Consider the following 57,671-nt stretch of genomic DNA (forward strand, 5'->3'; position numbering starts at 1 on the left):
TGCTGAGATTTTTATCTTTTTACTTATTTTCATAATCTTCCTCCGTAAACAAGATTTTGTTAGCAAGAGTATACTCTTATATAATTAAATGTTCAATAGCTCTTTTTTTATCTTGACCATAAGTTAAAATTATGTAATATTACATCAAGGAGGCTGATATGAGCTGTTCACTTATTAATGAAGATTTTGATTTATTAAAAGCTGCAAAGAATCCGGGCTGAGGTGCAAAGCTGAGTGCGGGTGCACTCGATAAACTTTTAAAAAATTTTTCCGTAAGGAATGACGATAATTTACTCGTAGGTTTTAATACTTCAGATGATGCTGCCGTCTATAAGATAAACGATGAAACGGCTCTTATATCTACTATAGATTTTTTTCCGCCGGTTTCAGGCGATCCCTACATATTTGGGCAAGTTGCCGCCGCAAATTCTTTAAGCGATATTTATGCGATGGGCGGGGAGCCTAAGCTCGCCCTAAATCTTTTTTGTATCACCAAAGATATGCCTGAAGATATGATAAAAGAAATTTTACGCGGCGGTTTCGATAAGGTTTATGAGGCCGGTGCCATTGTCTGCGGAGGACATACCATTTATGATGACTCGCCCAAGTACGGCTTGGCTGTAAACGGCTTTGTTCATCCTAAAAAGATTTTAGAAAATTCGACAGCAAAGGAAGGCGATGTTTTAATTTTGACTAAGCCTATCGGTACGGGTATTTTACTTACGGCTTCAAAGGCCGATATGTCGCCGCCGGAAGAACTTGACCGCTGTTATAAGATTATGGCTTTTTTAAATGCGAAGGCACGCAACATCATGGTAAAATACAGGATAAACGCCTGTACCGACATTACCGGTTTCGGTCTTCTCGGTCATCTTTATGAGATGGGGAAGGGAAGCGGCATGAGTATTGAAGTCGATTATAAATCCGTTCCTATTTATAAATCCGTAATTGAAAGTGCCGAAATGGGTATGATGCCGGCAGGAGTTTATTCCAATAGAAGTTTTGTGGGAGATAATGTTGTCTTTGAAAATGTTCCCCTTGCCTACCAAGACCTGATGTTCGATCCTCAAACTTCGGGCGGGCTTTTGATTTCGGTAGACAAGGAAGATGCTGCCTCTCTTTACGAGGAACTGTCCCAAGCTTTGGAAAACACGCCTTGCGGCAAGCCTGCCATTATAGGCCTTGTTACCAAGAGGGAAGAAAAAATTCTTAGGGTGAGTTAAACCCTTGAGCAAAGCTCCTTTACAGCCCTTATTGCCGTTTCAATTTCTTCTTCTATTGTGAAGGGGCCTGTCGAAAATCTTACCGTGCCTTGCGGGAATGTGCCGATGGACTTATGAGCCGAAGGCGAACAATGGAGGCCGCATCGGGTAAGGATGCCGTATTTTTCTTCGAGAGCTGCACCGGCTTCCGCATTGTCCGTAAATTCGGAAAAGTCTATCGAAACAATTCCGACCCTGTTTTCAGTTGACTCTCCTCCTGCAATTTTTATCGGAAGGCCTTTTATTCCGTCCAAAAATAGTTTAAGCAGTTTTTGTTCTTTTGTGTGAATGTTTTGAATACCGAAAGAATCCAGCCATTTTAAGCTGTGGTGAAGGCCTGCAATTCCGATTATGTTTTGAGTTCCGGCTTCGAATTTATCGGGCATAAAGGAGGGAGTTTCTTCCGAATCGGAAGCACTTCCTGTTCCGCCTGTGATGAGGGGCTCAACCTTTTTTGCAAAATCCTTATCGAATAAGATGCCTCCGGTTCCTTGGGGGCCGAGTAAACCCTTATGCCCCGTAAAGCAAAAGGCTGCCGGTTTTAATTGTGTAAGGTCGACGGGAATGTGCCCGGCAGTTTGGGCCCCGTCTATTACTAAAGGAATATTGTGTTTTTTTAGGATTGAGGCAATTTCTTCTATCGGTTGAATAAAACCCGTTACATTTGAAGCATGTGAAAAAACGGCAAGGCGGGTTTCAGGCCTTATCATAGATTCGATTGAGGAAGTATCTACAAAGGCTCCTCCGTTTTTTAAGATTGCAGGAACGCGGTCAATCTTTACGCCTAATTTTTCCATTTGAACCAGAGGCCGCATTACGGCATTATGCTCAAAGGTGCTTGTTAAAACCCTGTCGCCCGATTTGAGAAATCCCTTGATAATATAGTTTAGACTTGCCGTAACTCCCGATGTAAAAATAACATGGGTCGCCGGCTGAAAATTAAAGAGCTTACATAAAAGTTCTCTTGTTTCGATGACGGCAAGACCTGCTTCTTCGGTTTCGGTGTAAGTACTGCGGTTAATATTGCCCGTTCCCATATTTAATGCCATCGCAAGAGCTTGATCGAGTCCGGGTGTCTTAGGAAAAGCTCCGGCCGCATTGTCTAAAAAGATACGCTTTTTCATAAGATTTATTATCCTCCGTTAAAATTTATTATACTTCGGATAGTTTTTTAAGTCAATGTTTTAAGTCAATTGAAAACTGAGATGAATAGTGGTATAATTAAAGACAATTAAGCCTTTTACGGAGTTACTTATGAATATTTTAGAAGAACATAAAATCGGTCTTACACAGTTGACTGACCTTTTTGAACTGAATAAAAGGCAGTACAATACATCTGCTTATGATGAAGCAAATACCCGTACCGATTTTATTCGTGCGGAGGGTTTAATACCCCGACGCCTACGTCGTAACGAAGGGTATTGAACCCGACTGCAACTACCTGAACATATTTTTCTTCGGTGGTGGAATTCTTTGTACCTTCCGAACTTGAAAAGGATAAACAATACGCCATCCGTATTTTCAAAAAATATAAAAAAAATTGTCAATAGGGTTGACAAAAAATGGGGGGGGTATAATGAAAAAAGGATAAAAATTAATAACTAAGTATGGAGGGTTATTATGTACAAAAAAACAATAGTACCGGGGAAAAAAGCTGTTTACGGATATGGTAATGAAAAAGGGCTCTCTTCTAAGAAGCCTTATCCAAATGATCCTGACTATGAATTTTTCTTTCTTGAAGAATTTGTAGTACCTGATACCGTGAAACAAAAACTCGGAGCATATCACAAATTTAATGGAACTACAGTTATTATTCCTGACAGAATTGAAGAGTTGAAAGACTTTAGCTCAGATACTTTAAAGAGTATAACCTTTCCAAAAAATTTAAAAAAGATAAACGGAAATTATGGTGAAGGTTTCTCCTACTGCCGTAATTTAACTGAAATTATAATTCCTGACGAAATTAAACAAATTGAATTTGATTGGTGTAGTTTCAAAGGTACTCATTTAACCTTAAAAACACAAGCTAAATTAAAAGAATTGGGATATACAGGAAGTTTTTAATTACAAGAGCAATCTTGTGAAATTATCAGTTTTGCGGATTACTCTTATAATAAATTCTGTTTTTAACTTGAAAAATCAGTCTAAATATAGTATCACACAACCCGGAAAGAGGAGGAGGATAATTATGGATGTATATTTGATTATTGGTGAATATGCCACCGGTAAATCGTCATTAATGCGCTGCTTAACTGGAAGTAAGCAGATGGAAGTAAAGGAGCTTAAGATGCTTAAGCAAAATGTCATTAATGCCTATGTGTTTGTACGATCTGCACAGGAAAAAGGTATGCAGCCGCAAGATGTTATTAATGAGGTTATACAGAATCCTCAAAAGCCGAATGCGGTAGTAGCAACTTTGCGCAGGAAGGCTGTAAATAAGTGTCCTGATGCAATTAGCTATATTACCGCATTTCAAAATGCCGGTTGGAATGTGCAAAAGACCGTGCTGTTAGATTTTCAGGCAAATAGTCCGGCATATATAAATCCTTATATGTTATCTAATGTAAATCAACAGCCAATAAACGTTCCTGCGCAACAAATACGTACGCATTTTGCATTTGTGTAGTAAAGGACTATGTTCAAATTCATTATACTCAGATATAAGTCTTGAAAGAGGATGAACTTGAGCTTGATACTCTTGGAGATAGAAAAACGGCACTCTTTGTTATTATCTCGGATACCGATGAAGCTCCTTGAAGACTATGATAAGAGGAATGTATTTGATATTGAGGAATATATTAAACGAAAAGGTAAAGCTAAGATGAATGGCAATACAGTGATTACAAGATTGTAATATTTTCTGTTATAGCTATACAGGAGAGGGTCTATTTGGTATAATAAAGTTTGATAAATCAGGATTTGTAGGAGAAACGCAAGATATGCAACTGTGATATAATGTTCGGTGTGCAAAAGTGTGAATTTTATTAAAAAAAGGAGAGTATTCATGGGATTTACAATAGTACTTTTGAGTTTTGGATTTCTTGCATTACTGCTTTTTTTATTGACAATCTATATCTATTTGAGAATTGTGATAGCTATAGGAACAGACACAGATTTGCCAAGATGGATTTATTTGATTGGATCAAGCCTTAAAGGAAGATTCAGTAGCAGGCAATTTGATTATGTTACTGATTCGACAGCATTGAAAGAGGCTACATTATTCATTTTGAATTTTGTTTTGGCAAATATTGTTGTTTTCGGCGCAATATATTACAGAACACATCACTTTTCAAAAGCGCTTTATATGTGTTTGAAGGCTGAGTTTTCTATTGTTATTGTAGTACTAATACTAAGTCATGTTATAAAACTGATTATTGTATTGTCTCATCGCTCGAATAAACCGATGTATTTTTATGCTTCATCAAATGCTATAGTTGCGAGTATGTTTTTTGCATGTTTTGCCTTCATGTTATTCTTCTCTTTGACCGGTTTTCCGTCAGATCCAATCGAAGTTCAAGTAGATAAAACGAATGTCATTGTTGGGGAAACAAAGGCATCTGAGCTTTTGTCCGAAGGGTTCACATTTTATGAAAAAACTGCTGATAGCGAGATTGTCAATGAACGAAATGATCATTTTTATTACGGCAAGCTTTTAGAAATTTTTCGTGATGGTAAGTCTTATGGTTTTGTGAGTGTTACGCCTACAGGGAAGGATTCAGATAGCTTAAAGAATTGCGTTATCACATACTATGAGATTGACGCTGATAGTAAGCAATTATCCGAGGTTACCTTTAATCATACTGACTTATCTCAACTTACAATCCAAGATTTTAAAACAAGGGATATAAAGGATATTTTTTCGTTAAATCCCGTAGATTCTGAAGAAATAAAAAATGATACTCTTTTCATTCTTAAGATGCAAACTACGGATTATGTGCTATGGAAAAGATATAGAATCGAGGCTAATTTTAATGAGGATGGAACTGCATATCGTTACGGTGCAAGAGCACAACATGTACAATGGGAGTAAATTTTTATAACACAAAAGGGGAGTAAACTTTTCAAGTATACTCCCCTAATTTATCTTTTGTTATTTCAAATTGTAATTTGCTTGTTTTTGAACGATAGCCTCTATAAGAGGATGTTCATTTATGATGTATAGCAGAAATATGATTTCGCACTTGAAATGTATTTCATTCTATTCTTTCCATCATCACATTGTAGTAGATGTACAATGAAACCGCCAAGCCCGCAAGGAACGCCAAGGATAAATAAAAGAATATGTCATCAAAACATTATTACCCCCTCTGCGCTCTTAGCGCCCCCTGCAGTTAAATAAAAAAATTAAAAAAATTTCCCAAAAAGGTTGAAATCTTTGTAAAAACGTACTACACTATACTGTAATGATAGACAAACGCTTCGATAGAAATTACAATCATTCTCACCAAAAAAATGCGAAAAGAGAAGTAAAGCACTTGACACGCAATAAAGAATCGGGCAAAATTCACAGCTTCACAGCTTCACAGCTTCACAGCTTCACAGCTTCACAGCTTCACAGCTTCACAGCTTCACAGCTTCACAGCTTCACAGCTTCACAGCTTCACAGCTTCACAGCTTAGGGCGAACTGTGCCCAAATAAAATTACACTCAAACACATACGATTTTTTTCAACCCAGAACATGCCTTAGGCAGAATGTATGCTCTACACTCCGCCTGAGGCGTTTTTTTATAAATTTACAAACCAATATTCTTTATAAGGAGATTGCACAATGGAAAAATTAAGGTTTAAAATGACAGCTCTTTGGGCAGCCGCACTTTTGGTGCTTATAACGCTCTTCGGCATGACCGCCTGCCCGAACAATGCGGGCGGAAGCGGAGGAGGCTCCGGCGGAGGAGGCTCCGGCGGAGGAGGAACACCCACGCCGTCTGCCGATAAAATCTACACGGTCGATGGCGTACGCTTTAAAATGAAAAGCATAAACGTCGTAAACAGCAAAAACATAGGGCACCCCGATGCGAGCGGTAATACACCGCACGCGGTAAGCCTTTCTGCCTACTTTATAGGAGAAACCGAAGTAACGCAGGAGCTGTGGGAAAAGGTGATGGGTACTAATCCGAGTCATTTTCAGGGAGCAGAAAAGCTGCCTGAAAGCGGCGAAACGCAGAAGAAGCGCCCTGTAGAACAGGTAAACTGGTATCATGCAATAGCATTTTGCAATAAGTTAAGCATTGCCTGTAATCTTGAGCCGTGCTATACGGTAACGGCCGGCGGAAATCAGATAGATTTTTCGACGCTTGAATACAGCGCTATCCCTACAACGAATAATACGGACTGGAATAATGCCGCATGGGACACAGGCAAAAACGGCTTCCGCTTGCCGACGGAGGCTGAATGGGAATGGGCTGCAATGGGCGGAACTGAAGACAAATGGGCAGGAACGGATACCGAAAGCGAGCTGATAAACTATGCATGGTATGGTGTGCACAGCGGAAGTAAAACGCATGAAGTAAAGAAAAAGCAGCCGAACGGCTATGGGCTCTACGATATGAGCGGGAATGTATTTGAATGGTGCTGGGACCGGTTCGGCCCATTGCCGAATCCGTTGCCGGCAGACTATAGCGGACATGCTTCAGGTTCCGGCCAAGTCGTACGCGGCGGAGGCTGGTACAGCAGCTCGAGCTTAGTCGCTCGTGCATTTCGGAGCAGCAGTGCCTCTATCGCCGGCGACAATAATATTGGCTTGCGGCTCGTCTTGTCGAACAAGGCCGGCGGAACGCCCACACTCACGGTACGCTTCGGCGTAAACGGCACCGGCGGCACGATTAAAGCGGAAGTTGACGGCAGCGAAATCATCTCTCCTGCACAAGTGGAAAAAAATAAAACGATTGTTTTTACCGCAAGGCCCGAAAATGCAGGCTATGTAGTTGAAAAATGGACGAACGGCGTCAGGCCAATCGCAGGAGAGACGGCTACAGTTTACACCCATACCGTAACGGCGGATGCAAACATCGCCGTGCACTTTAAAACCGCCCCCGCAGACGTATACGTCAGCGTAACAAGCAACAACAAAGCCTACGTGTACAAAAACGGCAGCCCCACAGCGCTGAGCGCGCAGAATCCTGCCAATTATCTGCGATGCTATACCGTGAAAGCGTTGGGTACACAGGTGTACATTGCAGGCTGTGAAGGGGACAGCATTATTAAGCCGCATGTATGGAAAGCGGACGGCAGCCGGCACTGGAGTGGTACGAACGGGTGGTCTTCTGCGTATGACATGGTCTTGCATAACGGAAAAACCCTTGTTGCAGGCAGAATGTACGACGGCACCGATGCCGGTGCGAGCATTACCGATATCAGCGACCCCGCACATCCTGCCGTAACCTATTTGTATAAAAAAACTTCCTCGGAGAGTGCGGAGGCCCAAGCCTTATGCTCAGAGAACGGTAAGGTGTACGCTGCAGGCTATAAACAGAACGGGTCTACTAGAAAAGCGTTTTTGTGGACGCTTCCTGACGGCGGTACGGTAAGCGAAGTCGAATTGGGCATTATGCCGGCAAGCGCTTACGACACCGGTCAATCGATTGCCGGTGTATGCATTCAAGGCGGCTCGGTGTATGTTGCAGGCAAAAAACTGTGGAAGGTAGACGGCACAACCGTAACCGAAATAAATGTTCCGGACGCCGGCATCATCACGGCAGTCTGTGCGCACGGCACCGCCGTCTATGCTGCAGGAAAAAAGATGAACAATTTTCTCGCCGTATGGAAAATCGAAGGGGCAAGCGCTTCGCTGTATACAACATTTTCGACAAGCGGCAGCCATGTATATGCGCTGTGCGCGTTCGGCAGCACGTTTTTTGCCGCAGGTACGATATACGACGGCCTCGATAAACCCGCATGGTGGAGCATTGCGGACGATCTTACCGTTACCGAACACAAGCTCGGCACCGCCAGCGGCGGAGCGCACGGCATTTGCGTTACGCCGCAGTAATGATGGGTAATTGCCGACTTAATTACATATAGAAATTTCCCATTGAAATGACTGGTCGCCCTCAAGTTGGATAAAACTCCGGCTTCGGGGGCGTTTTTTTTGATAACCTTGTGCCTAAATTTACCGAAGAATTGTCCATATAATCAAGCGAGGTCTGCTTTGCGGTACCACCCTACAAAATCAGCATTGCATCTCCATACGAAAAGAATTTATATTTTTCTTCGACGGCATGGTGGTAGGCTTTAAAAATATTTTCTTTTCCTGCGAGGGCGGAAACCAGCATTACGAGGCTCGACTCCGGGGTGTGAAAATTGGTAAAGAGCTTATCTATCAGCTTAAACTTATATGAGGGGTAAATAAAAATATTCGTAGACTGATTGCCCCGTTTTAATTCTTTTCTTTTTTCATCCCATGCGGATTCGAGGGTGCGCACGGTGGTCGTTCCTACAGCTATAATAGGCCTTCCTTCCTTCTTGGCTTTTTCAACAGCCTGAGCCGTTTTTTCCGAAATAAAAAAATGCTCGGTGTGCATCTTATGGTCTTCTATTTTTTCCGCCCGTACGGGAAGAAAGGTACCGAGTCCCACATGTAGGGTTACATATTCAATATCGATTCCCTTATCCCTTATTTTTGAAAGCACCTCTTGGGTAAAGTGGAGGCCTGCAGTGGGAGCCGCAATCGAGCCGTAGATTTCTGCATAGACGGTCTGATAGCGGTCTGCATCTTCTTGGGTGTCTTTTCGGTGAATGTAGGGAGGCAGGGGCATGTGTCCGTATTTATCGAGCCACTCATCATCGATAACTCTATTGAATTTCATACAGCGGAATTCGCTTTCGAGAGGTATCTCGGACTCGATTATTTCAGCCTCAGTTCCGTCTTCAAATAAAAATGTTTTCCCGGGTTTTTGGCGTTTTGCTTTTTTTGCCATAACCTGCCAAAGGGAACCGTCCGAGTCCTTCATAGGATTAATCATTAAAAATTCGCATATTGCATTTGTCTTGCTTTTTGCATAAATGCGGGCATGACGCACTTTCGAGTTATTAAAAACCATCAGGGCATTTTTTGGAAGAATTTCCGGAAGCTCCGTAAAAAGCCTATCTTCAAGTTTTCCGCTTTGTTTGTCTAAAATTAAAAGCCTGTCGCCGCCTCTTTTTTCGGAGGGCGATTGAGCTATCAGCTCTTCGGGCAAGTCAAAGTTAAATTCTTTTGTAAGCATAGTTTTCCATCAAAATAAGTGTTGTTAATTTGTTTGTTCGCCAAGCAAGGATAAAATTTTTTTATCCCCGAAGAGTTTTGCATATCCAAGGGCAGACATACCTAAGCCGTCCTTGATATTATAATCGGCCCCGTGCTTTACAAGCATTTCCACAATATCGGCTTCACGGCGGCCTACTGAAAGAATCAAGGCTGTTTGTCCGTCCTTGCTTTGAATATTGGTATCGGCTTTTTTTTCGAGGAGGGCTTGTACCGCTTCAATGTATCCGACTTGAGCTGCATCCATCAAGGCCGAGTAGTTTCTGTCTTCGGCACAAAGGTTTATTGCCGCTCCTCTTTCAAGCAGGAGTTCAAGTGTTTCAAAACATTTGTTTCTTACGGCAAGGGATAGAACCGGTGTTCTGAGGGAATCTTTTTGCGAAGGGTCAAAGCCTGCATCTATAAAAAGTTCTACGATTTCTTTTTCATTATTTTTAACCGCACGCACATAATTCGGAATAAAAAGAGAATAACCGTTTTCTAAAAGTTTTGCACGGGCCAGCTCTTTAAGCTGATTTTCCGTAAAGCGTTTTTTTTCTACCTCAAAATAGGACTCAAAGGACTTAATTGTCAGCATAACAAAAGAACGCAAAAAGTTCTTAGGCAGTTCTAGCTTTTCGCTTTCTTCAAGTACAAGAACCGGAAGATTTAAACCTGTGGCATAGCCCGAAAAAAACATAAAGCCCAAATAGGCAGCAGGATTTTTACTGTAAATAAAGAGAACATGAGTAATGTTTTTCATAATATGGCGCGGCGTGTGTAAATTTTCATCTTTCCATATCTCATCTTCATTGTATAAAGTTACATCACATTCGTGGGATATGATTATATTTTTAATAGCCATCGCTGCGTCTTTTTTCTTTTCATCATAGAAAATAGCGACATTCATAAGGCTTATTATATCTTCTTATCAAAAAAAAGTAAATAGAAAAGATTTTATGCTGGCATAATTTTAAAAACTATATTATAATAATTCTATGAGTAAAAAAGAGCTTTGTGTAAAAGATACTAATCTAAGGGCTGCATATATCGCCCCGCATCCTCCGATAATAATTCCCGAAATAGGCAGGGGAGAGGAGAAAAAAATAGCTTCAACTTCTAAGGCTCTTAAAATCATATCGAAAGAAGTGAAGCAAATAGAACCTGAAACTATTATAATCATTACTCCCCACGCAAAAATGCACAGAGGAGCAGTTACAATAAATACGGCTCCTCTTATCGAAGGAACTATGGCTCAATTCGGTTGTCCCGATTTGCGTTTTTCGGCAAAAAACGATGAGCGGATCGTAAAAGAAATAATCAAAAAATGCAAAAAGACGGGTTTTCCCTATGCGGCCATAGACATGAATCTTGACCACGGCTCCTTTGTTCCGCTTTATTTTATAAGCTCAGAGTTTTCAAATTTTTCTCTTGTGCATATAAATTACGGAATTATGTTGAGTGCAATGCTTGAAGAATTCGGGTCAATTCTTTCCGATATTATTGAAGAAAAAAAATGCAAATCGGTTTTTATTGCGAGCGGAGATCTTTCTCATCGGCTTCTTTCTACAGGCCCTTACGGTTTTGCTCCTGAAGGACCCAAATTCGATAAGGAATTTGTAAGAATTATAGAAAAGGGAAGTCTTTCCGAATTTGCCGATATTCCTCCTTTCCTTACCGAAAGAGCGGGGGAGTGCGGGCTTAATTCTTTTTTAATTTTGTCGGGACTTTTATCCTGTTATAAACATTCTCAAGAGCTGCTTTCCTATGAAGGCCCATTCGGAGTCGGATACGGTGTTGCTCGATTTAAGGTTAAATCTATAAGGCAGCCGGAAGATGAGGACTTAGAGGTTGTTTTTAAAGAAAAAAAGAAGAAATTTATATTGCCCGATTCTCAAACAAAAGACCCTTATATAAATCTTGCACGCAGGAGTATTATCTACTATTTAAAGCATAATAAGTTTTTAAAACCTAAGAATACCGAGGGAATTCAACCGGGAAAGGCCGGCGTTTTTGTATGCTTAAAGAAAAAAGGGGTGCTTAGAGGATGTATAGGTACAATACTTCCTGCCAAAAGCCGCATAAGTGAAGAAATAATTAAAAATGCAGTATCGGCAGCCTTGAATGACCCGCGTTTTCCGCCCGTCGATTTATCCGAAATGGACGAAATTGTCTGCTCTGTCGATATTCTTGCAGAACCGGAAGAAATAAAATCGATTTCGGATTTGGATGTAAAGCGTTTCGGTGTGATAGTCTCATCAGGTTCGAGGACAGGACTTCTTTTACCCAACCTTGAAGGCATCGATTCCGCCGGTATGCAGGTCGCCATAGCCCTTCAAAAAGGCAGAATAAGCCCCGAAGAACCTTACCGTATGTACCGCTTTGAAGTTATAAGGCATGAGTAAAAAAAAACGAGGTTAAAAAAATTAAAAACCGAAGATTTAAATTATTGATATTTTTTTTCTGTACTCCGCTTTTTGTTATTTTGTTGTTTTTTTCTTGTAAGAGCCGCCGAATTGCCGAACCCTTGGAGCATCCTAAGCCTGAGGTTTTAATCGAAAAAGAATCGGAAGATCCTTTTTTGGGTGTTTATGTTATGGACCTTCCTTCATCTCGAAGCGGGACATCCCGAAACGGGATTACAAGTTACTCGGTAGAATTTAAAGCCGATCAAACTGCTAGGGTTTTACTTTTTAAAGAAGGAAGAACGGAGCCTGAAATCTCGCATGGTAAGTGGCTTATAGCAAAGGACGGGATTATTATTTTGTATTTTGAGCAAAATATCCTGAGTGAATTTTTTATAAAAAATGAAGACGGTTCTCTTTCATTTTTAAACGCTCAAAGAAAACCTTATTCGGGCGAATTGGCTGAGCTTCTCATTTTGCGTAAAATCGAAAAGAAATAAATCGTGATGGCTAGTTATCGTGATGGCTGGTTATAAGGAAATATTTTGATGATTATATTTTTAATCGGAATGAGCCGAGCCGGAAAAACCGAAACGGGCAGGGCTCTTTCAAAAAAACTTAAAGCTTCCTTTATAGATACGGATTCCTATATGGAAGAAATTTATGGGAAGGCGATAAGAGAACTTTATAAGGCTCATGGAGAAAAAGAATTCCGTCTAAAAGAATTTGAATGTTTTAATACAATAATCGAAAAAATTTCGCCTTGTTCAAATGAAAAAAACGCCGTTAGCTGTGGGTGCGAAAACGCTGTTCACTGTGATGATGTAAAAGCCGTTATCAGCACAGGGGGGGGCTATGCGGAAAACGAAGCTCTTGTCAAAAAGTTAAAATGTTTTCCCCAAATAATTTTAATCGATACCGCTCCGGCCGAAATTTTTTATAGAATAAAAACGGCTGCACACAAAGAAGGCTTTTACCCTGCCTTTTTAGGAGAAAATATTAAAAATGAAAAAGATGCGGAAGACCGTTTTTTTTCGATATACGAAAGGCGTATAAAAATCTACAAGGCTTTGGCTTCCTTTTCCATAAACCCGAAAGGCCTCTCCCCCGACGAAACGGCAGATAAAATTATTTCATCTTTGTAAATAAAATTTAAGGCTTGATAAAATCTTGTTCTTATGTTATCATTATCTTATGAAAAGCATAGATAAGGAGTTGAACTCCATTACTGAATTATTCCCGTCCGATTTTACGGATGATGAAAAGGCTCTCGCGAAAACGCATTTTTTAAAAAAACTGTCAGTTTTAACACACAGTTTTTACGGCGGAAAGCTCCAGACTGTCCCCAAATGCGGTTTGTACGGTTTTAATTGGTTTAACGTTTGGTATACGCCCGGCGTTTCTGCTATTTCTACCTCAATTCGCGATGATAATGAAACATCCTTTGCTCTTTCCAACAAAGGGAACTTGGTTGCTGTTGTAAGCGACTCTACACGGGTTTTAGGCGACGGCGACTGCACCCCTCCCGGAGGATTGGGAGTTATGGAAGGCAAATGTATGCTTATGAAGTATTTAGGCGGCGTTGATTCATATCCTCTGTGTATCGATTCTATTGTAAGGGTTGACGAAGAAGGAAAACGGGGCGTAAAAGCCGGAAAGCATGACCCCGACAAGATCATCGATTTTGTCAGAATGCTTGAGCCTTCGGTAGGAGCCGTAAACCTCGAAGATATTCAACAGCCCGACTGCTTTAAGGTTTTGGATACCTTAAGAGAGGTCTGCGAAATTCCCGTTTGGCATGATGACGCTCAAGGCACCGCCTGTATAACCCTTGCAGGTCTTTTAAACGCAATAAAACTTGCCGGTAAAAAGATGGAAGACTGCAAGATTGTTCTTTTGGGAGCCGGTGCTTCAAACACGACAATAGCCCGTCTTATCTTGGCTGACGGCGGTAAGCCTGAAAATATGATTATCTGCGACTCAAGAGGAGCATTACATTCAGGCCGAAAAGACATAGAAGAAGATAAGCGCTATTACCGAAAGTGGGAGCTTTGTTTACAGACCAACCCCAAAAAGATTGAAACCTTTGATGAAGCAATGAAGGGTGCCGACGTTTTAATTGCTCTTTCTACTCCCGGGCCCAACACTGTAACAAAGGAACAGGTTGCCTCGATGAATAAAAAGGCTATAGTCTTTACCTGTGCAAACCCCATCCCCGAAATCTGGCCCCATGAAGCTAAGGCTGCCGGTGCCTTTATCGTCGGAACAGGACGAGGAGACTTCCCGAATCAGATTAACAACTCTGTTTGTTTCCCCGGAATCCTAAAGGGTGCTCTTTTGGTAAGAGCCAAAAAGATTTCCGACGGAATGGCTATCCGCTGTTCTCACTCGATTGCAGATTACTCCGAAAAGAAGGGAATCAATCCCGACAATATCGTAGTTACAATGCAGGATGAAGATGTCTTTGCAGTTGAAGCTGCCGACGTTGCAATGCAGGCCATTAAGGAAGGCTTGGCTCGCGTAACCATGACATGGGACGAAGCCTACAAAAAAGCAAAAAAAGATATCGAAGAAAGCCGCTCCTTGACCAAAATGTTAATGGAAAAGAACTTCATCAAAGAACCCCCGCAGGAGTTCTATGAAAAAGCCTTAGAATACGCTGTCGAGCAGATTAAAAAGAACAGAAAATAAATAGACATTTCTAAAAACCGTTGGATTTTTAGAAGTTTCTGTACAAGACCGGCCGGCTCTTAAAAAGAATCGGCCGGTTTTTTTGTTTACCAATCTTTCCACGAGATATAAGCACCGTGCTCATTGCTTGCCGGAAGTGAAAGGTTTCCTGCATACACTACATTTGAGTTTTTTATTTCGGTGCCGCTGATGGAGCAAAATTTTTTTATGGAAGAAAAGAATTTTTCGTTCATTGTGGCAGAGGACTTTATTTCGTATATTTTAAGAAGCGGCTTTCCTTTTGAGAGTTTTTCTATTATCAAGTCGATTTCAAGGCCGTTGGAATTACGCCAATAAAAAGCTTCTGGTTCTCTTCCCATAAAAAATTCGTTTTTATAATAAGTGCTTATTATGAGGTTTTCAAAAATTCCTCCCCTTAAATAATGGGTGCCTACTTGTTCAGGATTTTCTATTCCCAACAAGGAACAAACCAAGCCCGTATCATAAAAATAAAGCTTAGGAGATTTAATGAGCCTTTTTCCGTAATTTTTTGAGTAGGGCTTTAAGAAAAAGATAAGCCCGCTTGTTTCAAGCACGGAAAGCCAAGATCGAGCCGTGATGACCGAGAGCCCTGCCTCATTTGAGAGCTCGGTAAGATTCAGTATTTGTCCGGTTCTCCCTGCACACAAGCGGATAAATTTATGAAAAGAAGATAAATCGTTTATGTTTTTTAAATCCCGTACATCCCGCTCAATGTAGGTTTTGATATAAGAACGGTAAAAATCTTGGGGCTGAGGTTTTTGGTCATAAATACGCGGATAAAAACCGGTAAATAAACATTCGTCGATATTTTCGATTAAAAGATTACTCTCTTGTAACTCCCGTATCGAAAAGGTTGAAAGGTTTAAAACGGCACACCTTCCTGCCAAAGTTTGGGATATTGACTGCATGAGTAAAAAATTTTGCGAACCTGAGAGGATATATATGCCTGTTTTGCCGATAGAATCCGTATGGGTTTGAATATACGAAAATAAATCGGGAACACGCTGCACTTCATCAAAAATAGCTTTTTCGGGGTAGAGGCTTAAAAAATATCGAGGGTCGGTTTGGGCTAACTGCCTCATATCCAAATCCTCAAGAGAAACATATTTCCAGTCGGGAAAGAGATATTTTAAAAGAGTCGATTTTCCGCATTGCCGGCAGCCCGTTAATGCAACTATCGGAAAAGAAGAGACTAATTGCTCTAATTTTTTTATAATATGCCTTGTAACAAGCTTTTTTTTCATAAAACACCTATTTTTAAGCCTTTTTTCAATTTATTCGTGCGGAGGGTTTAATACCCCGACGCTTGCGTCGTAACGAAGGGTATTAAAGCCGACTGCAACCACCTTATGAGAACATACAGTGCGAAACATTGAGCACTGTACCCCGACGCTTGCGTCGGGGTTGTTGATTCTATAAAAACCATGTAAATCGCATACTTGATTATACAATTTACATACTTTTTTGTCAAGGGTTTTAAGGCAATCATCGCAAACTAAAATCAAGTAAAGCCTCAAAAAACTGAAGTTTTTGGAGGTTCCAATTATTAAAAAATCTTTATGCAGCTCAAGCCTTGGCTTGAGCTCTTTGCGCTCCTTGCGGTTAAAAAAACTTGTCCGGATTAAAATTCTAAAGTGTTGACAAAAGATCGGGGGTATACTATAGTCAAAGTTAAGAGGAGAATCTTTAAATGCAAAGTTTAAAAAAAATAATTTCTATGTATAAGTTAAAAAAGCATATTTATTCTTGTGCTCTTATATCGTTTATTTTTTCACTTGTGTCGCTGATCTCTCTTATTTATCCGAAACTCTACGGAACTTTCGTTTCTAATCTTGAAAATTAATATTAACCCTTCAAGGGTGCTTTTTATATACATAGGTGTAATTTGTTTTTCACTTATTTTTGAATATCTTGTCGGCTGGGTTTTCGGTAAGGTGCATATGCGTTTTGATTCTGCATTGCGTTACGGCCTTTATTCTTCGCTTTCACAGCATTCCGAAAAAACGATTAAAACTCATGGGCAAGGTTACTACGAAAATATTATGGATGCTTCGGTCGGCTCAATTCTTTCTCTCTTTGTGCCTTCCGTAATGAATAAGCTGATGGGCATTGTGCGTTACATTTTTATTCTTGTAATCCTTTTTACATATTCTTATATCTTCGGCCTTTTAGGCCTTGCGGCTCTGGCGCTTTATACATGTGCCTATTTTATTAACCGTAAATTTTATTCGCCTATGTTTTTAAAAACAATGAAGGCTTATGCAGGTCTTCATTCCAAAATGATAGAAGCGCTTTCAATGACAACTCTTTTTCGGGGCTTTCCCTCATTTAAACTTGAAAAAAATGAAAGAATAAAAAACACAATAAAAGATGTAAATAACAGTGTACGCAAAACCGATTTGTTTTCGGATACCGTCTACCGCCTTGTTCCTGTTTATGTATTGCCGTTATTGTCTGTAGCCCTTATGGCTGTTTCGGCAAAGATGTATTTTGACGGTACTTTACCTTTAAGCGTTTTAATAACCATAATTGCATATTTTTCACAGTTAACCTCGGTTTTAGGAGACCTTGATTCGGTAAGTCAGGCTTATTTTGGAGCTTGCGAAAGTGCCGATGAAATTTTAAGCCTAATGGAAGAAGAGGATATAAAAGAAAAACTTAATATAGAAGATGAGTCTCAGAACTTTTTCTTTGATATTTCCGGTTTAAGTTTACAGATAGATAAGGAGCGGAGTCTTTTTATAGAGCGCTTAAATTTCGGCTTAAACAAAAAATATGCCTTACTCGGTGTTTCAGGTTCCGGTAAGTCGAGCCTTTTAAATATTCTTTTGGGACGGGACAAGCTGACCGGAAATGTTTTTGTGTTTAACAAAAATACAAATCCATATGATTATGAATTGTCCGATAAAATTCTTTATATTTCACAAGATTCCTATATCCTAAATGCGGATTTAATTCAAAACATCGAGCTGGGCTGCCATAACGCAAACCTTGCCGAAAAAATAATTGAAGCTTTACAGCTTGGCTCTTTAAGAGGAAGAGATTTAGGTATAGACGGAAAACATATTTCAGGCGGAGAAAAAAGACTTATAAATATTGCCCGTATATTTTTCCATGCAGAAAGATATGATTACCTAATCTTTGACGAAATTTTTACCTCGATAGATGTGCTCACCAAAAGAAGAATATTTCCGCTTTTAAAAGATTTAATCAAAAACAAAAGCTGCATAATAGTTTCACATGATATAGAAGAAATAGAATTCTTTTGTGATCATGTAGTTTCAATTGAAGCCGACGGCAAAATATTTTCGGGCACCTATGAGGAAGCAAAGATAAATAAAAGCTTTTTAAGCAAGATATTAGCTGAAAATTAAAAGACTGCCCGCCTCTTCTTGACATTCCGTCCCATCTATAATATCCTGTAAGCCTTAATTAAAATCAGCTTTAAAGGAGCTTTATCATGGAAAAAAATAAACTTGCCGAGCTTAAAACTTCAATTTCAAATGCAGCCGAAAAGGTAATGGACGAAATTATCACTATCTGCAATATACCCAGTCCCACGGGCTACACTTGCGAGGCCGCCGATTATGTTCTAAAAAGGCTTTCAGGTTTAGGCTTTAAGCCTTGGCTTACGAACAAAGGTGCTGTTGTCTGTGAGCTTGATAAAAATGCCGAACCTAATACCGGCAAAAAAGGAGATAAGGCTCTTTTACTTTCAGCCCATATTGACACCCTCGGCCTTTTTGTTAGGTACATTAAATCTTCAGGCCGGCTGCGTACATCCCTTGACGGGGGCTTTCCATACAATTATGTAGAGCAGTCCAACGTAACGGTTATCACAAGAGAGGGAAAAAAATATGAGGGCACTATGAGGCTCACGGAACCTGCCGTTCACGCTTCGCGCGAGATAAACGAGCTTAAAAGAGATGATTCAAATATGGAGCTCGTGCTCGATGAGATTGTAAAATCTCGTGAAGATGTCGAAAAGCTCGGCATCATGGCAGGTGATGTTGTGGCCATTGAATCCCTTGCCCGAAAGGCCGGGAACGGCTTTTTAAAGAGCCGGCACTTGGACGACAAGGCGAGCTGCGGAATGTTCATCTATCTTGCAGAACAGGTTGCAAAGGGAGAATTAAAACTAAAACGCAAGACCTACATTATGTTTACCAATTATGAAGAAATAGGCCACGGAGCTTCTGCAGGACATCCCGAAGGCATAAGCGATATGCTTGCAGTCGATATGGGTGTTGTGGGAAGCGATCTTGATACCGATGAATATGCGGTTTCAATATGTGCAAAGGATTCTTCCGGGCCCTACAACTATGAATTTACAAGCGAGCTCATCAAAATAGCCAAGGAGATGGAACTGAACTTTGCAGTCGATGTTTATCCATTTTACGGCTCGGATGCTTCCGCTGCCCTGAAAGCCGGTTATGACTACCGCCATGCCCTTGTTGGAACCGGAGTTGCCGCCTCCCACGGCTATGAGAGAATTCATAAACAGGGGCTTGAAAACACTCTTCTTTTATTGACGAGGTATATTTCGGAATAGGTGATTAAGCTAGAGATTAACGGTTCTTGTATTGAAGTGTTATCACAACTGAATGTTCTCCAAGAAGCGGACAAGGATTCCCTTACCCTCTATCAAGCCCTGCTCGATGAGGTAGGGAAACTGTAAATTAAAGTGCCTTAATTTCCGTTTTCGGATAAGTAAAAATCTGTTATTAGCAAAATTTCAAAGATTTGATAACCTTGGTAAAAAAATAAAAGCTTGTTCAAAATTTTGCTCTTAAATGAAATAAAATCCTACAATAATAATGATAAGGCATAAAAGAATTTTTTGCTTTATCCTAACCATTGATTAATTATTATTAAGGAGAAAAGTTATGTCAAATGAACAAACTATTTTAAACCCCAAAACCGATTGGGTTTTTAAGTTGATGTTTTCCAAAGGTGAAGAAGGCAACAAGGCTCTTATAAGTTTCCTAAACGCTTTTTTGGAAGATTCTTACGGTAAAATCAAAAAGGCAGAAATCATAAACACCGAGCTTATCAGGGATAGGCCTTCGGGAGAAACTTACCGCCTCGATTTTTTGATTAGAACCGACAACGGTCTTCTTGTAGACCTTGAGATGCAGCAGTTTTGGAAAACAAATTATCATCGCAGAAGTCAAATGTACCTCATGCGCCTAGCTTCCCGCTTTTTAAAGACTGAACCCAAAGAGGACGATTTTTTGTACGCTATAAGTCTTTCCGTTTTTGGCTGCGATGTTCCTAAAAACGCAGAGCTTGTAAAGATGCCTGAGAGCTCGATAATTCAATATCTTTATGTTGAATTAAACGAGCTAATAGTTTATACTATGAAAAAGAGATTGGAAGAGTATAGCTTAAAAGACTTTTGGATAAGGTTTTTGGCCAACTATGAAGAAGACAAAAAAAGCGGAATGTTGGAAGAATTGTGTAGACTAGAGGAGGGTATAAAAATGGCAGAAGCAACACTCTTTAGGGTAACGGATGAAGAGAGGCGAATGGCAATAGAACTCTCTGATGAAAAATACCGGATGTATGTGGAAGATGAACGCAGTGAAGCTAGAAGAGAGGGCTTGGCCGAAGGCCGGTCTGCCGGTTTAGCAGAAGGTTCACATCAAAAAGCCCTTGAAACGGCAAAAAACTTACTTGAGATAGGGTTATCTATAGAAAATATTGTAAAAACAACCGGTTTAAGCCGTGAAGAGATAGAAAAGTTATAATTGATTAGGGGGAGAGGACACCTCGTTCAGAGCAAGGTTTGACTTTTCCATTCTGTCGGGTTGTCTTCCCTCCCCTAAAAAAATTTCCTCTCTTTTCAAAGCCTTAAAAAAGGTGTATAATCAAAACATGGCTAATGATATGCAAAATAAGGAACGGGAGCTTTTAGCTGCCGTCGATTACATTTTAAACAGGGCCGGGGAGAAAGAAATAGAAGTTATTACAGCTGCCTTGGAGCGGAAAAAAAATGAGGCTTCGGCGGCAAGTCCCCTCGCTGCTATAAATCCTGAAAATATGGCAAAACAAATGTCGGAATCCATCAATAAGTCGATTCAAGCAAGTCTCGAAGGCGTACGCCATACTTTCCGTGATTTTGCAGCCGATATGCTTTTAAAAGAAGCTCCCGAGCTTTCCGAAGGGCAGATGAAGGCTCTTATCGATTCTTGGATTCCCGAACAAGGCTCCTATGACGGTAAAATAAAAAGCATTGCAAAAAACGGAAAGATTGACGGTGTTCCTGCCGATGTATTATATGGAATGATTGTGCAATTTGTTTCTTACAGTATAGGCGAAATGAGTGCAAAAGAAAACGATGAGCTAAAAACGGAAATGGGAAACTGGACCGAAAAATATTGGAACCGTTTCCCGATGAGAGTCAAAGAGGAGATAAAAAGTTTTATCAACGGGGAAATCACATCGGGCGAATTTAGGAAGAATATAACTGCTTTGATTTCTTAAATAGGGAGGTATGATAAACAGTTCAGCACAAATGGTGCCTATCTGTTTATCCGGCGAGTTTGCCTTATCGGCAAACGTCGTATTGTTGTATGCAGTTTGTAAACAAACTACTTGAAAAAACTTTTTTCGCAAATCGATATTTGCTGCAAAAAGTTTTTATGGGAGAGCTTAAAATGAATAAAACAATGGCCTGTGAAGACTGCGAAGCAATAGATGAAGCTTTCGGTAAAATGGGCGAAATGCAAAAAAAAATTGCAATAAAAAAAATAACCGAAATGGAAGAATCTTTGGAAAAACTTGAAGAAGAGTTGACCGATATTATTAACACCCATTCAAATATATTGACTGAAAATTGATGGAGCCTTTTATGAAAGAAAAATTAAAATTTGCCTTACCGGTTTGCTTTATTTTTTTTATTTTGCTAAACCTCCATTCCGAGCTTTCGTTTGAATCTGCCGATATAAATACTGAAGGCGATATTTTATTCGATATCAAGGCAGATGCTTATGAGGGGTATTCATATAAAACCCTTTTTAAGTATTCGAATGAAAACAATAAAATAGAACAGCTTACATTTTTCCCTGAAAAATTACAGCTTTTAGGAAACAATAAATTTTTACAGGTTTCAAACCGTTTCGGTATTATAAGGCTCGACCTCAAATCCGGGGCTGTTGATACCCATTCCGATTTTGAACCTCTTTCGGCATCCAATTCTTCAAAGATAGGAGCTCTTAACAATATAAAAGCAAGTCCTGACGGAAGATGGCTTACATTGGTTGAACCCTCCACCCTTGTTTTCGGCCGGCTCATACTGATGGACACCAATACCGGCAGAAGATATATATTGAGTAACAAAACCGTCCGAAATGATCTTCCCGTATCTTGGTCGCCTGATTCAAAGATTATTTTATATGAAGATGATGGAGTAATTTATTTTGCCAGACCTGAGTGGTTTTCGGAATCCGCTTTTACGGATAAGAATTTTAGAAAACTTTCTCAAGGTAAAATAAAGAATTTAAAATGGATTTCATCTTCGGAATTTGTTTTTTTATCGGGGAGCGCTCTTTATAGGGTCTCCTCCACAGAGCTTTTTACAAAGGCTTTTTATGCGCCCTTATTTTCTGCCGGAAAGCTTGCTGCAAAAATCCCTTCGGATTTTTCTCCTGCCTTTGATTCTATTTTTATAGCACCTGACGGCAAGACCGCGATTTTTGTTAAAGGCAAAAGAAATGTTTACCGCATTAAACTGGATGGAGATGATTATGTCAATGTTTACTCCTCGGATTCTATTCCCTATTTGTTGCTTCCGGGAAACACTGCTGAAGTTTCCGTTTATTGGAAAGATAATTCCCCAATTGTTTTTGCCGAAGGTCTTGCAGGCGGCTCAAAAATTTTAAGGGCATGGAAAATTCTTCCTTCTTCTTCAAATTTTGAAAAAATTCCCATCATCGAAAAAAGCTCGTTTCTTGCAGCTTCGTCTAATTTTGAAATTGCCGCTTTTAAGGAAGGGGATGATGTAGTTTTCTATGATACTTCGCTCACGGAAGAAAACGGTGCGGCTTCATGGAAAAAGCTCAATGTTTTTTCAGATGAAAAAATTGTCTCGGCTGTTTGGAAAAATAATTTTACCTTTTTTTTGGGCGGTGAAAATTATATTTACGAGTATAATCTTAACGATAGTTCTTCCGATGCAGGCAAGAAAAAGATTTCCGTTTCGTCAATGCAGGATTATAGCTGGTCGGATTCAGGCAAGGAAATTTTAATAAGTTTAAAAAGCGGCCGGAATAATGAACCGGATGGTGCTCCTCAGGGTTCCGATAATGCAGAAATTTTGAAATATGTTTCAAATTTAAAATGGACCCATTCTTCAAAAAAAATCATGCAAAAGAAAAACGCTAATCTTTCGGATAGGATTTACATAGATTCAAATTCAGGCTATTTTGCAAATATGATATACATTCGCCGTCTTAAAGATTTTATAACTCGTCCGCTTTTGGAAGACGGCAGTTTTTTAAGGGAAAAAACTCAAAAAAAAGCTTCTTCCGAAATAGATAATTCTTCTTCCGTTTTTTCGCATGGAAACCGGAGCGGAAAAAAACGGGTTGCCTTAGTCTTTGATGCCATGGACGATATGGACGGGATTGCGAGTATTCTTTATACCTTAAAAAAGAATAATATAAGTTCAACTTTTTTTATAAACGGTGAAGCGATGAGGCAAAACCCCAATGCCGTAAAAGAGATTGTAAAAAGCGGGCACCAATGCGGTTCCCTTTTCTTTACCACATGGAATTTGAACGATACGGCTTATAGGATAGACGATAATTTTATAAAGCAGGGACTGGCCCGTAATGAGGATAATTTTTATTCTCTCACAGGTTCCGAGCTTTCCCTTATCTGGCATACTCCTCATTATATTTCTTCTTCCCTCATTGTAAATGCAGGAAAAAATGCCGGCTATGTTTTTATTTCGCCTGATGTGAGGGTTGCCGATTGGCTTAGCCCGGATGAAAAATTTGCCGTTCCTTCTCTCTATAAGACTTCTGCAGAATTAATTGACGATATAGCCGATGCGGTTCAGCCGGGTTCTATAATTCCAATACGCATAGGCAGAGCTCTTTCAACTAGAAGCGATTATCTTTATTATAATTTGCAGCTTTTGATCGATGTTTTAACCGAAATGGGATATGAGATTACCGATGTTAAAACCTTGATGGGGCTTAAGTAAAAGCTCTTAATAAGAAAGCCTCCAAACTCTAAACGGTTTTGGAGGCTTTTTCAATTAGTCCAATCTTATTTAAATTGTTTATAGCTTATTGAAGGATCGTAGAGGCCTGATCTTTTTTCACCTTTAATGGACGGAATCGTTAAAATAATATCCGGTTCCACCCAGTTGGGATTGTTTGCATCAGGGAGTTTATCCTTGTTAGCCTCGTACAGCTTGCGCCACATAAAGGGATTTCCATATACTTCCTTTTTGGCTGCTATATTCCACAAACAGTCCCTTTCTCCTCTCCATGTTCTTATTCTATATTGAGCAGGGAGCTCTGCAAGGCCTGTGTTATCCTTTCCTTTAACTACTGAAAGAGCATCCATTACCCTTTGAGCACATACGACTGCTACATCGTAGTTTTCGTTATCAAAGGCTATGCTTCCTGCGTTTAAGGCTTCTTCGGCAGTCTTATAAGCATCGGGGTATTTTTCTTCAGCTCCGTTTGCCTTTGCCCAAGTGAATCTGGTACGTGCCTTGTTCATTTCCTGTTCAGCTTCGGTTTTAGCCAGCATTCTTTGAATAAAATCCGTTGACTGCTGTGCATAGCTTTCTGCAAGTTTGGAGTACTCTATGGCTGCTTCGTAATCCCCTTCATCATAGGCCTTTGCTGCAAGTTCCGTATAAGCCCTGCTTTTTCTTTGATATTCGTTATCATCATATGATACGGCAAAAAGAGGTATTAAAACCAGTAAAAATATTAAAATTGTGATAATCTTTTTCATTATTTGCCTCCTTCTGCTGTTGTTTGATTGTTGTCTGTGTTTTCAGATTCATCGTCCTGTGTATTTATGTTTTCAACAGGTGCTTCTGTCTGAGGGGTAGAAAGATCTTGCAAATCAAGGTCTCCTTCGGTAAAGCCTTCTCCGCCTTGGGTCAAAGGAGCTTCCTTATCGGCTTCTAAGGCCAGATCCGAGCTTTCCTGCTGCCGTTTTGCAGCCTCAGCCATAGCTCTTTCGGCCTCTGCCCGTTTTAAAGAAACTTCTACATATAGTTTGGCAAAAAGTTTTGCGGCTTCATCATACGCCATGTAGGCTTCCCTATAATCGGCCATATCGGCCGCCGATTTTCCGCGGTTATATGTTCTGACGGCATTGTTATATTCTTCCTTTCTGCTTCTTGCAACCTTGATCGAATCACAGTCATCTTTACACTCTTTTGCGGTGTCTTTTGCTGTTTTTGCAAATTCAAAGTAACCCTTATTTGCAACTTTTTTATAAAGCTTTAAAGCGTCTTCCGAAGATTCTTTTGCCATCTTATAGTCTAAGGGGTAATGATCTATGGTGTTGATTGAAAACCTTTCGGCATCGGCATAGTCTGACGGGGAATATGCTGCAAAACCGTTAGCTTCTATTTCGGTTCGTAAAGCTGCTGAACTCATCAAATTTGAAAGAGTTTCATATTTGATGACGGCTTCATCGTATTTTGCTATAGCTTCTTTTAAATTCCCTGTTTCGGCAGCTGTGTCGGCCGTTTGTTTAACGTCATCCGCAGCATTAAAAAAATCGGGATATGCTTCGTCTGCACCCAGCTCTACAGCCTTTTTTCTCGCCTTGTTTACCTTTCCGTTTTCTCCTTGGAAAAGCTTAAGCTCGGCAAGCAGGGGATCCTGCTTAACAGCTTCCTGTTTAGGATCTTTTTTTTCTACGTCCGTAGTCTTTGCTTCTTCGACTTTCGGCTCAGGCGGAATATCCTGTGCTTTTTGTTTTGATGCGCATGATGCAAATAAAAGCGGCACAAGGATAGCCATCAAAATAAGTAATTTATAATTTCTCTTCATTAAATACCTCCCATTTGATATTAATTAATAATACTCTTTTTTTCCTCTTTTTTCAAGCTGTAATTTTTTTTTCTATACATATTTAAAAAATTACTATTGATTACAAAAAAAAACTATAAGAATTATAGAGAGGTATATATGAAAAATATAATTTTACAAAAAAACAACGAAGATTACGGAGCTGCATGTATTGCAAATATATGCAGGCATTATGGGAAGCCGATCGATATAGTCAAGATAAGAAGGCTGCTTCAAAACGGTGCAAAGGAAAGTTCCGGACTCGGCATTATTCATGCTGCCGAAACCTTGGGGTTTTCATGCAGAGGGGCTGTTTCTGAATCAAAAGAAATTCCAAAAAACATTCCCATGCCCTTTATTGCTCATGCTGTAAGGGGGAGCGATAACCAATATCTTGCCGTTTATAAATCGGATTCAAACTATGTTTATTTGGCGGATCCTTATGAAGGATATAAAAAAATAAACATAGAGATTTTTCAAAGAAATTGGACAGGAGTCTTTTTTATACTTTTGCCACAGCCGAATTTTTCCGAAAAAAGTGCGTCATCAAAAGGCTTAACCAGATTTTTGCCTATTCTAAAATCGCACAAAAAGATATGCGCAGAAATTTTAATTGCGAGCGTTATTTTGTCTTTTTTGGGCATTATTAGTGCGTTTTATTTTAGGTTTTTGATTGATGAAGTGCTAAGTTCCAATTTAAGAGAGACTCTTACCGGTTTTTCGGTAGGTTTTTTGGGCGTAATTATTTTTAGAAGCCTTTTGGGCTTGGCCAGAAATCAGCTGCTGATGAGTATGAGTTATAAGATTGATACGGTTTTGGTGTATCGATATTTTGAGCATATTCTTCATCTGCCGATGCGCTTTTTTACCGGAAAAAAGACCGGAGAGCTTGTTGCAAGGATGAACGATACGGTTACGATAAGGCAGGTTATTTCCGCTACGGCCTTGACCGTTGTTTTAGACTCCTTGATGCTTATTTTCGGAGCAATCTTTTTAATTTCCCTCGGTTCCAACTTACTTGTTGCAGCCCTTGTGCCTGTGGTGGTAAGTTCGGTTTTGGTATGGCTTTATGCAAAGCCTTATCAAAAAATGATAAGAGCCAGGGCATCCGCCGAGGCCGAAAAGCACTCCTGTATTGTTGAAAGCCTGAACGGAATAGCCACAATCAAGGCCTTGGGTGCCGAATCTAAAGCCCTCGAAAGAGCCGAGTTTAAAATCGTACATGCTATCCGGAAGGGTATCAAACTTGCATCTTTTTCAAATTATCAAAACAGTCTCCAAAATTTTATAGGAAGATGCGGAACCTTGGCTATTTATTGGCTTGGAAGCTTAAATATCTTAAACGGTTCAATGTCTTTAGGCCAATTAATTTCCTTTGTTATCCTTTCAGGGTATTTTTTGGATCCTCTTGCAAGGCTTTTAACCCTTCAGCCCCAGCTTCAAGAGGCCTATGTTGCAGCAGAAAGGCTTGCCGAAATCTTTGATGAAAAAACCGAAGAAGATTTGGATGATGGGAAAATCGAATCGAATGGTTTTGCAGGTAAAATTGATATAAAGAATTTATCCTTCGGCTATGATATTCACTCAAAGAATTTGAAGAACATAAATTTAAGTATAAATCCCGGGGAAAGGGTCGCTTTTGTAGGCGGTTCAGGTTCAGGCAAGACCACCCTTGCAAAGCTTTTGATGAAATTTTATTCTGCACAGGAAGGAGATATTTTTGTAGACGATATAAATCTAAAAGACCTAAAAAACGATTCTTACCGTAAGCAAATAGGCTATGTTCCTCAGGATATTCTATTGTTTTCAGGTACGATAGCGGAAAATATAAATTGGAGTTCGGGAAACGGTGATCCTAGGCGGATGATGACCGCTGCCGAGGTTTCAGGTGCTGCTTCATTTATCGAGTCTATGCCTAATAGGTTCAATACCCTTGTCGGTGAACAAGGCACAACCCTTTCAGGAGGAGAAAGGCAGCGTATAGCTATTGCACGTATTCTTCTGCACAATCCCTCTATGCTGATTTTGGATGAGGCTACTTCAGCTTTGGACGGAATTTCGGAAGCGGAAGTTTTGAGTACCCTCAAAGAAATCAGTGCAGGCCGTACATCAATAATCATTGCTCACAGGTTAAGCGCTATCAAGGATTGCGATAAAATCTTCGTGTTTGATAAGGGCGAAATAGCCGAGGCTGGAACACATGCAGACTTGCTCGAAAAAGACGGGGTTTATTCAAGATTATGGGAAACACAAAATACGGAGGAGGTTGTAGCATGAAATCCATCTTATATGTTGAAGATTTAACTTATACCGGCGAGGTGCTTCAAGAGCAAAAAACCGGGGTTTTCAGTTCCGTAATTTCAATTATCTGCCTTCTGGCTATTTGTACCGCTGTTTGGCTTATTTTGGGACAAAAGGAAGAAGTTGTAAGGGCTTCAGGAATGGTACGGCCTATCGAAAATCTTTCCTTTGTAAAAGCCTTTACGGCAGGGAAGATACAAAATATTCACTTTACCTCAGGCCAATATGTCGAAAAAGGGACTGTTCTTTTAAACATTGACGATACGGTTGCTCAAAAGGAAAGGCAAAACCTTGAAGATCTGATGCTAAAAATCGAACAAAAAATTAAAGATATTGAAGCTTGTATTGAAAGTGCGGAAAAAAACTTAATGCTTGTTCCATTTGAAAGAAAAATAGCTTATAAGCGGATGGAAAATTACTTTTCGGGAAAAATAAATTTGGAAAAAGCTCTGGAGCTAAACTCCAAGGCTCTTAAAGAAGAAAAAGCTCTTCCCGGCTTTAGTTTGGCAAGTAAAAAACTTGAGCTTCTCAATTTAAATGTTGAAAAAAGTAAAAGAGACTTGGATCAGTATAAAAATTCTTTTTTTCATTCTCTTCTGAACGAAAAAGAAGCCTTAGAGCTTCAAAAAGAAAATTTAAGTAATTCCCTTTTTAAAATAGAAGAAAGTTTAAAATTTTTTACTGTCTATGCTCCGATTTCGGGCGAGGTGCAGGAAATTTCATCCCTTAACTGCGGGGATAATGTTTTTAGCGGCCAGGAAATATTAAAGATTGTGCCTTCTTCAAGTGAAAACATTAGGGTTGTGCTAAAACTGCCTTCTTCAAAAGCCGGACTTGTAAAAGAAGCTATGAAGGTTCGTTTAAAATTTCCTGCCTTTCCACACCACGAATTCGGCAGTCTTGACGGGCAGGTAGAAACCATCCTTCCCGATGTTTTTTTGGGAGCAAAAAGTTCCGAATATGCCGTCTTTGTAAAATTAAATGGTAATACCTTGCCGGACAAAAAGGGTATGGCTCATTTTTTAAAAGTCGGATTGGATGCCGAGGCATCAATAATCACCGAAACAGGGTCTATCCTGTCATTTATACTAAAAAGATTGGAGGTAAAATGAAAAAGTTTGTATTAAATATAATTTTTAGTCTTATTTTATTTTATGTTCATGCTGAAACAAAAACGCAAGTCGGGATAAACGAGTTTTTTGACAAGTTAAATCCCCTAATCGAAAAAAGTCAACAATATAAAAAAATGGAATTGAGTTTTAAGCTGAATGAGATGAGTCTGCTTTCGGAATTTGCAAGCTGGATGCCTTTTCCATATCTTGATTTAAATACTTCCGTTTCAGGTGCGAAGAACGATAAGCACTATAACGGTCTTGATATTGCTGCATCCTTAGGGATCAGTCAAAAGCTTCCTCTGGGAATGAACCTTAATCTTACAAGTAAGCAATCATGCGGAATTTTTTTCGACCATAAACCGGACTATTCCTATAAATTCAGCTCTTCTGCCGGCTTAAGTGTTCCGCTTTGGTTTATGGCTCCTTCTGCCTTGCCTGATTTTATAAAGCAGGATTTCGGTCTTTATCAAAAGAAAAGGCGGCTTTCCATGCTCGAAAGAGATAAGAATAAAAAAGCCTTGATTATTAAAATGATTTCGGCGATAGGCTCGGAAAAAATCTTAAAGAAAAAGATAGAACTCCTGAAAAATGTACAAAGTTGGAACATCGAAGAAAAAGAGAAAAACGAAATTTTGTTTTCGCAAGGAAAGCTTTCCGTCTTGGATTTTTCTGAAAAGAACAAAAAGATTCGGCAAGAGGAAATTTTACTGTTTCAAACCGAACAAAGCTATGAAGTTCTTATGGGCGAAATAGAAGCTATGGGTTTAAGCTTTAGTGATTTAAACGAGGATATTGATTCTTGGCTTGATTTTTTTGAAAAATTTGCCTTTTATCTTCAAAGAGAAGCATCGGCCGGGGATGAGTTAAAACTTTTACAGCATGAGATTTCGTGGATGCAGTCGGCTAGAAATTTTAATAATAGTATTCCAAAGTTTTTTTTCTCTTTCGGTGCTGATGTGCTTCCTTCGAAAGGCTCTTATCAGTCTTTTCCGGCTGCCTTTACGGGCTATTGGAAGGATAATCCTAGGCTTAAATGGTCGGTATCCATAAATTTAAGGATAAATCTTTCTCCATTGCATGATGATTTTAGGCTGAATAAAAACTTTACAATTTTAAAAGAAATCAACTCTTTGGATGAGGCTTTTTTAAGACACAGCCTTGAAGAAGAAAAAAACAAAGGATTAAAAAATATAGAAAAATCTCTGTTTACATCCGAAATATCAAAGTCCGCCCTTGAAATTCAAAAAAAGTACTTTACCCTTGCCGCAGAGCTCTATAAGCAGGGAAAAAACAGTATTCACGAATTAGATGCTGCAAAAAACCTCTTAAAAGAAACCGAAATAAATTATTATGTTGAAAGGTTTTCTCATATTTTGAACGTTTTGCAGATTTATAACTTTTAAAGGTGCCGGAATTTTTAAGTTTATTCGTGCGGAGGGGTTAATACCCCGACTCTTGCGTCGGGGTTGTTGATTCTTTAAAATCAGGCATTCTTTCTTTATTTAGGAATGTCTGATTTTATTTCTAATTTCGCTAAAATTCCATGTCAAGCTATTGACAAAAAATACTCGATTTGATAAAATGCTTGAACCTATTTTGTTGGTATTTTGCTCCTGTAGCTCAGTCGGCAGAGCACAACCATGGTAAGGTTGGGGTCAGCAGTTCAATTCTGCTCGGGAGCTTTTCGGAAACAATGACCTAGAATTTTGCGGAGGGTAAAGTAATGGCTAAAAAGACAGCTGTAGAGCTCATAGCTCTTCAATGCAGCGAATGTAAGAGAAGAAATTATACTACATCTAAGAACAGAAAAAATGTTCAGGGTAAGCTTGAATTGATGAAGTATTGTTCTTTTGATCGCAAGCATACATTGCATAAGGAAACAAAGATAAAGTAGTCGAATAAGTCCGTGCCGGTAGGCTGCGGGCTTCAATTAGGTCAGTAGCTCCAATGGTAGAGCGTCGGTCTCCAAAACCGAATGTTGAGGGTTCGAGTCCTTCCTGGCCTGTAATTTTAAAAAACGAGGTTTTTATGGCTAAAATTGGAACTTTTTGGAAAGAATGTATAGGCGAGCTTAGAAAAGTTGTCTGGCCTACAGCTTCTGAAGTAGGGTCTTCAGTAAAAGTAGTGTTGATTTCTACCCTCATTGTAGCTGTTTTTCTCGGCGGTCTTGATGCTTTCTTTATAGCTTGTGTGGGTTGGATATTTTAAGTAATGGCTAAGGCTTGGTACATTCTTCATACCTATTCGGGATATGAGAATAAAATTGAAAGAACAATACGTACTCTGATAGAAAAAGGGCTTATTTCTGCAGATTTCGTTACAGATGTAAAGATACCTGAAGAACTTGTAATTGAAAATAAGGGCGGAAAAAAACGCAATGTTAAACGCAAGTTTCTTCCCGGTTATATGCTGGTAGAAATGAATCTTCCCGATCTCGGCTGGAAAAGTGTTTGCTCCGAAATCCGTAAAATTCAAGGTGTTACAGGCTTCTTGGGAACAGCGGGAAATGAAAAACCTCAGCCTATTTCTCCCGATGAAGCTAAAGAAATCCTACAAAAAACAGGGGAAATTAAGGGCGACAAGAATATCCGAGTTATTCAGAATTTCAGTGAAGGACAGCATGTTAAAATCATCGAAGGCGCTTTTGCCTCGTTTACCGGCGTTATCGATGAAGTTATGGCAGATAAAAATAAGTTAAGAGTTATGGTAGCGATCTTCGGCCGTACTACACCGGTCGAAGTCGAAATGTCTCAAGCCGAAATCATTTAAATTTTAAAAAAGGTGCGGTGCTTGGCATCGGCACTTTAATTGTATATTACGGGAGGAGGAAATACCTCCGTTTGTACCGGAAGGAGAGAAGATGGCAAAGAAAAAGGTTGTGACACAGATTAAACTTCAGTGTCCCGCAGGAAAAGCAACTCCTGCGCCGCCTGTAGGCCCGGCTCTAGGTCCGCACGGTGTAAGTGCGCCTCAGTTTGTACAGCAGTTTAATGACCGTACAAAGTCCATGGAGCCCGGTTTGGTTATCCCCGTTGTTATTACGGTATATGCCGATAAGAGTTTTACTTTTATCCTCAAAACACCGCCGGCATCGGTTTTAATCAAAAAAGCCTGTAAGATTGAAAAAGGTTCTGCCACATCGGTTACTGCAAAAGTTGGGAAACTTTCAAAGGCCGCATTGGAAGAAATCGCAAAAACAAAGATGCCCGATATCAATGCAAACGACATTGAAGCTGCAAAGAAAATAATTGCAGGAACTGCACGAAGTATGGGTGTAGAGGTGGAGCGCTAGTATGAAACACGGAAAAAATTACAAAAATGCACTTGCAAAGTATGATTCTGCAGCATCCTACGAGCTTCCCAAAGCTGTTGATATTGTCAAAGAGCTTAAATACGCCAAATTCGATGAAACAGTTGAAGTTCATGTAAGTTTGACCCTTGGTAAGGGACAGAGCGTTAGAGATACCCTTGTTCTCCCCCATCAGTTTAGGGGTGAAAAAAAGGTTTTGGTTTTTTGTACGGACGATAGAGTAAAAGAAGCTCTTGACGCAGGAGCTGCTTATGCCGGTTCTACGGAGTATATCGAAAAGGTAAAGGGCGGCTGGCTCGATTTTGACATTGCCGTTGCTACCCCCGATATGATGAAGGATGTAGGACGTTTAGGTATGGTGCTCGGCCGCAGAGGCTTAATGCCTAACCCCAAGACAGGAACGGTTACCACGGATATTGCAAGCGCTATAAACGAGCTTAAAAAAGGCCGTGTAGAATTCCGTGCCGATAAGGGCGGAGTTGTTCATCTCCCTGTTGGAAAGGTTTCTATGGATTCTTCCAAGATTGTGGAAAACGTACAGGCTCTTATCAACGAAACGATGAGAAAAAAGCCTGCCGATGCAAAGGGTGACTATATCAGATCCGTATCGATTAGTTCGACAATGGGCCCCGGTGTTTGGGTTGATTATAAGGTAGGAGAGTAAAAATGGCATTAAGAACAAAAAATCCGAATCGCCAAAAAACCGAAGCGATTGAAAGCATCAAAAACGATGTAAAAGCCTCCTCCGCTTTTATTTTTACCGAGTACAGAGGCTTAAAGGTTGAGCAAATCACTGAGCTCCGCAAAAAGCTCAGAGAAAATGCTTGCACATACAAGGTTGTACGCAATAATTTCGCACGCATTGCTTTTGAAGATGCCGATATTAAGGATGTAGATTCTTGGTTAACAGGACCTACAGCCTTGGCTATGATTGCAGAAGATGCAAACCTTGCTGCTAAGACCTTGTTTGAATATGCAAAAGATGCCCCCGCTCTTGTAATTAAGGGTGCGGTAGTTGACGGTGAAATTTATGATGCCAAACAAATCGAGGCATTTTCAAAGCTTCCCGGCAAAAAAGATCTTATTGCAATGTTTATGTCTACAGTCAATGCTACAACTTCCAAGTTTGTACGCACCTTACAGGCGATTGTGGATAAGGGCGGTGCCCAAGGTGCAGCTCCCGCAGAAGCAAAAGCTGAAGCTCCTGCTTCAGAGGAAAAAGCGGCTGATACGCCGGCCGAACAGCCTGCAGAGTCTGCTCCCGAAGCGGCTCCCGAGGCTTAAAACAAGCTTTCGGATATTTCCGAAAGAAGTTAAGCAGTCAGGCTTCAAAAGCTGACCCCCTGTCTGCTTAAGGTGCTTAAAAAGCACAAAAATTTAATTTTTAAGGAGAAGATAATATGGCAGCATTAACAAATGAACAAATTATTGAAGCAATCGGCGAAAAAACGATTCTCGAACTTTCCGAGCTTATCAAGGCCATGGAAGAAAAATTCGGTGTAACAGCCGCTGCTCCCGTTGCAGTAGTTGCAGGCGGAGCTGCAGGAGGCGGAGCCTCTGAAGAAGAGAAAACAGAATTCACTGTTACTCTTAAAGGACTTTCCGATCCCGGTAAAAAGATCGGTGTTATTAAAGAAGTTCGAAACGTTGTTCCCGGCCTCGGCTTGAAAGAAGCTAAAGAGCTCGTTGAAGGAGCTCCGAAAGTCCTTAAAGAAGATGTTTCTAAAGAAGAAGCAGCCAAAATTAAGGAAGCTATTACAGCCGCCGGCGGTGAAGTTGAAATTGCTTAATGAGCAAAATACCGGCTTTATGCCGGACCTTGTTGTGCTTCTTCTAAAAAGAAGCACAACAGCATAGACAATGAATTTTCTCTAAGACTTCCTGTATGAATTCTCAGGAAGTCTTTTTGTGATTAAATATAGACTTGGGGGGTAATGGATGTTTGCAAGAGGTCAAAAAATAGATCGAAGGTATTACGGTAAGGATGTTCCGAATTTTATGGAGCTTCCTAATCTCATCGATATTCAGATTCAATCTTACAATAAATTTTTAAACAAAGAAAAAAAGACAGATGAGACCGAGATTGAGGGCTTAGAATCGGTATTCCATACAACTTTTCCTATCGAAAGTACAAATGAAGACATGGCTTTGCAATATCTATCCTATTCTCTCGATTATGATAGTATTAAATTTTCTGAAATTGAATGCAAACAAAAGGGACTTACTTATTCCGTTCCTTTAAAAGCCGAAATAGACTTATTTTTTAAAGAAACTAAGGAAATTCGCCGCAAAAACATCTACATGGGCGATATTCCTCTGATGACGGAAAGAGGAACCTTTATTATCAACGGAGCGGAAAGGGTTGTAGTTTCTCAGATTCACCGTTCTCCGGGTGTAATCTTTTCGCATGAAAAGGGTGTTTACTCAAGCCGCATTATTCCCTACCGAGGAACATGGCTTGAATTTGAAATAGATCAGAAAAAAGAGCTTATTTATGCAAAGCTTGATAGTAAAAAGCGAATTTTAGGTACGATATTTTTGCGCGCTCTCGGATATGACACAAGAGAAAAAATTATCGACCTTTTCTATAAAACAAAGACAGCAAAAATATCTCCGGATAGGACTGAGTACGAAGAGTTAATCGGTCAGGTACTGGCCAGAGATGTCTTTGTAAAGGGTGAAGACGGCGAAAAGCGTAAGATGCATCAAGCCGGCGAAAAAATTCATCCACACAACATCGACGATTTAATCCAAAGCGGAGTTAAAAAGATAACGATAATCGACTTTAAGGGAAAAGACTCTTTGGATTCTCAGATTATTATCAACTGTTTTGAAAGGGAAGAAATCAAGTATACTCCCGATCCGGCCGTAAACGATGAGCCGACAGTTGAAGATGCTTTAAACGCAGTCTACAGCGTTATCCGTCCCGGAGATCCTATTACCTACGAAAATGCAAAAGAAGACCTGCATAATATGTTCTTTACGGCTCGCCGGTATGATATAGGTAAAGTCGGCCGATATAAATTAAACAAAAAATTCGACTACCCGGATGAGGTGCAAGGTACAACCTTAATTGAAGAAGATATATTTAAGACCATGAAATTTTTGATCAAGGTTTACATAGGTGAAGAAAGCATTGACGATATCGACCACTTAGGAAACAGGCGAATTAGGTCAGTCGGCGAAATTATGACCGATGTTCTAAAAAAAGCCTTTTCCAGAATGGAACGTATTGCCCGTGACAGGATGAGTTCTAAGGAAATGGATACCATCAAGCCTCAGGACTTAATTTCCATTAAGCCCATAGTTGCGGCTATTAAAGAATTCTTCGGAGCAAGCCAGTTGTCCCAGTTTATGGATCAGGTAAACCCCTTGGCCGAACTTACTCATAAGCGCCGTCTTAATGCCTTAGGCCCCGGCGGTCTTTCGCGCGACAGGGCAGGCTTTGAGGTACGAGAAGTTCACTATACCCACTACGGAAGAATGTGCCCGATAGAAACCCCTGAAGGTCCGAACATCGGTCTTATCGTTTCTATGGCAAACTATGCCCGCGTAAATGAATACGGCTTTTTGGAAGCTCCCTATGTAAAGGTTGTAAACGGGGTTGCTACCCGCGAAATCGAGTACTTGTCTGCAATGGATGAAGACAAGTATTTTATCGGACAGGTTTCTTCCGCTATCGGAAAGGACGGAAAGATCAATACGGATCAAGTTTCGTGCCGAAAACTTGGAGACTATACTTCAATAAGCCCGAAAGATATTCAGTACATGGATGTTTCGCCTAAACAGATTATATCCGTTTCGGCTTCTCTAATTCCCTTCCTTGAACATGACGACGCTAACCGTGCCCTCATGGGCTCTAACATGCAGCGTCAGGCTGTTCCTTTAGTTTTCCCCGAACCTCCGCGAGTCGGAACCGGTATGGAAAAAAAGTGCGCCTATGATTCGGGCGTTTTGGTTAAGGCAAAAAGATCGGGAAAGGTTGAGTTTGTTTCTTCCGATACGATTATCATAGCCCCCGAAAAGGGAAAAAATAAAGAAGACAAGGACGAATATACTCTCTTAAAATATCAAAGGACGAACCAAGAAACCTGTTACCATCAGCGCCCCATCGTCAATGTAGGCGATACGGTCAAGGCAGGCCAGCCCATAGCTGACGGTCCTGCAACCTATAACGGAGAATTGGCCCTAGGCCGAAATATCCTCGTAGGATTCGTTCCTTGGAACGGTTATAACTATGAAGACGCTATCTTAATTTCACGCAGGGTCGTAAAAGAAGATATGTTCACTTCTATCCATATAAAAGAGCTTTCAACCGATGTTCGGGAAACAAAGCTGGGTGCCGAAAAGATGACCTGCGATATTCCGAATAAGTCCGAAAAGAGCTTGGACGACCTCGACAGCGAAGGTATTATCCGCATCGGCTCTAAGGTAAAGCCCGGAGATATCCTTGTCGGAAAGGTTACTCCTAAAAGCGAAAGCGATACAACCCCCGAATTTAAGCTCCTTAATTCTATCTTCGGTGAAAAGGCTAAGGAAGTTCGGGATACATCTCTGCGTGTTCCCCACGGAACCGAGGGAACTGTTATCGATGTTCAGCGCTTAAAGAGGGATCAGGGAGATGACTTGAGCCCCGGTGTAGATGAAGTTGTAAAGGTCTTGATCGCTACAAAACGAAAACTTCGCGAGGGAGACAAGATGGCAGGACGCCACGGAAACAAGGGTCTTGTAGCCAGAATCCTCCCCGAAGAAGATATGCCCTACATGGAAGACGGAACACCTCTTGATATTTGTCTAAACCCGCTCGGTGTTCCTTCCCGAATGAATATCGGCCAGATTTTGGAATCGGAGCTGGGACTTGCAGGATTAAAATTGAATGAGTGGTACGAGTCTCCGGTTTTTGAGTCTCCCAGTATGGAACAGATTGAAGCGAAGCTTAAAGAAGCCGGCTATCCTACCAGCTCTAAGGTAAAACTCCGAGACGGCTTAACCGGCCGCCTCTTTGAAAACGAGGTATTTGTCGGGGTTATCTACTTCTTAAAGCTGGCTCACTTGGTAGACGACAAGATGCACGCCCGATCAACAGGCCCCTATTCTCTTGTTACCCAGCAGCCCTTGGGCGGTAAGGCTCAATTCGGCGGTCAGCGCTTGGGAGAAATGGAAGTTTGGGCACTTGAGGCTTACGGTGCAGCCAACACCTTGCAGGAGCTTATCACAATCAAGTCCGACGATATGCACGGACGATCTAAAATATATGAATCCATCGTTAAGGGCGAGCCTTCAAGCTCTGCCGGTATCCCCGAATCCTTTAACGTATTGGTACAGGAATTAAGAGGTTTAGCTCTCGACTTTACAATCTATGATGCAAAGGGTCAGCAGATTCCTTTAACCGAAAGGGATGAAGAGCTAATTAAACGCGAAAAAACAAGTACTAACTTTTAACGGAAGTAAGGAGAGGGAGAGATTATGAGAGATATACAAGATTTTGACAGCTTGATGATAAAGCTTGCTTCACCCGACACTATAAGGGCTTGGTCCTATGGGGAAGTCAAAAAGCCTGAAACAATCAATTACCGAACCTTGCGTCCGGAGAGGGACGGTTTATTTTGCGAAAGAATATTCGGAACCACAAAGGAATGGGAATGTTTTTGCGGAAAGTTTAAATCAATCCGTTATAAGGGCGTTATCTGCGACCGCTGTGGTGTTGAGGTTACTCACTTTAAGGTACGCCGTGAACGCATGGGACACATAGAACTTGCAGCTCCCGTTTCTCATATTTGGTATTACCGCTCGGTACCTAGCCGAATGGGACTTTTGCTTAACTTACAGGTTGCAGCCCTGAGGTCTGTTTTGTACTATGAAAAATACATCGTTATAGATGCAAACGATACCGACTTGGAACCCATGCAGCTTTTAACCGAAGATGAGTACAGGGATGCTCACGAACGCTATGGAGCCGCCTTTACTGCAGGTATGGGAGCAGGGGCTATAAAAACCCTTCTTCAAAACATAAATTTAGATGAGCTTGCTGCCCAGCTTCGTGCTAAAATGATTGAAAAAGGTGCAAAAAGCGATCAACGCCTTTTGCGCAGAATCGAAATAGTCGAAAATTTCAGGGCATCGGGCAACAAACCCGAGTGGATGATTCTTGATGTTATTCCGGTTATTCCTCCGGATTTACGCCCCATGGTTCAGCTTGACGGAGGCCGCTTTGCAACATCCGACCTCAACGACTTATATCGAAGGGTTATTCACAGAAACAGCCGTTTGAGTAAGCTCATGGAGTTAAAGGCCCCCGATATTATTATCAGAAACGAAAAGCGAATGCTCCAAGAAGCGGTCGATGCCTTGTTTGATAACTCAAAGCGCAAAAAGGCTATTAAAGGAGCTTCAAACAGACCTCTAAAATCGATTTCCGATCTTTTAAAGGGAAAGCAGGGTAGATTCCGCCAAAACCTATTAGGTAAGCGTGTTGACTATTCAGGCCGATCCGTTATCGTTGTAGGCCCCGAGCTCAAGCTTTGGCAGTGCGGTCTGCCTACTAAGATGGCCTTGGAGCTGTTTAAACCTTTTATAATGAAAAAACTTGTTCAAAAGGAAGTTGTTTCCAATATTAAAAAGGCAAAGCTCCTTGTAGAACAGGAAGCTGCCGAAGTTTTTGCAGTCCTTGACGAGGTTGTAAGCGAGCATCCGGTTCTTTTAAACCGTGCTCCGACCCTTCACAGGCTCGGTATTCAGGCCTTTGAACCCGTTTTGGTAGAAGGAAAGGCTATCCGCCTTCATCCTCTTGTATGTAAGGCCTTTAACGCCGACTTTGACGGAGACCAGATGGCTATCCACGTTCCGCTCACTCAGGCGGCTCAAATGGAATGCTGGACTTTGATGCTTTCAGCCCGAAACCTTCTCGACCCTGCAAACGGAAAAACAATAGTTTTCCCGACACAGGATATGGTTCTGGGTCTTTACTATCTTACAAAAGAAAGAGCTCTGCCTGAGGGTAAAAAAGAGCGCCTTTATTCTTCCGTTGCAGAAGTTTTGATGGCCGCAGAATGTCATGCCGTAGGCTGGCAGGAACCCGTTTTAATCAACTATGAAACGGAACCCGGCAAGATTGAAACCGTAAGAACTACACCGGGAAGGATTTTATTTAATGAGGAAATGCCCGAAGGCGTTCCCTTTACAAATGATGCTTTAAACGATAAAAAAATACGAAAACTTATAGAAGATGTCTTTAAGGATAAGGGGCCGTGGCTGGCTGTTCAGCTTTTGGACAAGCTCAAGGCTGTCGGTTATAAGTATGCAACATATTTCGGCGCAACTTTGAGTATGGAAGACATGATTATTCCTCCTGAAAAGGCAGGAATGCTCGAAAAGGCCAACAAAGAGGTTTTGGAAATCTATAACCAGTATAAGGGCGGCCACATTACCCAAGAAGAGCGCTATAACCGTGTGGTTGACGTTTGGCAAAAGACAAACTCCAATCTTAAAGAGATTCTTATGAACCGTCTGCAAGAAGACAAGGGCGGATTTAACACAATTCACATGATGGCTACATCGGGTGCCCGAGGTAATAAGGATCAGATAAATCAGCTTGCCGGAATGCGAGGTCTTATGTCCAAGCCTACGGGAGACATTATCGAACTTCCGATTAGATCGAACTTTAAAGAAGGCTTAAATGTTATGGAATTCTTTATTTCGACTAACGGTGCCCGAAAAGGTTTGACCGATACGGCTCTTAAAACCTCTGACGCAGGTTACCTGACCCGCCGTCTTGTTGATATTGCTCAAAACGTAGTTGTAAACGAAGAAGACTGCGGTACCATTAACGGTATAGAATATGCCGCAATTAAACGCGGAGACGAAATCCGTGAGTCCTTGAGCGAGCGTATTGCCGGAAAATACACTCTGGAAAGGGTTATTCACCCCATTACGGGAGAGCTTCTCATAGATGTAAACGAGTATATTACGGATGAAACAGCTAAGAAGATAGAAGAAGCCGGTGTTGAAACCGTTAAGCTCCGCACCGTTTTAACCTGCGAATCCAAGCACGGTGTTTGTGTAAAATGTTACGGACGGGATCTTGCCCGAAACAGAATTGTCCGAATAGGGGAGGCTGTAGGTATTATCGCAGCCCAGTCCATCGGTCAGCCCGGTACACAGCTTACAATGCGTACCTTTCACGAGGGCGGTACGGCTTCTAAAAATGTTGAAGAAAACAGAATCGTGTTTAACGATTATTCTATCATCGTTCGCGGTATAAAAGGTTCTTATGTAACTCTTAAAAACGGACACTTCCTCTTTACAAGAAAAGGCGAGTTTACATTCAGCAGGGTATTGAATGAGTATGCTCTTAAAAAAGGCGAAACAGCCCTTGTAAGTACAGGCACAAGGGTAGTAAAGGGTAATCCTCTTTATACATTAAAGAACGGAAAGGAAGTGCTTTCGGAAAATATAGCCATTGCCGAAGTCAGAGATAATATTATCTATTTGACAGGTCAAGAGCAGACAATAGAGATAAGAAACGGTTCCGAGGTTGTAGTAAAAGAAAATGATGTTATAAAGGCCGGAGAAACGGTCGGTACCTTCGACCCCTTTGCCGATCCCATTTTGGCTGAATATGACGGCTTTGTCCGATTTGAAGATATTTTGCCCGGTACAACCTTAAAAGAAGAAGCCGATGAAGAAACGGGTGTTGTCGAAAAGCGAATAAGCGATGCTCACTTCGATAAGATGCAGCCCCGCATCTTTATCTCAGATGAATCGGGTAACACCGTAGGTGAGGACTCTTACTTCCTCCCCGGAGGTGCACAGCTCTTGGTTGAAGAAGGTCAGGAGATTAAGGCCGGTGCAATCCTTGCAAAGATAGCAAAAGAGTCGGTAAAGACTAAGGATATTACCGGAGGTCTTCCGCGAGTTTCGGAGCTTCTTGAAGCCCGCAGACCAAAGTCGCCTGCCGTTCTTGCCGCTATTGCCGGTGTAGTTACCATAAAGAAAGGCTTGCTCAAGGGCAAGAGAACTATTATGGTTCGTGACGAATACGGCCATGATGTAAAGCACTTGGTTCCTATAGGAAAGAGAATGCTTGTCCGTGACGGAGATACGGTAAAAGCCGGAGAACCCTTGTGTGACGGCAGCTTTGATCCGCACGATATTTTAAATATCCTCGGTGAAAATGCCCTTCAAAACTATTTGATGAAGGAAATCAAGGAAGTTTATGATGCTCAGGGTGTTACCATCAACGATAAACACGTAGGTATAATCGTACGTCAGATGCTCCGAAAGGTAAAGATTGTTTCGGTTGGAGATACCAAGTTTATCTTTGACCAGCAGATAGATAAATACCGCTTCCATGAGGAAAATAAGAGGGTTAAGGAAGAAGGAGGTCAGCCTGCCGTTGCCCGTCCTATGTTCCAAGGAATTACAAAGGCAGCTCTAAATATCGATTCCTTTATTTCGGCCGCTTCTTTCCAAGAAACCACGAAGGTTCTTACAAATGCCGCTATTGCAGGTTCATCGGATGAGCTTCGCGGTCTAAAGGAAAACGTAATTATCGGACATCTTATTCCTGCCGGAACAGGTATGAAGCAGTACCGCGACATTAAACTTTTCGATAAAAATAAGAGCGACTTGGATATTCAGATGAACGAAATTCTTGAACGCCGAAGGCTTGAAGCTGAAGCTGCTCAAGCTCTCGAAGAAAAAGAACTTATCGAAGAAGAAAGCTTTTTGGATGATCTCTAAAATATAGGGGGAGAGGGGAACTTGTTCAGACGCAAGTTTCCCTCTCCCCCTAAAACCCCCTCTCCCTTCAACGACTGCTTAGGGGCGCAGCCCCTAAGAACCCGCATTTTTACAAAGGTTTTGGTTTACTGTTTGGTTGAGATGAAAACAAAAGGATTGGGAAAAATTCAAAGGTTGGGAGGGGAAGGTGAAATTCCTACAGTAATTTTTTCCCTATTGACATTTGCTCATACTTGATAATATAATTTCATTGATTATAACTATTTCTTTTAATTTCTTAATTTAGGTGGTCTTGATTATGAAATTTATTAATAATAGCTTTACTAAAGCTTGGATGAACCGTAAGTATAAGCTGTGGATTCTTTTGTTTGGTGTGTTTTCTTTTTTAGTTGTATACATCAAATATTTGATAAAAAAAATTACTAAATCTTCTTCTGCAATGAATCAATATGCTGAGATTATTGCAAATGTAAATGAAGAACTTCAAAATACCAATACGATGGAAAATTTGTTAAAAGAATCTTATGAACAGGTAGTCCGTAAGAATGAGTATTTTAAGAAAGTTATGTCTGAAGCTGAGATATTAAAAGAAGCTGAAAAGAATGCAAAAAAAAGATACAATGAGTTATATTATGAGAAAATAGATTATCTTTGTGAACATAATTTAGTGAAGAAGATAACATTTTTAGATTTTTTTCTTGATACACTTAAAAATCCTGTATTCCTAATCCTTTCCATTATCATTTCTTTTCCAATGTACATGCTTCTCTATATATATACTAGACCAATTCAAAAGTATATTTTAGAAAGATTATTTATGATGGTGTTTGTAATTTTTGGAGTTACTTTTATGGTCTTTACTATACTGTATTTCTCTCCTATGGATCCTGCAGTAAATATTTTAGGTCAAACGGCAACTCCGGAACAAATTGAAGAGTTTAATAGAGTGTATGGGTTAAATGCATCATATTTTTCAAGACTATTTACAACTTTTAAATCTCTTGTAACTTTTGATTTGGGCATCACATATGTTGGAAATATGTCTGTTTCTACTGAAATTGCAACAAAATTCCCTATAACGTTGACTATAGCATTTTGCTCTGTTTTTATTGCAGTATTAATAGCTATACCGGCAGGAATTATGTCTGCTATAAAACAATATTCTTCTTTTGATTATACATTCATGTTTTTTGCATTGATAGGCTTATCTATACCTAATTTTTGGCTTGCCCTATTATTAATTTTGCAATTCTCTATAAAAATGAGCTGGCTTCCGGCAACATATATTGTGGGTAATTGGCAGTCTTTAATAATGCCTGCAGTAGTACTAGGTACTGGAATGAGCGCTACAGTTGCAAGAATGACCCGTTCATCTATGTTAGAGGTTAAGCATTCCGATTATATATTAACGGCAAGAGCAAAAGGTTTATCTCCCTATAGGGTAACAATAAAGCATATTTTAGGAAATGCAATGATACCGATTATAACGGTTATAGGGCTTCAATTTGGTGCTCTATTAGGCGGTTCAGCCGTTACCGAAAAAAGCTTTAATATACGCGGTCTTGGCAGTTTCATTGTTGATAGGCAGTTTATACCTGATGTTCCTGTTGTATTAGCAGGAGTCGTATATATTGCTGTTGTTATTAGTGTTGTGAATTTAATGGTTGATATACTATATGCAATGTTGGATCCTAGGATAAAATCAAAAATAAAAAATTCGTAAAATAATTATAGACTAAATGGGGGTATGCATTGTGGTCGATAAGGATTTCTATTTAAATAAAAGATATTTGAGGCTTTTAGGAAACAGCCTTGAATATGCAACAGCAAGGCTCGCATGGCAGGTTTCGTTAGTTGTATCTATTATATTTGCTTTTTCTTCATATAATTTTAAAACAGGAGAAATTGAGCTTGTGCCGGCTATAGTTTTTATAGTATATTTTATCGGTTCGTTTTTACAATATATAGTTTGTAAAAAAATAAAAAAAGATTTTACTAAAAATGGGAAAGTTTTAAGTACAACCATGAAATGCGGTTATATTTTTATTCCCTTTATACTTACAGGTAATTTTTTATTGTCTAATGCCGGTTTTATGCTTATAAAAAAAGAAAAAAGTATTGAATATTGTTTAGCAGTATATTCTTTTTTAATAACGTTTGTTGTTATAGTAATATCTCTTTTGAATTTGGCTAAAGAATATATTTCAAACTTTTTTTTTATAGGTATTGGTATACTTTTATTACTAGCATTATTTAATATTGTTACTATCTTATTGTCTTCAAAAATAAGTTCAGGTAATTTGGGTAAATTTACAGTTCCATTTGCGATAATTTTAATACTTTCTTCAGTTACAGGTAATTTATTTTCATTCATATTAGGTATTATGATATTGTTCAAAAAATTTCACAAAAATTCTGCAGCTAGTATAGGCTGGATAGATGTTTTAAAACGAATTTTTAGAAATTATGTATCAGTTGTAGGTTTGTTTTTTATAGTTTTTTTGATGTCCATATCAATATGCAGCTATCTTACATTTGATTATGCTTATGCAGTAGAGAATAATTATAGCACAATACAGCAAATTCCAAGTTTACAATTTCCATTTGGAACGGATGACTATGGAAGGTGTTTATTTACTAGAATTGTATTCGGTGCCAGAATCTCTCTTACAGTCGGTATAATATCTACAGGAATTCCTATTATAATCGGTTGTTTCCTTGGTGCCATATCGGGCTATTATGGGAAAAATGTAGATAATGTAATTATGAGATTACTGGATATACTTTATGCAACTCCGGGAATATTACTTGCTATTGCTATAATCGCTGCGTTTGGTTCTAATACATTCAATTTAATAATGGCTTTGTCGGTTGCATATATACCAATATATGCTCGAACAATGAGGGCTACGGTATTGACAATTTCCAATCAAGAATTTGTTGAAGCGTCAAGAGCTTGTGGAGCAAAAGATCTTAGGATAATATTTAAACATATTATTCCAAATTCACTTGCTCCTATAATAGTAAGGGCTACTTTGTCGATAGGTGCAGCTGTTCTTTCAACAAGTGCTCTTAGTTTTTTAGGACTGGGCGTAGAGCCTCATATTCCTGAATGGGGTAATATATTAAAAGCCGGAAGCAGCTTTTTGGAAACCAGTCCGCATATAGCAATTTTCCCAGGGATAGCAATAATACTGATTGTTTTAGCGTTTAATTATTTTGGTGATGGTCTTAGGGATGCTTTAGATCCTAAATTAAAATAGGTGATAGTATGGTTGATAATAAAGTAAAAGATACGGTAATAAGTATAAAAAATCTGCATGTTCATTATGTGACAGAGGATGAAATATATCGTGCTGTAAATGGTTTAAATCTTGAAATATTAAAAGGCGAAGTTGTTGGACTCGTTGGAGAAACGGGGGCAGGTAAAACAACTACGGCACTGTCTATTATGCAGCTGGTACCGGATCCGCCCGGAATAATTGTAGATGGAGAGATATACTACGATGGAAAGAACATAATAAGAAATACTGAAAAAGAAAATAGAATAGTGCGGGGAAATGGTATATCTATGATTTTTCAAGATCCTATGACCGCATTAAATCCAATTATGACAATTGGAGAGCAGCTGGAAGAAGTCGTTGAAACCCATGAAAAAATGCCGAAACAAGATATCAAAAAGAGAGTTGTAGATATGCTTGAAACAGTAGGCATTAATAAAGAGCGTTATAACGATTATCCGCATCAATTTTCCGGAGGTATGAAACAACGTGTTGTTATAGCAATGGCCTTATTGTGTAAACCTCAATTACTGATAGCTGATGAGCCTACTACGGCATTAGATGTAACAATACAAGCACAGATATTAAATATAATGCAGGATTTGATAAAAAAATTTGATATGTCTATGCTTTTGATAACTCATGATTTAGGTGTTGTTGCTGAAACTTGTAATAAAGTATGTATTATGTATGCCGGTGAAATAGTGGAAAGTGGAAATGTTGAGGATGTTTTTGAGCAACCGAAACATCCGTATACAGTCGGCCTTTTCGGTTCTATTCCAAAAATTGATGAAGATGTTGCCGAACTAAGTCCGATAAAGGGGAGCGTCTCAAATTCATCGGAACTTCCTGATGGGTGTTATTTTTATCCTAGATGTCCTTATGCTAAAGATATATGTATGAAAGAAAAACCGGGAATTAAAGGTGATAATCATATGTATAGATGCCACTTTGATATAAGCAAATTTGTTCTTAATACCGGTGAGGATAAAAATACAACTATAGATAAAATTAATATAGAAAATAAGACTGAGGTTTTAAATGATAATATTCCAAATAAAGCAAATGAAAAACCTCTCTTAGAAGTAAGAAACTTGAAGAAATATTTCCCTTTAGTAAGCGGTTATTTACATGCTGTTGATGATGTTTCATTTGCTATACCCAGGGGAAAAACTCTTGGTATAGTAGGAGAAAGCGGTTGCGGTAAATCGACTTTAGGAAGAACCGTACTAAGACTTCATGAGCCGACCGCAGGAAGTATTTTATATGATGGGATGGATATAACAAACTTTAATAGTGAAGAGATGAGAAAACTAAGACAGAATTTTCAGATTATATTTCAAGACCCATATGCCAGTTTAAATCCAAGGATGAGTGTATCTCAAATTATAGGAGAACCATTAACTATACATAAAAAATTTAGCGAAAAACAAGCTCTGCAAAAGAGAATACTTGAACTTATGTCTTTAGTCGGTTTATCTAAAAAAGCTTACAATAATTATCCTCATGAATTTGATGGCGGACGCAGACAAAGAATAGTTATTGCTAGAGCTCTAGCTATGAATCCTGAATTTATAGTATGTGATGAACCTGTTTCGGCTTTGGATGTGTCTGTTCAAGCTCAGATATTGAATCTACTTATGCAATTACAAAAGCAGATAGGCCTTACTTATATGTTTATTAGTCATGATTTGTCTGTAGTAAAACATATATCGGATGAAATTGGGGTTATGTATTTGGGACAACTTATTGAGAGAGCACCCAAAAATGAAATTTTTTATAAACCTCTCCATCCATATACTATAGCTTTACTTAGTGCAATACCGTCAATAACCGTTAACAAGAAGACTTCAAGGATATTACTTAAGGGAGAGATAGTAAGTCCAATTAACCCTAAAAAGGGGTGCCGGTTTGAAAGCAGATGTCCTTTTGCAATAGAAATATGTTCCAAGATTACTCCCTCATTGAAAAATGTCGCTTGTGATCATTTTGTAGCTTGTCATAGATGGAATGAAATAGAAAACGGTAATTGTAAATATAGTAATACCTAATAAATAAAACTGTATATTGACAGATATGTATCAATAATGTATCATTGAATGTAATATTAAAACTACTTATGTTGATAACATGGTGTAGTTATATAAATAGGGGGATTAAGATGAAAAGAAGATTATTTGGATGTGTTTTAGCTATTGCACTTTTAGCCGGTTGCGGTAGCAAAACTAGAGAAAATTCTGCTGCTGGCGGAGACGGTAAAGCTGTTGCCGGAAATAAGACTGAGACAATTAGAATATTATCTCAATCGTCATATCAGAGCAAAGCTTCAAATGTTTTACGGGATCAATTAACAAAAGCAGGCTTTAATGTAGAATTAAATACTCAGCCTGACTATTCAAGTTATTTAGTACCGCTTAAAGCCGGTGATTATGATTTGGCAATAACCGGTTGGACTACAGTTACAGGTAACCCTGATTATGCTGTGAGGTCCCTTTTTATGACCGGTGGAGATTATAATAATTTACCGGTTTCAGATGCTAAAGTCGATCAACTTATAGACAAAGCTGCAGCAGAAACGCCGGAACAATATGTTGAAACTTACAGAGAATTGGAAAATTATCTTGTATCTGAAAAAGCCTATATTGTTCCTCTTTATTCTAACTTGAGAATATTGGCTTATAACAAAGAATTGATAAAGAATAATGTTAGACATTCTAAATCACGCTCTTTGGTTTGGGAAGAATTTGAGTATAATGATTCTTCTTTAAATGAAAAACGTCCTTTGATTTTGACACAAAATACTGCAAATTTGACATCTTTATGGCCGATAAAAGGTAATGACGGCTCAATTAATCAGTTGAATACAAATATGTATGTAAGATTGGTTAATTTAACTGATGAAGATGATATTATTGCTGAGGGCTCCCTTTCATATGGTAATGTTATAGCCGAAGGAAATAAAGAGTATTATTTTTTACTTAGAGATGATGTATATTTCGCAGCCGTGGATAAAAACAAAAATGTCGTTAACACCGGTGAAAGGGTAGGGGTTGATGATGTAATATTTTCTTTAAATAATGCAAGAGACAAAAATAGTGCACCGGATCATAGGACTTTTACCTTGCATGGAAGTATGGAAAGTATAGAAGCTATAACGGATTTAAATATACTGAAGACCGGTAAAAAGTCGGGAACCAGTACATCCATATTGAGTGCTTTGCAAGAGTCTGCTCCAACATCAATAAAAACTCTGACAGCCGATAAAACTAAAGCAAATACTAAAGACGGTGTATATCAAGTAATAAGAATAATTACTAAAAGACCATTTCCGCAAGTGTTAAATTTTTTAGCTCATCAATCAGCCGGAATTACATCAGTTAAACAAGTTACAAAGGTTAATAAAGATTTAAATGTTAAGACTTATGATCCCAAGAAAGATGTAATTTATGGTGATCAATCAACAGTAACGGAAGGAAGTACATATAATAATACTTTATGGTGTTCCGGTCCATATATTCTGGTTAAAAAGAACGAATATGATATAATTTTTATGAAAAACCCCGGATATATGGTTGGTTCTAAGCATGAGCCAAGAATAAAACAGATAACCTATAAGGTTATTGCTGATAATGCCTCTGCAGTAGGAGCTTTTAGATCTGGAGAAGTTGATTTTGTTCCTGCAGTTGATGATGATAAGGTTGAGATTCTTGAAGGTGATGCAAAAGTATTGGTTTCTAAACGAAGTTCAAATTCTGTTATTTATGCAGGATTTAATTTAAAGGATGGTAGTAAGTTTAAAAATCAAAAACTTAGACAAGCTGTACTTAATGCCGTAGAACAAGAAGGTTTTATAGCCGTTTACTCGGGACTTAAGCAAAAAGCATATTCTACATTGTCCACATTGATTGATACGGGCAATGAATTAAATGTTGATTTAGAAAAGAGTAGAAAATTATTATTAGAATATCAAAATGAAAAATGATGTATAATTAAGAATACTCTTTACATCTTCCAAAGGGCTTGTAGTCCTTTGGAAGATCCGGTTTGTTAGAAACGGTTTTTTCAGCATTGACATGTCCGAGACTTTAAAGTATTATTATAAAGAAAAAGAAACTTATATAAAGGAGTTTTTATGAATAAAGTCAAGCTAATCGGTATTGTAAAAGCTGCCGTGATAACAGCTCTTTTGGTTATTTGTATCGGCTGCCGATCCTTGCCCGGGTCGGACGAAGTCATTAAAGGAAACGGAAAGATGGAAACTAAATCATTCCCTGAAAGCGATTTTAATGCTGTTTGCATCAAGGGTGGTTGGACTGCCGATATAAGGTATAGCGAAACCTTTTCCATTCAAATTGAAACGGATGAAAATATTTTCCCCTATTTGGATATATCTCTTACAGGTACCACTCTTAACATCGGTTTTAAGTCTGGATACAGATACGGCATATCACCGACTCGCCGTAAAGTCTTTATTACAATGCCTTCTTTAATAAAGTTGCAGACGTTCGGTTCACTTACCAGTACCATTTCATCATTCAATATGCCTAAAGATTCAATGTCGATAGATATATCAGGCAGCGGTAATATTACCGCACGCGATATTATGGTAAACACTCTAAAAGTGGACGTATCCGGCTCAGGCGATTTTTCCGCAACGGGAAAAGCCGAAAATATGATAGCGGATATCTCCGGTTCAGGGGATATAAAAACAACCGATTTTGAAACCGAAAAGGCGGATATTTCAATTTCAGGCTCCGGTTCTGCAAAAGTATGGGTTACACGGCATTTAAAAGCCGATATCCGTGGCTCCGGTTCCGTCCGTTATAAGGGTAATCCTGCAATTGAAATAAAAAGCTCAGGCAGCGGCCGCATATCTTCTCTTTAAAAAGTTATGAAGGCTTATTTTTGACAATGCAGATGGCATTGTCAAAAAACGCTGTCGAGTTTGCCTTTCGACAAACATCGCTTTATTGTATGCCGTTTCTCACTGACGTTACGCAACGGCGAATTGAACAGCTTCCAAAATTGATATTTTGTTCAGCTGTTCAATTTTAAGGAAGGATTTTATATAGGATGAAAAAAGAAAACCAAGAACATCTCCCTGTTATTTTATGAAGCTCACTGAAGAAAAATGGCTTTCAGAACGCTTCGGCGAGGAATATAAGGCTTATAGTAAACAGGTCAACCGCTTTATTCCGTGGAGAAAAATACATAACTAATTGCTGATGGATAATGCGATAATTGGTAATTCGATTGGGTGGATACCATGTGTAAAGAATGCTATGTAAACGAAAACAGAATTACCCCATTACTGAATCCCGTAGATTGCTTGGAAAATCATACGCAATATATCTGCGGAACCTGCGGCCGATGTATTTGTATTGAACATGATCCGCAACGGGGTTTGCAAAGATGGAATTTCCCGTTTAAATCATTGGAAATTGCAAAACTCTATTTGCGTACTGCGGATTATACCGAAAAAAAGGCCTGCGGTATCTACGAAATAGAAAACAGCAAGGGTAAAAAATCATATAAAATTTTTCCGTCTTATGACGATCTGCTTTTATTTTTGAAAAAGAATAAAGACAAACAATGCAAACAAACTGCACCTCTTTTTACTGTTGGGAAATATAAAGAATATCCGCACACACAGATACGTATGTTGACTCCTGCCGAAGTAAAAAAATACATGAGTGAGCGTGAATGTGGAATAAATTTTATGGAAGGTACTGATTTTGAATGAGTATATAAAAAATCCTTATACCAAAAACGGAAAAACGTTATTGTTTACTTGCCAAGATAAAAGGTCGCTGGATATTCTGGAAAAAACGGGGCTTTTTCTTAATAAAAGAATATACATAGAAGAACACCTTGCTGGTATCTCATCTCTTATGCTTAAATGTTATGACTGGTTCATAAAAGAATCGTCCAAGCGCATAAAAAAGCCCGATTATGCCGATTATCATATCTGGTGCTCTGTGAGTGCAAAAAGTTGTATGCGCCCGGAAGAAGGCAATGTTGCCTACATTTTGGAGGTCCCCAACGAAGAAATCTTGTACTTCAGCGGGTTTAAATGGGACTACGTGTTAAATCTGCACTATGTTCCTGAAAACGAAGCAGACCTTGCCGCCTACGAAGAAGACATAAAACAAAAAGGTTTTAAAAATTCCTATGAATTCATTATATGGAAGATATGCACGGATGTTCTCCGATGAAGAAAAACGGGTACGGGACAGCTGGCTCAGAGTTTTTGATATAGACGATTGGAATATCTTTGATGTGCAGGCAAATATCTGGCACATAAAAAAAGAATGGGTTAAACAGGTCATCAGGCCGGGTGAAAGAATCCCCAAATGTTTCGTCTTGGATTAAAGAGATATCTTTGTGTTAATACACTGGTATGGGCGGTCTCTTGACTATACCTCACAAATGATATAAAGTAATTTGCACAAGGAGTCTTTAATGCGCATAATCTACGAAACTAATGGCTTAGGCTTTCTTGGTTGGATAACTGATTTACCCGGGGCTTATATTCGCGGGAAGACACTGGAAGAGGCTAGGGGGAAAGTCAATAAAGAAATAGCTTTATGTACTGAATGGCTTAATTTTGAAAAAGCTGTCGATATGCAAATAAATGAAGAAATAAAAAAATCCGATTTACACATTGAAGATGCCGATTCGGATATTATATTTGATTCGGAGCTAATCGATTTTGATAAGCAAGACGATTTTCTTTTTTGGTGTGATAAAGTTTTACTTTCCGGGACAAAAACCGAAGAAATATATAAAAGAATGAAGAATAAATCGCTAATTGACATTACGATGAAGCGGAAAACTTTTTACGGTGATGTGTATTGTACAATTAACGATCAATATCGTCACATTGTTAATGTTCAAAACTACTATTTGAATCAAATCGGTACTGAAATGAATATAGCCGATGAGTTCCGGCTCAATCGTATGGAATTTATAGAAAAGCTAAAGGAAAAATATCTAAAAGATGGCAATAAGCTGTATCGCAATGAGAGTGAGGATTGGACGGTTAAAAAAGTAATTCGTAGAACTATTTGGCATGACCGTATTCATATCAGAGCGATAGAAAGAATGGAAAAACGCTTAAGCGGATGACTTGAGGTAATAGCTCCATTATTACCTCGAATATCATAAAATATAAGGAGGGAAAAATTATGGATTTAAGTTTTAGGTTATCAAAAGATGCAGAGTATATCGCATTAATGAGTAAAGATGTGCAAGAGCTTCATTATAGATTGTATCCTGAGTATTTTAAACCTTTTTCATATGATGAAATATTAAACTTTTTTAAAAAGCAATTACAAGAAGAAAATTGGTTTTGCTATATTGTCTCTTGTGACGGAAAAGATGCCGGTTATGCTTTATTTTATATTCGGGATTATCAAGAAAATCCTTTTAGAAAAGCCTATAGAGGAATACATATCGATCAAATCGGCATAGCGCCTGAATACAGACAAAAGGGAATCGGTAAGGCCCTTATGAAAGAAATTGAAAAAATTGCCGTTAAAGAAAAAGCCTCGCAAATCGAGTTGACTCATTGGGAGCTGAACGAAGATGCAAAGTGTTTCTATGAGAATATTGGCTTTGATACGTATATCAGATTTGTTGTTAAAAAAATATAAAGCCCTCCAATTAATAAAGCCTTGATTTTATCTGAAAAAAGACATACAATAAATATAGAGTAGTATGAATATATAAGAAGGAGGTAGAAGCTTGGTTATTTCAAAAGAAGAAGTCAAGGATTCCGTAATAAGACGCTTAAAGAGAAATTTCAGTAAAAGCCTTGATAAGGCTACCCGCCGGGAGATTTATGATGCCGTCGCCAGTACGGTTATGGAGCTTATTCAATCTAACTGGATTAAGACTATGAATGCTCAAGAGAAAACCGGCGTTAGAAGGATGTATTATCTTTCAGCCGAATTTTTGATGGGGCGAGCCTTAATCAATAATATAAACAATATGGGCATTCGAAAAACCATTGAAGAAATTGCAGATGAAATCTCCGAACCTCTTTCGATTATCGAGGATGAAGAGCCGGATGCCGGTTTGGGAAACGGAGGCTTGGGAAGACTCGCTGCATGTTTTTTGGATTCTCTTGCAACCATGAACTATCCGGGGCACGGCTACGGCATCCGCTATAAGTATGGAATGTTTGAGCAAAGAATCGAAAACGGCTATCAGGTAGAATATCCCGACCGCTGGCTTTTTGCCCGAGACCCTTGGGAGGTACGCCGCTCCGATTTGAGCGTTAAGGTCTACTTTGGGGGAACTCCTTCTTCCCGAACATCCGAGAGCGGGAGACTCTATTATGATCTAAACGGAGCAGAAGAAATTATTGCCACCCCTTATGATATGCCGATTGTCGGTTACGGTACGGACACGGTAAACACCCTCCGCCTTTGGGAAGCTTCTTCCGATGACGGCTTTGACCTTCCGCTTTTTAACAGCATGGAATACAACAGGGCTTTTCAAAAACAGATAGATGCCGAGAGCATTTCCTGTATTCTATATCCCAATGATTCGGGCCCGCCCGGAATGAATTTACGCTTAAAACAGCAATACTTTTTTACTTCTGCAAGTTTACAGGATATTATACGCTCCTTTATACATAGAGAAGGTACGGATTTTACCAAGCTGCCCGACTATGTTGTGATTCAATTAAACGATACCCATCCCGTTGTGGGAATCCCCGAGCTTATGCGTATTTTGATGGACGATTATCATCTTGAATGGGATGCTACTTGGGATATTACAAAGAAGGTTTTTGCTTACACAAATCACACAATTTTAGCGGAGGCCTTGGAAAAATGGCCGATAGATGTTTTTCAAAAACTTCTGCCTAGGATTTATCAAATCGTTGAAGAAATAAACAGGCGCTTTTTGGCAAAGCTTTACGAAAAATATCCGGGCGATTGGAAAAAGCACAACAATATGGCGATTATGGCTGACGGAAAGATTCACATGGCTCGTCTTGCCATAGCCGGAGCCTTTTCGGTAAACGGAGTTGCTGCTCTTCATACAGAAATCCTAAAGCACAAAGAGCTTGCCGATTTTTATGACCTCTATCCCCATAAGTTTAACAATAAGACCAACGGAGTAACTCAACGGCGTTGGCTTTTAACGGCCAATCCTCTGCTTTCCGAGTTTATCACAAAATACATAGGCGGCGGTTGGGTAACTAATTTGAATGAATTAAAAAAGCTTGAAGCCTTTATAGATAACGAAGAATTTTTAGAAGGTTTTATCGAGGTTAAACATAAAAATAAAATCAGGCTTGCCGAATATCTTGAAAAAAATCAGGGCATATTTGTCAACCCCGATTCTATCTATGATGTTCAAATCAAACGCCTCCACGAATACAAAAGGCAGTTACTGAATATTCTTCATATAATGACCCTTTATAATAGAATTATCAATGACCCGTCCTATGACCCTATTCCTCGAACCTTTATCTTCGGAGCAAAAGCTGCGGCAGCTTATAGGCGTGCAAAGGAAATAATAAAGCTTATCAACACAGTTGCCGACAGAATAAATAACGACCACAGGGTTGCCGGAAAATTAAGAGTTGTCTTTGTTGAAAACTACCGCGTGTCTGCTGCGGAAAAAATCTTCCCTGCTGCCGATATTTCGGAGCAAATTTCTACTGCCGGAAAAGAAGCCTCCGGTACGGGCAATATGAAATTTATGATTAACGGAGCCGTAACCATCGGTACCCTTGACGGGGCTAATATTGAAATTATCGAAGAAGCCGGAGCAGAAAATGAATTTATCTTCGGGCTTAAGGCTGAAGAGATTTTAAAGATGGATAAGGAAAACACCTATAATCCGAGAGAATATCTTGCAGCAAATCCTGAACTGGAAAAGGCTGTCAATCAGCTTATTGACGGGACCTATACCTTGCCGGGAGAACAAACATTTAGAGGTCTTTACGATTCTTTGATTTACGGTGTTGAAGGACAGAGGCCCGATACTTATTATATTCTTGCCGATTTTAAGAGCTATCAAAAAGCTCACGAGCAGATTATAAGCGAGTATTATCACCGCCATGCTTGGGCAAAAAAATGTATTTTAAATATAGCCCGCTCCGGAAAATTCAGTTCGGACAGGACTATTCAAAACTATGTTGATGAAATTTGGAGACTGGAAAGAATAAATGTCAATCAATAAAACAAAAAAGTATGATTTTGAAAATACCCTTCCGCGAAAGAACATAGGTTCCGCTAAGTGGGAGCTTATGTACCAATGGAAACATGATGTTTCGGACGGCATAATTCCGCTTTCGGTGGCCGATATGGAATTTAAAAACCCACCCGAAATAACTGAAGGCTTAAAAAGTTATCTCGATAGATTGATTTTGGGCTATTCTACGCGGTATGCCGATTATGACAATGCCGTAATAAATTGGCTTAAGCGTAAGCATGATTACTCCGTAAGTGCCGAAATGATTCTTCAGACGCCCGGTATTGTAAATGCTTTTTTTGCTGCAGTAAATGCCTTTACCGAAAAAGGAGACGGTGTAATAATTATGAGGCCGGTATATTATCCCTTTTCTATGGCAATCGAAATGAATGAGCGGGAGCTTGTAAATTGCCCTCTTCTATGCGATAAGGACAACTATTATACAATAGATTATGAGAAATTTGAAAAGCTTGCAAAGCAGCCTAAAAATAAACTTTTAATCTTTTGCTCTCCTCATAACCCTGTGGGCCGTGTATGGAAAAAAGAGGAATTAAAAAAACTTGCCGAAATAGCCTTAGAAAATAATGTTATAGTTTTTTCCGATGAAATATGGAACGATATTATAATGCCCGGCTATAAACACACTCTTATGGCAAGTATTTCAAAAGAAATAGGTGCAAATACCATGACTGCGACTGCTCCTTCAAAAACCTTCAACGTTGCAGGGCTTGCTACATCAAATATAATTGTCGAAAATGAGACTCTTAGAAAAAAATATGATGAAATGCTTCAGAGGATGAAATCTTCAAGTGTAAATGTTCTCGGGTTTAAAGCCTGCGAAATAGCTTATACCCAATGTGATAAATGGCTTGAGGAACTTCTTCAAGTTCTTGATACTAATCAAAGGCTTGTTAAAAACTATTTTGATTCCAATTTTCCCATGCTTAAAAGCCGTTTCATTGAAGGTACTTATCTTCAATGGATTGATTTTAGAGCCCTCGGAATGGATAACCAAACTTTGGAAAATTTTATGCACAATGAAGCCCAATTTTTTACGGATGAAGGCTATGTTTTCGGATCTGAAGGAGACGGCTTTGAAAGAATCAATGTCGGCTGTCCTACTAAAATTTTAAAGCAGCATTTGGAGATGCTCGGTGATGCATTAAAGAAAAGATTGTTATCATTATGACAAGATGGGAGTTATGATAAACAGTTCGGCAGAAATTCAGCCTCACTGTTTATCTGACGAGTTTTGTACATAGGGTACAAAACATCGCATTATTGTATGTAGTTTTGCATAAAGCAAAACTACTTGAAAAAACTTTTTTCAGGATTTGATTCGCTATCCGCTTTAGCGGATACGATGAAAAATTTCCTTGCAGAGCAGAGCCGCAAGGCTATGATAATCCTTACAAAAAGTTTTTATGGGAGTTTATATGTCTGAAAAAAAATTATCTTATTCTATGATTTTTTTGGCTATTGCCGTGATGTCTACAGTTTTAGGGCTTGTATGTATTTTTAACCCTGACAGTATAACAAGAATTATTGTGACTATTGTCGGTATTTCGTTAATCGTTTACGGACTTGTTGAAATTTATCAGTTTCTTTCGATTAAAATGAATACCTTTTTGGTATTGGGTATCATTCTTATAGGACTGGGGCTTTTTTGTCTGGTAAATCCAAGCGCCGTTCTTGGTCTTATCGGCCTAGTGCTCGGACTATTTTTGGTTTGCCTTGGGGCCGTTGAGGTCAAAAAGTCATTCGATCTAAAAAGATTCGGTGTGAAGCTGTGGTGGCTTTGGCTTATCTTTGCCGGGATTGTATGCCTAATAGGGCTTTCCGGGCTTTTTAATCTTGCAAGCATTTCAGGCCTCTTTGCAAGTCTGATAGGTTTCGGCTTTTTGATAAACGGAGTAAGCAGTATTTGGCTTTTCTTTGTATTGAAGAAAAGGAGCTGATTTTTATATTATCGCTTCTTGCCAAATTTCCCGTTTTTTGGTATACTCACCCCTCCTATGAATGAATTTACTGAAGGTCTTAATCCCGAACAGTTTAAAGC

At 39.3% G+C, this 57,671-nt stretch carries 51 protein-coding genes, 2 tRNA genes and 1 pseudogene (2 of these 54 running past the window's edge); 47 read left to right on the forward strand and 7 right to left on the reverse strand.

Going from position 1 to position 57,671, the window contains the following annotated elements:
* Positions 1-27, reverse strand: the start of a protein-coding gene (locus tag E4N80_RS01255; RefSeq protein WP_366797311.1) for an FMN-binding protein. It extends 597 nt beyond the left edge of the window; only the first 27 of its 624 coding nucleotides appear in the window; it begins with the start codon at positions 25-27; its stop codon lies off the left edge, out of view.
* Between the two features lie 131 nt (positions 28-158).
* On the opposite strand from E4N80_RS01255, the gene selD reads away from it, so the two are divergent.
* The gene (gene selD / locus E4N80_RS01260) at positions 159-1,223 is read left to right on the forward strand and encodes a selenide, water dikinase SelD (protein WP_253699798.1); all 1,065 of its coding nucleotides are present in this window, start codon (positions 159-161) and stop codon (positions 1,221-1,223) included.
* Here the strand turns inward: selD and E4N80_RS01265 are convergent.
* The gene (locus E4N80_RS01265) at positions 1,220-2,386 is read right to left on the reverse strand and encodes an aminotransferase class V-fold PLP-dependent enzyme (protein WP_253699800.1); all 1,167 of its coding nucleotides are present in this window, start codon (positions 2,384-2,386) and stop codon (positions 1,220-1,222) included. The two genes, selD and E4N80_RS01265, sit on opposite strands and share 4 nt — an antisense overlap.
* A 130-nt stretch (positions 2,387-2,516) precedes the next feature.
* Here E4N80_RS01265 and E4N80_RS01270 point away from each other — a divergent pair, with 130 nt between their 5' ends.
* The 6 genes from E4N80_RS01270 (at position 2,517) to E4N80_RS01295 (ending at position 8,251) form a co-directional block, all read left to right on the forward strand.
* On the forward strand, positions 2,517-2,687 hold the full coding sequence (locus tag E4N80_RS01270; protein ID WP_002673989.1) for a hypothetical protein: 171 nt from the start codon (positions 2,517-2,519) through the stop codon (positions 2,685-2,687).
* Positions 2,688-2,882: 195 nt separating this feature from the next.
* A complete protein-coding gene (locus E4N80_RS01275; protein ID WP_253699802.1) occupies positions 2,883-3,326 on the forward strand; it encodes a leucine-rich repeat protein in 444 nt (147 codons plus the stop codon).
* 124 nt (positions 3,327-3,450) lie between these two features.
* The gene (locus tag E4N80_RS01280; protein ID WP_002667505.1) at positions 3,451-3,888 is read left to right on the forward strand and encodes a hypothetical protein; all 438 of its coding nucleotides are present in this window, start codon (positions 3,451-3,453) and stop codon (positions 3,886-3,888) included.
* 378 nt (positions 3,889-4,266) lie between these two features.
* A complete protein-coding gene (locus tag E4N80_RS01285) occupies positions 4,267-5,292 on the forward strand; it encodes a hypothetical protein (protein WP_002673991.1) in 1,026 nt (341 codons plus the stop codon).
* 373 nt (positions 5,293-5,665) lie between these two features.
* Positions 5,666-5,881 carry a hypothetical protein gene (locus E4N80_RS01290; RefSeq protein WP_253699804.1) on the forward strand — a complete coding sequence of 72 codons (216 nt, stop codon included), beginning with the start codon at positions 5,666-5,668 and terminating at the stop codon, positions 5,879-5,881.
* A gap of 150 nt (positions 5,882-6,031) precedes the next feature.
* Positions 6,032-8,251, forward strand: a complete 2,220-nt coding sequence (locus tag E4N80_RS01295; protein ID WP_436411314.1) for a formylglycine-generating enzyme family protein — start codon at positions 6,032-6,034, stop codon at positions 8,249-8,251.
* 172 nt (positions 8,252-8,423) lie between these two features.
* Here the strand turns inward: E4N80_RS01295 and queA are convergent, their stop codons facing one another.
* Positions 8,424-9,467 (reverse strand): tRNA preQ1(34) S-adenosylmethionine ribosyltransferase-isomerase QueA, encoded by a 1,044-nt coding sequence (gene queA / locus E4N80_RS01300; RefSeq protein ID WP_253699805.1) that lies wholly within the window; start codon positions 9,465-9,467, stop codon positions 8,424-8,426.
* Positions 9,468-9,491: 24 nt separating this feature from the next.
* A complete protein-coding gene (locus E4N80_RS01305) occupies positions 9,492-10,394 on the reverse strand; it encodes an ankyrin repeat domain-containing protein (RefSeq protein WP_253699807.1) in 903 nt (300 codons plus the stop codon).
* An 88-nt stretch (positions 10,395-10,482) separates the two neighbouring features.
* Here E4N80_RS01305 and amrA point away from each other — a divergent pair, with 88 nt between their 5' ends.
* From amrA to E4N80_RS01325, 4 genes are read left to right on the forward strand one after another with little or no spacing between them, the layout of a single operon-like run.
* Entirely contained in the window at positions 10,483-11,889 is a 1,407-nt protein-coding gene (gene amrA, locus E4N80_RS01310; protein ID WP_253699809.1) for an AmmeMemoRadiSam system protein A, read from the forward strand.
* A 44-nt stretch (positions 11,890-11,933) separates the two neighbouring features.
* Positions 11,934-12,389, forward strand: coding sequence for a hypothetical protein (locus tag E4N80_RS01315; RefSeq protein ID WP_253699811.1), 456 nt, complete (start codon positions 11,934-11,936; stop codon positions 12,387-12,389).
* A gap of 48 nt (positions 12,390-12,437) precedes the next feature.
* Positions 12,438-13,034: a shikimate kinase gene (locus E4N80_RS01320; protein WP_253699813.1), complete on the forward strand. Its 597-nt coding sequence runs from the start codon at positions 12,438-12,440 to the stop codon at positions 13,032-13,034.
* Between the two features lie 49 nt (positions 13,035-13,083).
* A complete protein-coding gene (locus E4N80_RS01325; RefSeq protein ID WP_253699815.1) occupies positions 13,084-14,580 on the forward strand; it encodes an NAD(P)-dependent malic enzyme in 1,497 nt (498 codons plus the stop codon).
* Positions 14,581-14,666: 86 nt separating this feature from the next.
* Here the strand turns inward: E4N80_RS01325 and E4N80_RS01330 are convergent, their stop codons facing one another.
* Positions 14,667-15,845, reverse strand: a complete 1,179-nt coding sequence (locus E4N80_RS01330) for an ATP-binding protein (RefSeq protein ID WP_253699816.1) — start codon at positions 15,843-15,845, stop codon at positions 14,667-14,669.
* Between the two features lie 588 nt (positions 15,846-16,433).
* Between E4N80_RS01330 and E4N80_RS01335 the strand changes: the two genes are divergently transcribed.
* The 7 genes from E4N80_RS01335 to E4N80_RS01360 all read left to right on the forward strand — a co-directional run bounded on the left by E4N80_RS01335 (position 16,434) and on the right by E4N80_RS01360 (position 23,812).
* Positions 16,434-17,975: an ATP-binding cassette domain-containing protein gene (locus tag E4N80_RS01335; protein ID WP_253699818.1), complete on the forward strand. Its 1,542-nt coding sequence runs from the start codon at positions 16,434-16,436 to the stop codon at positions 17,973-17,975.
* A gap of 86 nt (positions 17,976-18,061) precedes the next feature.
* On the forward strand, positions 18,062-19,153 hold the full coding sequence (locus E4N80_RS01340) for a M42 family metallopeptidase (RefSeq protein WP_253699820.1): 1,092 nt from the start codon (positions 18,062-18,064) through the stop codon (positions 19,151-19,153).
* Positions 19,154-19,279: a hypothetical protein gene (locus E4N80_RS12905; protein ID WP_301338667.1), complete on the forward strand. Its 126-nt coding sequence runs from the start codon at positions 19,154-19,156 to the stop codon at positions 19,277-19,279. It begins immediately after the preceding gene.
* A 208-nt stretch (positions 19,280-19,487) separates the two neighbouring features.
* Entirely contained in the window at positions 19,488-20,351 is an 864-nt protein-coding gene (locus tag E4N80_RS01345; protein ID WP_253699822.1) for a PD-(D/E)XK nuclease family transposase, read from the forward strand.
* Positions 20,352-20,478: 127 nt separating this feature from the next.
* Entirely contained in the window at positions 20,479-21,087 is a 609-nt protein-coding gene (locus E4N80_RS01350; protein WP_253699824.1) for a hypothetical protein, read from the forward strand.
* A gap of 173 nt (positions 21,088-21,260) precedes the next feature.
* Positions 21,261-21,443, forward strand: a complete 183-nt coding sequence (locus E4N80_RS01355; RefSeq protein ID WP_253695789.1) for a hypothetical protein — start codon at positions 21,261-21,263, stop codon at positions 21,441-21,443.
* 11 nt (positions 21,444-21,454) lie between these two features.
* Positions 21,455-23,812 (forward strand): polysaccharide deacetylase family protein, encoded by a 2,358-nt coding sequence (locus tag E4N80_RS01360; protein ID WP_253699826.1) that lies wholly within the window; start codon positions 21,455-21,457, stop codon positions 23,810-23,812.
* Between the two features lie 65 nt (positions 23,813-23,877).
* Here E4N80_RS01360 and E4N80_RS01365 read toward each other — a convergent pair whose 3' ends face one another.
* A complete protein-coding gene (locus E4N80_RS01365) occupies positions 23,878-24,579 on the reverse strand; it encodes a DUF4398 domain-containing protein (RefSeq protein WP_253699827.1) in 702 nt (233 codons plus the stop codon).
* Positions 24,579-25,634, reverse strand: a complete 1,056-nt coding sequence (locus E4N80_RS01370) for a hypothetical protein (protein ID WP_253699829.1) — start codon at positions 25,632-25,634, stop codon at positions 24,579-24,581. The genes E4N80_RS01365 and E4N80_RS01370 overlap by 1 nt, the downstream gene beginning before the upstream one ends.
* A 138-nt stretch (positions 25,635-25,772) precedes the next feature.
* Here E4N80_RS01370 and E4N80_RS01375 point away from each other — a divergent pair, with 138 nt between their 5' ends.
* The 29 genes and pseudogenes from E4N80_RS01375 to E4N80_RS01515 form a co-directional block, all read left to right on the forward strand.
* On the forward strand, positions 25,773-27,929 hold the full coding sequence (locus E4N80_RS01375) for a peptidase domain-containing ABC transporter (protein WP_253699831.1): 2,157 nt from the start codon (positions 25,773-25,775) through the stop codon (positions 27,927-27,929).
* Positions 27,926-29,065, forward strand: a complete 1,140-nt coding sequence (locus E4N80_RS01380; RefSeq protein WP_253699833.1) for an HlyD family secretion protein — start codon at positions 27,926-27,928, stop codon at positions 29,063-29,065. Before E4N80_RS01375 ends, E4N80_RS01380 begins: the two co-directional genes overlap by 4 nt.
* On the forward strand, positions 29,062-30,471 hold the full coding sequence (locus E4N80_RS01385; protein WP_253699834.1) for a TolC family protein: 1,410 nt from the start codon (positions 29,062-29,064) through the stop codon (positions 30,469-30,471). Before E4N80_RS01380 ends, E4N80_RS01385 begins: the two co-directional genes overlap by 4 nt.
* Before the next feature lie 206 nt (positions 30,472-30,677).
* Positions 30,678-30,750: transfer RNA gene (locus tag E4N80_RS01390), tRNA-Thr, on the forward strand.
* Positions 30,751-30,791: 41 nt separating this feature from the next.
* The gene (rpmG, locus tag E4N80_RS01395) at positions 30,792-30,962 is read left to right on the forward strand and encodes a 50S ribosomal protein L33 (protein ID WP_253699836.1); all 171 of its coding nucleotides are present in this window, start codon (positions 30,792-30,794) and stop codon (positions 30,960-30,962) included.
* Between the two features lie 38 nt (positions 30,963-31,000).
* Positions 31,001-31,073 (forward strand) — tRNA-Trp (locus E4N80_RS01400).
* Between the two features lie 23 nt (positions 31,074-31,096).
* On the forward strand, positions 31,097-31,276 hold the full coding sequence (gene secE, locus E4N80_RS01405; protein ID WP_002667596.1) for a preprotein translocase subunit SecE: 180 nt from the start codon (positions 31,097-31,099) through the stop codon (positions 31,274-31,276).
* A gap of 3 nt (positions 31,277-31,279) precedes the next feature.
* Positions 31,280-31,837, forward strand: coding sequence for a transcription termination/antitermination protein NusG (gene nusG / locus E4N80_RS01410; protein ID WP_253699838.1), 558 nt, complete (start codon positions 31,280-31,282; stop codon positions 31,835-31,837).
* A 91-nt stretch (positions 31,838-31,928) separates the two neighbouring features.
* Entirely contained in the window at positions 31,929-32,360 is a 432-nt protein-coding gene (gene rplK / locus E4N80_RS01415) for a 50S ribosomal protein L11 (protein WP_010695132.1), read from the forward strand.
* A gap of 1 nt (position 32,361) precedes the next feature.
* Positions 32,362-33,042, forward strand: a complete 681-nt coding sequence (gene rplA / locus E4N80_RS01420; protein WP_002667601.1) for a 50S ribosomal protein L1 — start codon at positions 32,362-32,364, stop codon at positions 33,040-33,042.
* 2 nt (positions 33,043-33,044) lie between these two features.
* Positions 33,045-33,662, forward strand: a complete 618-nt coding sequence (gene rplJ, locus E4N80_RS01425) for a 50S ribosomal protein L10 (RefSeq protein ID WP_002680363.1) — start codon at positions 33,045-33,047, stop codon at positions 33,660-33,662.
* Positions 33,663-33,778: 116 nt separating this feature from the next.
* Positions 33,779-34,168 carry a 50S ribosomal protein L7/L12 gene (rplL, locus tag E4N80_RS01430; protein ID WP_253699840.1) on the forward strand — a complete coding sequence of 130 codons (390 nt, stop codon included), beginning with the start codon at positions 33,779-33,781 and terminating at the stop codon, positions 34,166-34,168.
* Positions 34,169-34,316: 148 nt separating this feature from the next.
* On the forward strand, positions 34,317-37,820 hold the full coding sequence (gene rpoB / locus E4N80_RS01435) for a DNA-directed RNA polymerase subunit beta (RefSeq protein ID WP_253699842.1): 3,504 nt from the start codon (positions 34,317-34,319) through the stop codon (positions 37,818-37,820).
* A 24-nt stretch (positions 37,821-37,844) separates the two neighbouring features.
* On the forward strand, positions 37,845-42,119 hold the full coding sequence (gene rpoC / locus E4N80_RS01440; protein ID WP_253699844.1) for a DNA-directed RNA polymerase subunit beta': 4,275 nt from the start codon (positions 37,845-37,847) through the stop codon (positions 42,117-42,119).
* A 298-nt stretch (positions 42,120-42,417) separates the two neighbouring features.
* Complete coding sequence (locus tag E4N80_RS01445) at positions 42,418-43,842, forward strand: ABC transporter permease subunit (protein WP_253699845.1); 1,425 nt, start codon at positions 42,418-42,420, stop codon at positions 43,840-43,842.
* 31 nt (positions 43,843-43,873) lie between these two features.
* Complete coding sequence (locus tag E4N80_RS01450; protein WP_253699847.1) at positions 43,874-45,382, forward strand: ABC transporter permease; 1,509 nt, start codon at positions 43,874-43,876, stop codon at positions 45,380-45,382.
* A gap of 8 nt (positions 45,383-45,390) precedes the next feature.
* Positions 45,391-47,451 (forward strand): ABC transporter ATP-binding protein, encoded by a 2,061-nt coding sequence (locus E4N80_RS12950; RefSeq protein WP_366797097.1) that lies wholly within the window; start codon positions 45,391-45,393, stop codon positions 47,449-47,451.
* A 110-nt stretch (positions 47,452-47,561) separates the two neighbouring features.
* Complete coding sequence (locus tag E4N80_RS01465; protein ID WP_253699849.1) at positions 47,562-49,382, forward strand: ABC transporter substrate-binding protein; 1,821 nt, start codon at positions 47,562-47,564, stop codon at positions 49,380-49,382.
* 150 nt (positions 49,383-49,532) lie between these two features.
* Positions 49,533-50,285: a head GIN domain-containing protein gene (locus tag E4N80_RS01470; protein ID WP_253699851.1), complete on the forward strand. Its 753-nt coding sequence runs from the start codon at positions 49,533-49,535 to the stop codon at positions 50,283-50,285.
* A 223-nt stretch (positions 50,286-50,508) separates the two neighbouring features.
* Positions 50,509-50,619: pseudogene (locus E4N80_RS12955) on the forward strand (methyltransferase family protein); the annotation flags it as partial.
* Positions 50,620-50,666: 47 nt separating this feature from the next.
* Positions 50,667-51,143 carry a hypothetical protein gene (locus tag E4N80_RS01475; RefSeq protein ID WP_253699853.1) on the forward strand — a complete coding sequence of 159 codons (477 nt, stop codon included), beginning with the start codon at positions 50,667-50,669 and terminating at the stop codon, positions 51,141-51,143.
* Positions 51,136-51,615, forward strand: coding sequence for a DUF3841 domain-containing protein (locus E4N80_RS01480; protein WP_253699855.1), 480 nt, complete (start codon positions 51,136-51,138; stop codon positions 51,613-51,615). Before E4N80_RS01475 ends, E4N80_RS01480 begins: the two co-directional genes overlap by 8 nt.
* Complete coding sequence (locus tag E4N80_RS01485) at positions 51,602-51,772, forward strand: DUF3841 domain-containing protein (RefSeq protein WP_253699857.1); 171 nt, start codon at positions 51,602-51,604, stop codon at positions 51,770-51,772. The genes E4N80_RS01480 and E4N80_RS01485 overlap by 14 nt, the downstream gene beginning before the upstream one ends.
* Before the next feature lie 90 nt (positions 51,773-51,862).
* Positions 51,863-52,528 carry a hypothetical protein gene (locus tag E4N80_RS01490; protein WP_253699859.1) on the forward strand — a complete coding sequence of 222 codons (666 nt, stop codon included), beginning with the start codon at positions 51,863-51,865 and terminating at the stop codon, positions 52,526-52,528.
* A gap of 59 nt (positions 52,529-52,587) precedes the next feature.
* Entirely contained in the window at positions 52,588-53,055 is a 468-nt protein-coding gene (locus E4N80_RS01495) for a GNAT family N-acetyltransferase (RefSeq protein ID WP_253699862.1), read from the forward strand.
* A gap of 91 nt (positions 53,056-53,146) precedes the next feature.
* Positions 53,147-55,600 carry a glycogen/starch/alpha-glucan phosphorylase gene (locus E4N80_RS01500; protein ID WP_253699864.1) on the forward strand — a complete coding sequence of 818 codons (2,454 nt, stop codon included), beginning with the start codon at positions 53,147-53,149 and terminating at the stop codon, positions 55,598-55,600.
* Positions 55,587-56,801, forward strand: a complete 1,215-nt coding sequence (locus E4N80_RS01505) for a MalY/PatB family protein (RefSeq protein WP_253699866.1) — start codon at positions 55,587-55,589, stop codon at positions 56,799-56,801. The genes E4N80_RS01500 and E4N80_RS01505 overlap by 14 nt, the downstream gene beginning before the upstream one ends.
* A 247-nt stretch (positions 56,802-57,048) precedes the next feature.
* On the forward strand, positions 57,049-57,570 hold the full coding sequence (locus E4N80_RS01510; protein WP_253699868.1) for a DUF308 domain-containing protein: 522 nt from the start codon (positions 57,049-57,051) through the stop codon (positions 57,568-57,570).
* Between the two features lie 57 nt (positions 57,571-57,627).
* Positions 57,628-57,671, forward strand: partial view of an ATP-dependent helicase gene (locus tag E4N80_RS01515; RefSeq protein ID WP_253699870.1) — the 5' end (the start) only. The gene runs 1,945 nt beyond the window's last position; only the first 44 of its 1,989 coding nucleotides appear in the window; it begins with the start codon at positions 57,628-57,630; the stop codon falls past the right edge of the window.

The sequence above is a fragment of the Treponema denticola genome (assembly GCF_024181605.1).
GTDB classification, from domain to species: domain Bacteria; phylum Spirochaetota; class Spirochaetia; order Treponematales; family Treponemataceae; genus Treponema_B; species Treponema_B denticola_B.

Bases quoted from the DNA above. Each gene is read 5' to 3' on its own strand.
- E4N80_RS01305 (WP_253699807.1), bottom strand. From the start codon at position 10,394: ATGAATGTCGCTATTTTCTATGATGAAAAGAAAAAAGACGCAGCGATG.
- E4N80_RS01495 (WP_253699862.1), top strand. From the start codon at position 52,588: ATGGATTTAAGTTTTAGGTTATCAAAAGATGCAGAGTATATCGCATTA.
- E4N80_RS01295 (WP_436411314.1), top strand. From the start codon at position 6,032: ATGGAAAAATTAAGGTTTAAAATGACAGCTCTTTGGGCAGCCGCACTT.
- E4N80_RS01385 (WP_253699834.1), top strand. From the start codon at position 29,062: ATGAAAAAGTTTGTATTAAATATAATTTTTAGTCTTATTTTATTTTAT.
- E4N80_RS01370 (WP_253699829.1), bottom strand. From the start codon at position 25,634: ATGAAGAGAAATTATAAATTACTTATTTTGATGGCTATCCTTGTGCCG.
- E4N80_RS01360 (WP_253699826.1), top strand. From the start codon at position 21,455: ATGAAAGAAAAATTAAAATTTGCCTTACCGGTTTGCTTTATTTTTTTT.
- nusG (WP_253699838.1), top strand. From the start codon at position 31,280: ATGGCTAAGGCTTGGTACATTCTTCATACCTATTCGGGATATGAGAAT.
- E4N80_RS01265 (WP_253699800.1), bottom strand. From the start codon at position 2,386: ATGAAAAAGCGTATCTTTTTAGACAATGCGGCCGGAGCTTTTCCTAAG.
- rplA (WP_002667601.1), top strand. From the start codon at position 32,362: ATGAAACACGGAAAAAATTACAAAAATGCACTTGCAAAGTATGATTCT.
- rpmG (WP_253699836.1), top strand. From the start codon at position 30,792: ATGGCTAAAAAGACAGCTGTAGAGCTCATAGCTCTTCAATGCAGCGAA.
- E4N80_RS01340 (WP_253699820.1), top strand. From the start codon at position 18,062: ATGGAAAAAAATAAACTTGCCGAGCTTAAAACTTCAATTTCAAATGCA.
- E4N80_RS01380 (WP_253699833.1), top strand. From the start codon at position 27,926: ATGAAATCCATCTTATATGTTGAAGATTTAACTTATACCGGCGAGGTG.
- E4N80_RS01290 (WP_253699804.1), top strand. From the start codon at position 5,666: ATGATAGACAAACGCTTCGATAGAAATTACAATCATTCTCACCAAAAA.
- rplL (WP_253699840.1), top strand. From the start codon at position 33,779: ATGGCAGCATTAACAAATGAACAAATTATTGAAGCAATCGGCGAAAAA.
- queA (WP_253699805.1), bottom strand. From the start codon at position 9,467: ATGCTTACAAAAGAATTTAACTTTGACTTGCCCGAAGAGCTGATAGCT.
- E4N80_RS01465 (WP_253699849.1), top strand. From the start codon at position 47,562: ATGAAAAGAAGATTATTTGGATGTGTTTTAGCTATTGCACTTTTAGCC.
- rplJ (WP_002680363.1), top strand. From the start codon at position 33,045: ATGGCATTAAGAACAAAAAATCCGAATCGCCAAAAAACCGAAGCGATT.
- E4N80_RS01285 (WP_002673991.1), top strand. From the start codon at position 4,267: ATGGGATTTACAATAGTACTTTTGAGTTTTGGATTTCTTGCATTACTG.
- E4N80_RS01475 (WP_253699853.1), top strand. From the start codon at position 50,667: ATGTGTAAAGAATGCTATGTAAACGAAAACAGAATTACCCCATTACTG.
- E4N80_RS01445 (WP_253699845.1), top strand. From the start codon at position 42,418: ATGAAATTTATTAATAATAGCTTTACTAAAGCTTGGATGAACCGTAAG.
- E4N80_RS01270 (WP_002673989.1), top strand. From the start codon at position 2,517: ATGAATATTTTAGAAGAACATAAAATCGGTCTTACACAGTTGACTGAC.
- E4N80_RS01330 (WP_253699816.1), bottom strand. From the start codon at position 15,845: ATGAAAAAAAAGCTTGTTACAAGGCATATTATAAAAAAATTAGAGCAA.
- E4N80_RS01375 (WP_253699831.1), top strand. From the start codon at position 25,773: ATGAAAAATATAATTTTACAAAAAAACAACGAAGATTACGGAGCTGCA.
- amrA (WP_253699809.1), top strand. From the start codon at position 10,483: ATGAGTAAAAAAGAGCTTTGTGTAAAAGATACTAATCTAAGGGCTGCA.
- E4N80_RS01275 (WP_253699802.1), top strand. From the start codon at position 2,883: ATGTACAAAAAAACAATAGTACCGGGGAAAAAAGCTGTTTACGGATAT.
- E4N80_RS01490 (WP_253699859.1), top strand. From the start codon at position 51,863: ATGCGCATAATCTACGAAACTAATGGCTTAGGCTTTCTTGGTTGGATA.
- E4N80_RS01485 (WP_253699857.1), top strand. From the start codon at position 51,602: ATGTTCTCCGATGAAGAAAAACGGGTACGGGACAGCTGGCTCAGAGTT.
- E4N80_RS01350 (WP_253699824.1), top strand. From the start codon at position 20,479: ATGGCTAATGATATGCAAAATAAGGAACGGGAGCTTTTAGCTGCCGTC.
- E4N80_RS01325 (WP_253699815.1), top strand. From the start codon at position 13,084: ATGAAAAGCATAGATAAGGAGTTGAACTCCATTACTGAATTATTCCCG.
- E4N80_RS01470 (WP_253699851.1), top strand. From the start codon at position 49,533: ATGAATAAAGTCAAGCTAATCGGTATTGTAAAAGCTGCCGTGATAACA.
- E4N80_RS01345 (WP_253699822.1), top strand. From the start codon at position 19,488: ATGTCAAATGAACAAACTATTTTAAACCCCAAAACCGATTGGGTTTTT.
- E4N80_RS01365 (WP_253699827.1), bottom strand. From the start codon at position 24,579: ATGAAAAAGATTATCACAATTTTAATATTTTTACTGGTTTTAATACCT.
- rpoC (WP_253699844.1), top strand. From the start codon at position 37,845: ATGAGAGATATACAAGATTTTGACAGCTTGATGATAAAGCTTGCTTCA.
- rplK (WP_010695132.1), top strand. From the start codon at position 31,929: ATGGCAAAGAAAAAGGTTGTGACACAGATTAAACTTCAGTGTCCCGCA.
- E4N80_RS01505 (WP_253699866.1), top strand. From the start codon at position 55,587: ATGTCAATCAATAAAACAAAAAAGTATGATTTTGAAAATACCCTTCCG.
- rpoB (WP_253699842.1), top strand. From the start codon at position 34,317: ATGTTTGCAAGAGGTCAAAAAATAGATCGAAGGTATTACGGTAAGGAT.
- E4N80_RS01355 (WP_253695789.1), top strand. From the start codon at position 21,261: ATGAATAAAACAATGGCCTGTGAAGACTGCGAAGCAATAGATGAAGCT.
- secE (WP_002667596.1), top strand. From the start codon at position 31,097: ATGGCTAAAATTGGAACTTTTTGGAAAGAATGTATAGGCGAGCTTAGA.
- E4N80_RS01280 (WP_002667505.1), top strand. From the start codon at position 3,451: ATGGATGTATATTTGATTATTGGTGAATATGCCACCGGTAAATCGTCA.
- E4N80_RS01320 (WP_253699813.1), top strand. From the start codon at position 12,438: ATGATTATATTTTTAATCGGAATGAGCCGAGCCGGAAAAACCGAAACG.
- E4N80_RS12950 (WP_366797097.1), top strand. From the start codon at position 45,391: ATGGTTGATAATAAAGTAAAAGATACGGTAATAAGTATAAAAAATCTG.
- E4N80_RS01510 (WP_253699868.1), top strand. From the start codon at position 57,049: ATGTCTGAAAAAAAATTATCTTATTCTATGATTTTTTTGGCTATTGCC.